The organism is Myroides sp. LJL119 (assembly GCF_054871605.1).
Genome location: NZ_JBTXLO010000001.1, coordinates 346,028 through 403,122, shown reverse-complemented (window position 1 = coordinate 403,122; position 57,095 = coordinate 346,028). Strand labels below are relative to the sequence as shown.

60 protein-coding genes and 1 tRNA gene (1 of these 61 cut by a window edge) are annotated in these 57,095 nt (G+C 33.6%); 23 read left to right on the top strand and 38 right to left on the bottom strand.

Features of this window, described 5'->3' with window-relative positions; genetic code table 11:
• Positions 1-183: 183 nt before the first annotated feature.
• The 21 genes from ACYSNV_RS01845 to pdxA all read right to left on the bottom strand — a co-directional run bounded on the left by ACYSNV_RS01845 (position 184) and on the right by pdxA (position 18,739).
• Positions 184-1,560 (bottom strand): NADH-quinone oxidoreductase subunit N, encoded by a 1,377-nt coding sequence (locus ACYSNV_RS01845; RefSeq protein WP_461760855.1) that lies wholly within the window; start codon positions 1,558-1,560, stop codon positions 184-186.
• Between the two features lie 53 nt (positions 1,561-1,613).
• A complete protein-coding gene (locus ACYSNV_RS01840; RefSeq protein WP_461760854.1) occupies positions 1,614-3,050 on the bottom strand; it encodes a complex I subunit 4 family protein in 1,437 nt (478 codons plus the stop codon).
• Positions 3,051-3,059: 9 nt separating this feature from the next.
• The gene (gene nuoL, locus ACYSNV_RS01835; protein WP_461760853.1) at positions 3,060-4,946 is read right to left on the bottom strand and encodes an NADH-quinone oxidoreductase subunit L; all 1,887 of its coding nucleotides are present in this window, start codon (positions 4,944-4,946) and stop codon (positions 3,060-3,062) included.
• 6 nt (positions 4,947-4,952) lie between these two features.
• Entirely contained in the window at positions 4,953-5,273 is a 321-nt protein-coding gene (gene nuoK / locus ACYSNV_RS01830; RefSeq protein WP_461760852.1) for an NADH-quinone oxidoreductase subunit NuoK, read from the bottom strand.
• Between the two features lie 5 nt (positions 5,274-5,278).
• Complete coding sequence (locus ACYSNV_RS01825; RefSeq protein WP_461760851.1) at positions 5,279-5,794, bottom strand: NADH-quinone oxidoreductase subunit J family protein; 516 nt, start codon at positions 5,792-5,794, stop codon at positions 5,279-5,281.
• Between the two features lie 2 nt (positions 5,795-5,796).
• Positions 5,797-6,333: a NuoI/complex I 23 kDa subunit family protein gene (locus ACYSNV_RS01820; protein WP_461760850.1), complete on the bottom strand. Its 537-nt coding sequence runs from the start codon at positions 6,331-6,333 to the stop codon at positions 5,797-5,799.
• A gap of 6 nt (positions 6,334-6,339) precedes the next feature.
• Positions 6,340-7,371: an NADH-quinone oxidoreductase subunit NuoH gene (gene nuoH / locus ACYSNV_RS01815; RefSeq protein WP_461760849.1), complete on the bottom strand. Its 1,032-nt coding sequence runs from the start codon at positions 7,369-7,371 to the stop codon at positions 6,340-6,342.
• 12 nt (positions 7,372-7,383) lie between these two features.
• Positions 7,384-8,418 (bottom strand): NADH-quinone oxidoreductase subunit G, encoded by a 1,035-nt coding sequence (locus tag ACYSNV_RS01810; protein WP_461760848.1) that lies wholly within the window; start codon positions 8,416-8,418, stop codon positions 7,384-7,386.
• 16 nt (positions 8,419-8,434) lie between these two features.
• Complete coding sequence (gene nuoF / locus ACYSNV_RS01805) at positions 8,435-9,793, bottom strand: NADH-quinone oxidoreductase subunit NuoF (protein ID WP_461760847.1); 1,359 nt, start codon at positions 9,791-9,793, stop codon at positions 8,435-8,437.
• Positions 9,794-9,800: 7 nt separating this feature from the next.
• Positions 9,801-10,334, bottom strand: coding sequence for an NADH-quinone oxidoreductase subunit NuoE family protein (locus tag ACYSNV_RS01800; RefSeq protein ID WP_461760846.1), 534 nt, complete (start codon positions 10,332-10,334; stop codon positions 9,801-9,803).
• A gap of 4 nt (positions 10,335-10,338) precedes the next feature.
• The gene (locus tag ACYSNV_RS01795) at positions 10,339-11,574 is read right to left on the bottom strand and encodes an NADH-quinone oxidoreductase subunit D (RefSeq protein WP_461760845.1); all 1,236 of its coding nucleotides are present in this window, start codon (positions 11,572-11,574) and stop codon (positions 10,339-10,341) included.
• Positions 11,575-11,598: 24 nt separating this feature from the next.
• Complete coding sequence (locus ACYSNV_RS01790) at positions 11,599-12,120, bottom strand: NADH-quinone oxidoreductase subunit C (RefSeq protein ID WP_461760844.1); 522 nt, start codon at positions 12,118-12,120, stop codon at positions 11,599-11,601.
• A gap of 1 nt (position 12,121) precedes the next feature.
• Positions 12,122-12,673 (bottom strand): NADH-quinone oxidoreductase subunit B, encoded by a 552-nt coding sequence (locus tag ACYSNV_RS01785; RefSeq protein WP_461760843.1) that lies wholly within the window; start codon positions 12,671-12,673, stop codon positions 12,122-12,124.
• A 13-nt stretch (positions 12,674-12,686) separates the two neighbouring features.
• The gene (locus ACYSNV_RS01780) at positions 12,687-13,052 is read right to left on the bottom strand and encodes an NADH-quinone oxidoreductase subunit A (protein ID WP_461760842.1); all 366 of its coding nucleotides are present in this window, start codon (positions 13,050-13,052) and stop codon (positions 12,687-12,689) included.
• A gap of 210 nt (positions 13,053-13,262) precedes the next feature.
• Complete coding sequence (locus ACYSNV_RS01775; protein ID WP_461752752.1) at positions 13,263-13,463, bottom strand: cold-shock protein; 201 nt, start codon at positions 13,461-13,463, stop codon at positions 13,263-13,265.
• 239 nt (positions 13,464-13,702) lie between these two features.
• A complete protein-coding gene (gene accC / locus ACYSNV_RS01770; protein WP_461760841.1) occupies positions 13,703-15,061 on the bottom strand; it encodes an acetyl-CoA carboxylase biotin carboxylase subunit in 1,359 nt (452 codons plus the stop codon).
• A 93-nt stretch (positions 15,062-15,154) separates the two neighbouring features.
• Positions 15,155-15,634, bottom strand: a complete 480-nt coding sequence (gene accB / locus ACYSNV_RS01765; RefSeq protein WP_461760840.1) for an acetyl-CoA carboxylase biotin carboxyl carrier protein — start codon at positions 15,632-15,634, stop codon at positions 15,155-15,157.
• 29 nt (positions 15,635-15,663) lie between these two features.
• A complete protein-coding gene (locus ACYSNV_RS01760) occupies positions 15,664-16,662 on the bottom strand; it encodes a beta-ketoacyl-ACP synthase III (RefSeq protein ID WP_461760839.1) in 999 nt (332 codons plus the stop codon).
• A 162-nt stretch (positions 16,663-16,824) separates the two neighbouring features.
• Positions 16,825-17,022 (bottom strand): 50S ribosomal protein L32, encoded by a 198-nt coding sequence (rpmF, locus tag ACYSNV_RS01755; RefSeq protein WP_461752748.1) that lies wholly within the window; start codon positions 17,020-17,022, stop codon positions 16,825-16,827.
• A 9-nt stretch (positions 17,023-17,031) separates the two neighbouring features.
• Positions 17,032-17,616, bottom strand: coding sequence for a YceD family protein (locus ACYSNV_RS01750; protein ID WP_461760838.1), 585 nt, complete (start codon positions 17,614-17,616; stop codon positions 17,032-17,034).
• A gap of 58 nt (positions 17,617-17,674) precedes the next feature.
• A complete protein-coding gene (gene pdxA, locus ACYSNV_RS01745; RefSeq protein WP_461760837.1) occupies positions 17,675-18,739 on the bottom strand; it encodes a 4-hydroxythreonine-4-phosphate dehydrogenase PdxA in 1,065 nt (354 codons plus the stop codon).
• 59 nt (positions 18,740-18,798) lie between these two features.
• On the opposite strand from pdxA, the gene ACYSNV_RS01740 reads away from it, so the two are divergent.
• From ACYSNV_RS01740 to ACYSNV_RS01725, 4 genes are all read left to right on the top strand, one after another.
• On the top strand, positions 18,799-19,392 hold the full coding sequence (locus tag ACYSNV_RS01740) for a riboflavin synthase (protein ID WP_461760836.1): 594 nt from the start codon (positions 18,799-18,801) through the stop codon (positions 19,390-19,392).
• Positions 19,393-19,468: 76 nt separating this feature from the next.
• Positions 19,469-20,050 (top strand): RNA polymerase sigma factor, encoded by a 582-nt coding sequence (locus ACYSNV_RS01735; RefSeq protein ID WP_461760835.1) that lies wholly within the window; start codon positions 19,469-19,471, stop codon positions 20,048-20,050.
• A 2-nt stretch (positions 20,051-20,052) separates the two neighbouring features.
• A complete protein-coding gene (locus ACYSNV_RS01730) occupies positions 20,053-20,283 on the top strand; it encodes a hypothetical protein (protein WP_461760834.1) in 231 nt (76 codons plus the stop codon).
• Positions 20,276-21,097 carry a mechanosensitive ion channel family protein gene (locus ACYSNV_RS01725; RefSeq protein ID WP_461760833.1) on the top strand — a complete coding sequence of 274 codons (822 nt, stop codon included), beginning with the start codon at positions 20,276-20,278 and terminating at the stop codon, positions 21,095-21,097. Before ACYSNV_RS01730 ends, ACYSNV_RS01725 begins: the two co-directional genes overlap by 8 nt.
• Positions 21,098-21,139: 42 nt before the next feature.
• Here ACYSNV_RS01725 and ACYSNV_RS01720 read toward each other — a convergent pair whose 3' ends face one another.
• Complete coding sequence (locus tag ACYSNV_RS01720; RefSeq protein WP_461760832.1) at positions 21,140-21,970, bottom strand: universal stress protein; 831 nt, start codon at positions 21,968-21,970, stop codon at positions 21,140-21,142.
• A gap of 174 nt (positions 21,971-22,144) precedes the next feature.
• Between ACYSNV_RS01720 and rimP the strand changes: the two genes are divergently transcribed.
• The 4 genes from rimP to ACYSNV_RS01700 all read left to right on the top strand — a co-directional run bounded on the left by rimP (position 22,145) and on the right by ACYSNV_RS01700 (position 27,667).
• The gene (rimP, locus tag ACYSNV_RS01715; RefSeq protein WP_461760831.1) at positions 22,145-22,612 is read left to right on the top strand and encodes a ribosome assembly cofactor RimP; all 468 of its coding nucleotides are present in this window, start codon (positions 22,145-22,147) and stop codon (positions 22,610-22,612) included.
• 14 nt (positions 22,613-22,626) lie between these two features.
• On the top strand, positions 22,627-23,865 hold the full coding sequence (nusA, locus tag ACYSNV_RS01710; RefSeq protein WP_461760830.1) for a transcription termination factor NusA: 1,239 nt from the start codon (positions 22,627-22,629) through the stop codon (positions 23,863-23,865).
• A gap of 43 nt (positions 23,866-23,908) precedes the next feature.
• A complete protein-coding gene (infB, locus tag ACYSNV_RS01705; protein WP_461760829.1) occupies positions 23,909-26,872 on the top strand; it encodes a translation initiation factor IF-2 in 2,964 nt (987 codons plus the stop codon).
• Between the two features lie 120 nt (positions 26,873-26,992).
• On the top strand, positions 26,993-27,667 hold the full coding sequence (locus ACYSNV_RS01700) for a zinc metallopeptidase (RefSeq protein WP_461760828.1): 675 nt from the start codon (positions 26,993-26,995) through the stop codon (positions 27,665-27,667).
• A gap of 86 nt (positions 27,668-27,753) precedes the next feature.
• On the opposite strand, the gene ACYSNV_RS01695 is transcribed toward ACYSNV_RS01700, so the two are convergent.
• A complete protein-coding gene (locus ACYSNV_RS01695) occupies positions 27,754-28,575 on the bottom strand; it encodes an endonuclease/exonuclease/phosphatase family protein (protein ID WP_461760827.1) in 822 nt (273 codons plus the stop codon).
• 149 nt (positions 28,576-28,724) lie between these two features.
• Between ACYSNV_RS01695 and ACYSNV_RS01690 the strand changes: the two genes are divergently transcribed.
• Together ACYSNV_RS01690 and ACYSNV_RS01685 are read left to right on the top strand one after the other, a co-directional pair.
• Positions 28,725-29,657, top strand: coding sequence for a bifunctional riboflavin kinase/FAD synthetase (locus ACYSNV_RS01690; protein ID WP_461760826.1), 933 nt, complete (start codon positions 28,725-28,727; stop codon positions 29,655-29,657).
• Entirely contained in the window at positions 29,617-30,987 is a 1,371-nt protein-coding gene (locus tag ACYSNV_RS01685) for an HTTM domain-containing protein (RefSeq protein ID WP_461760825.1), read from the top strand. The genes ACYSNV_RS01690 and ACYSNV_RS01685 overlap by 41 nt, the downstream gene beginning before the upstream one ends.
• A gap of 39 nt (positions 30,988-31,026) precedes the next feature.
• Here the strand turns inward: ACYSNV_RS01685 and ACYSNV_RS01680 are convergent, their stop codons facing one another.
• The 6 genes from ACYSNV_RS01680 to ACYSNV_RS01655 form a co-directional block, all read right to left on the bottom strand.
• Positions 31,027-31,794: a UDP-2,3-diacylglucosamine diphosphatase gene (locus ACYSNV_RS01680; protein ID WP_461760824.1), complete on the bottom strand. Its 768-nt coding sequence runs from the start codon at positions 31,792-31,794 to the stop codon at positions 31,027-31,029.
• A gap of 3 nt (positions 31,795-31,797) precedes the next feature.
• Entirely contained in the window at positions 31,798-32,250 is a 453-nt protein-coding gene (locus tag ACYSNV_RS01675; protein ID WP_461760823.1) for a 6-pyruvoyl trahydropterin synthase family protein, read from the bottom strand.
• A 78-nt stretch (positions 32,251-32,328) separates the two neighbouring features.
• Entirely contained in the window at positions 32,329-33,141 is an 813-nt protein-coding gene (locus tag ACYSNV_RS01670) for a hypothetical protein (RefSeq protein ID WP_461760822.1), read from the bottom strand.
• A gap of 12 nt (positions 33,142-33,153) precedes the next feature.
• On the bottom strand, positions 33,154-33,921 hold the full coding sequence (locus tag ACYSNV_RS01665) for an enoyl-CoA hydratase/isomerase family protein (protein ID WP_461760821.1): 768 nt from the start codon (positions 33,919-33,921) through the stop codon (positions 33,154-33,156).
• A 150-nt stretch (positions 33,922-34,071) separates the two neighbouring features.
• Positions 34,072-35,310, bottom strand: a complete 1,239-nt coding sequence (locus ACYSNV_RS01660) for an MFS transporter (protein ID WP_461760820.1) — start codon at positions 35,308-35,310, stop codon at positions 34,072-34,074.
• 27 nt (positions 35,311-35,337) lie between these two features.
• On the bottom strand, positions 35,338-35,931 hold the full coding sequence (locus ACYSNV_RS01655; protein ID WP_461760819.1) for a thymidine kinase: 594 nt from the start codon (positions 35,929-35,931) through the stop codon (positions 35,338-35,340).
• Positions 35,932-36,034: 103 nt separating this feature from the next.
• Here ACYSNV_RS01655 and ACYSNV_RS01650 point away from each other — a divergent pair, with 103 nt between their 5' ends.
• The 5 genes from ACYSNV_RS01650 (at position 36,035) to ACYSNV_RS01630 (ending at position 41,645) form a co-directional block, all read left to right on the top strand.
• Positions 36,035-37,675, top strand: a complete 1,641-nt coding sequence (locus ACYSNV_RS01650) for a hypothetical protein (protein ID WP_461760818.1) — start codon at positions 36,035-36,037, stop codon at positions 37,673-37,675.
• A gap of 1 nt (position 37,676) precedes the next feature.
• Positions 37,677-38,348 carry a 16S rRNA (cytidine(1402)-2'-O)-methyltransferase gene (gene rsmI, locus ACYSNV_RS01645; protein WP_461760817.1) on the top strand — a complete coding sequence of 224 codons (672 nt, stop codon included), beginning with the start codon at positions 37,677-37,679 and terminating at the stop codon, positions 38,346-38,348.
• 104 nt (positions 38,349-38,452) lie between these two features.
• Positions 38,453-38,875: an OsmC family protein gene (locus tag ACYSNV_RS01640; protein ID WP_461760816.1), complete on the top strand. Its 423-nt coding sequence runs from the start codon at positions 38,453-38,455 to the stop codon at positions 38,873-38,875.
• Positions 38,876-38,878: 3 nt separating this feature from the next.
• Complete coding sequence (recJ, locus tag ACYSNV_RS01635) at positions 38,879-40,579, top strand: single-stranded-DNA-specific exonuclease RecJ (RefSeq protein ID WP_461760815.1); 1,701 nt, start codon at positions 38,879-38,881, stop codon at positions 40,577-40,579.
• Positions 40,580-40,655: 76 nt separating this feature from the next.
• Positions 40,656-41,645: an aspartate-semialdehyde dehydrogenase gene (locus ACYSNV_RS01630; protein WP_461760814.1), complete on the top strand. Its 990-nt coding sequence runs from the start codon at positions 40,656-40,658 to the stop codon at positions 41,643-41,645.
• Positions 41,646-41,739: 94 nt separating this feature from the next.
• Here ACYSNV_RS01630 and ACYSNV_RS01625 read toward each other — a convergent pair whose 3' ends face one another.
• Positions 41,740-43,686 (bottom strand): sensor histidine kinase, encoded by a 1,947-nt coding sequence (locus ACYSNV_RS01625; RefSeq protein WP_461760813.1) that lies wholly within the window; start codon positions 43,684-43,686, stop codon positions 41,740-41,742.
• 417 nt (positions 43,687-44,103) lie between these two features.
• Here ACYSNV_RS01625 and ACYSNV_RS01620 point away from each other — a divergent pair, with 417 nt between their 5' ends.
• On the top strand, positions 44,104-44,763 hold the full coding sequence (locus tag ACYSNV_RS01620; protein ID WP_461760812.1) for a response regulator: 660 nt from the start codon (positions 44,104-44,106) through the stop codon (positions 44,761-44,763).
• Positions 44,764-44,827: 64 nt separating this feature from the next.
• Here the strand turns inward: ACYSNV_RS01620 and acnA are convergent, their stop codons facing one another.
• Complete coding sequence (gene acnA, locus ACYSNV_RS01615) at positions 44,828-47,557, bottom strand: aconitate hydratase AcnA (RefSeq protein WP_461760811.1); 2,730 nt, start codon at positions 47,555-47,557, stop codon at positions 44,828-44,830.
• A gap of 176 nt (positions 47,558-47,733) precedes the next feature.
• Between acnA and ACYSNV_RS01610 the strand changes: the two genes are divergently transcribed.
• Together ACYSNV_RS01610 and ACYSNV_RS01605 are read left to right on the top strand one after the other, a co-directional pair.
• Positions 47,734-49,146, top strand: a complete 1,413-nt coding sequence (locus ACYSNV_RS01610) for an MBL fold metallo-hydrolase (protein WP_461760810.1) — start codon at positions 47,734-47,736, stop codon at positions 49,144-49,146.
• Positions 49,147-49,202: 56 nt separating this feature from the next.
• Positions 49,203-49,490 (top strand): Dabb family protein, encoded by a 288-nt coding sequence (locus tag ACYSNV_RS01605; RefSeq protein ID WP_461760809.1) that lies wholly within the window; start codon positions 49,203-49,205, stop codon positions 49,488-49,490.
• A 151-nt stretch (positions 49,491-49,641) separates the two neighbouring features.
• Here ACYSNV_RS01605 and ACYSNV_RS01600 read toward each other — a convergent pair whose 3' ends face one another.
• From ACYSNV_RS01600 to ACYSNV_RS01580, 5 genes are all read right to left on the bottom strand, one after another.
• The gene (locus ACYSNV_RS01600) at positions 49,642-50,073 is read right to left on the bottom strand and encodes a hypothetical protein (RefSeq protein WP_461760808.1); all 432 of its coding nucleotides are present in this window, start codon (positions 50,071-50,073) and stop codon (positions 49,642-49,644) included.
• 427 nt (positions 50,074-50,500) lie between these two features.
• Positions 50,501-50,585, bottom strand: a tRNA-Ser gene (locus ACYSNV_RS01595).
• 23 nt (positions 50,586-50,608) lie between these two features.
• Positions 50,609-51,637: an asparaginase gene (locus ACYSNV_RS01590; RefSeq protein WP_461760807.1), complete on the bottom strand. Its 1,029-nt coding sequence runs from the start codon at positions 51,635-51,637 to the stop codon at positions 50,609-50,611.
• Positions 51,630-52,766, bottom strand: coding sequence for a 1-acyl-sn-glycerol-3-phosphate acyltransferase (locus ACYSNV_RS01585; protein WP_461760806.1), 1,137 nt, complete (start codon positions 52,764-52,766; stop codon positions 51,630-51,632). Before ACYSNV_RS01585 ends, ACYSNV_RS01590 begins: the two co-directional genes overlap by 8 nt.
• Positions 52,767-52,808: 42 nt before the next feature.
• Positions 52,809-53,579, bottom strand: a complete 771-nt coding sequence (locus tag ACYSNV_RS01580) for a TatD family hydrolase (RefSeq protein WP_461760805.1) — start codon at positions 53,577-53,579, stop codon at positions 52,809-52,811.
• A gap of 73 nt (positions 53,580-53,652) precedes the next feature.
• On the opposite strand from ACYSNV_RS01580, the gene ACYSNV_RS01575 reads away from it, so the two are divergent.
• Positions 53,653-54,090, top strand: coding sequence for a retropepsin-like aspartic protease (locus ACYSNV_RS01575; protein WP_461760804.1), 438 nt, complete (start codon positions 53,653-53,655; stop codon positions 54,088-54,090).
• Here the strand turns inward: ACYSNV_RS01575 and ACYSNV_RS01570 are convergent, their stop codons facing one another.
• Positions 54,091-54,675 (bottom strand): DUF3109 family protein, encoded by a 585-nt coding sequence (locus ACYSNV_RS01570; protein ID WP_461760803.1) that lies wholly within the window; start codon positions 54,673-54,675, stop codon positions 54,091-54,093. It abuts the gene before it with no gap.
• A 262-nt stretch (positions 54,676-54,937) separates the two neighbouring features.
• Here ACYSNV_RS01570 and ACYSNV_RS01565 point away from each other — a divergent pair, with 262 nt between their 5' ends.
• The 4 genes from ACYSNV_RS01565 to ACYSNV_RS01550 all read left to right on the top strand — a co-directional run bounded on the left by ACYSNV_RS01565 (position 54,938) and on the right by ACYSNV_RS01550 (position 56,857).
• Positions 54,938-55,513, top strand: a complete 576-nt coding sequence (locus tag ACYSNV_RS01565; protein ID WP_461760802.1) for a MarC family protein — start codon at positions 54,938-54,940, stop codon at positions 55,511-55,513.
• A gap of 50 nt (positions 55,514-55,563) precedes the next feature.
• Entirely contained in the window at positions 55,564-55,758 is a 195-nt protein-coding gene (locus tag ACYSNV_RS01560; RefSeq protein ID WP_461760801.1) for a hypothetical protein, read from the top strand.
• Positions 55,759-55,767: 9 nt separating this feature from the next.
• Positions 55,768-56,382: an FAD-dependent oxidoreductase gene (locus ACYSNV_RS01555; RefSeq protein ID WP_461760800.1), complete on the top strand. Its 615-nt coding sequence runs from the start codon at positions 55,768-55,770 to the stop codon at positions 56,380-56,382.
• 106 nt (positions 56,383-56,488) lie between these two features.
• On the top strand, positions 56,489-56,857 hold the full coding sequence (locus ACYSNV_RS01550) for a DUF805 domain-containing protein (protein ID WP_461760799.1): 369 nt from the start codon (positions 56,489-56,491) through the stop codon (positions 56,855-56,857).
• 41 nt (positions 56,858-56,898) lie between these two features.
• Here the strand turns inward: ACYSNV_RS01550 and ACYSNV_RS01545 are convergent, their stop codons facing one another.
• A protein-coding gene (locus ACYSNV_RS01545; RefSeq protein WP_461760798.1) for an aromatic amino acid transporter crosses the window boundary here: on the bottom strand, positions 56,899-57,095 show its end. It continues 994 nt past the right edge of the window; 197 of the gene's 1,191 nt are visible here — the last part of the coding sequence; its start codon lies beyond the right edge, outside the window; the stop codon is at positions 56,899-56,901.

Below are 57,095 nucleotides of genomic sequence, written 5' to 3'. Positions count from 1 at the left end.
GGCTTTGAGTTGTATCTTTTAAGAATGTCTTTGTAGGACTATTTTTTTACTTACCGATAGGCAACAAGCAACTGAACTCCAGTTTGGAATTTAGTTTAAGCCACCAATATTTCTGTAAGTTTATATTCATTTCTTGTTTTTGTATGATGCGAATATAGATAAAATATTATTCAAAACAACTTATTAGGATATAAATTTTATAATTAAATCAGGATAAAGACCAATTATGATGTTTATCAAGATAGTAGCAAGACCAACTATTTTATAGCTGAGCTTTATTGAAACTGTGCTTTGTTGCTCTTGATCTGGCGTAAACATTACAATTATAACCTTTAAATAATAGTAGATACTAATAAAAGAATTGATTATTGCAAAAATTATCAAGGTTAAGAAACCATTTTCTAAAGCTTGGCTAAATAGGAAGAATTTTGCGAAAAATCCTGCAAATATTGGTATCCCACCTAAGGAAAGTAGTGCTACTGTCATAACTAGTGTTAGAATTGGACTTTTTTGTGCAAGACCTTTAAAACCAGAGATATTATCTGTAGTGCTATTTTTGGTTACTGCCAAAACAACACTAAAAGCAGCTATACCAGCTAAACCATAAGCACATGCATAGTAAAATAAATTAGTTGCCGAAAAGGTTGTTAAAGTGGTTAGGGCTATCATCATCACCCCTGCATGAGAGATTCCGGAGTAGGCCAATAATCTTTTAATACTACTTTGCGTTATTGCCATAATATTACCAACACTCATTGTTAGAATAGCGATTATAATAATTAATTGAGTCAGTACAATTTGATGTTGGGTGAAGAGTTCACTACAAAGCTTAAAAAGAGTGGCCATGGCAGTTACTTTAACTAAAGTACTCATAATTGCAGTGGTTAAAGTGGGTGCGCCTTGGTAGACATCAGGCGCCCAGAAATGAAATGGCACTGCAGCAATTTTAAATAACATTCCTATAAATATTAAACTAACACCAAGGGTGTACCAAATTGGCATAATTTGATTCTGTGATATTTGATTGATTTGTTGTATATCAAAAGAACCAGTCGCTCCATATACTAAAGCAATCCCAAATAATACAATCCCTGAGGCAAACGAGCCTAGTAGAAAATATTTCATTGCAGCCTCATTGCTTTTAATCTTGGTACGATCGGAACCACATAGGATGTATAAAGTGATGGATAAAATTTCTAGGCCAAGAAAAAACATGGCCATATTTCCAAAGCTAACCATACAAATGGCTCCCATCAATAAAAATAGCTTTAAAGACATGTAGTCAGCTATTTTACTGAAACTATTACTGTAAAAATCTTTACTTAAGGCCACTATTGGGATAGTTAAAGCAATAAATAAACTTGAAAATGCGGTTGCATATTTACTGGTTACAAACATGTTGTTGAAATATGAATCTTGAGTCTGGATGTTACAAACTGTGTATACCAGTATAGCTAATAGACCAACAATGGTAATTGGTAAAACTAATTTACGCAGGTTGATTATCTCTAATACAAGTATTAAAACTGCTAAGACGCCAATTGCTATTAATGTATTCATTTGTTGAATTTTGAATTTACGGTTATGCGAATCAAATTCGTTAACCTTATATTTTACTTAATATATGAAACGATTTCAACCAAAGATGGTGTGATTAAATCAACTATAGGTTTTGGGTAAATTCCAAAAAATATAATTACTCCAATTAACGTGGTTAAGACTAACCCTTCTTGAACCGTTAAATCTCTAAATGGTGTTTTATTTGTTGGACCAAGCATGGTTTTTTGAAACATTTTAAGCATATAAAAAGCACCAAGAACTATGGTGAGTCCACCCAACAATGCATGCCAGATATTAATCTGGGAGAGACCATATAAGATATTAAACTCTCCAATGAAGCTAAAGGTTCCTGGAAGTCCAATAGAAGCAAAAAGTAAAAATAGAAATGCAGTTGTAAACTTAGGTGCTTGTGATCTAATACCTCCCATGTTATTTATGTCTAAAGTCTTGTATCTATTATAAAGAATACTACCAATAAAAAATAAGCCGACAATAACAAAACCGTGAGATATCATTTGCAAAACGGCCCCTCTTAACCCATCTAAGGTTAAGCTATAAGCTCCTGCAGCTATTAGTCCCACGTGTGCTAATGAAGAATAGGCTAAAAATCGCTTTAAGTTTTTTTGTTTTAAAGTAATTATTGAGCCATAGATTACACCAGTAATACAAAGAGCTATAACAAGAGGCATAAGTTCTCTGGCTGCTTGACCTGTAATTGGAAGTTGCCAACGTATAACAGAATATAATCCCATTTTTAGCATAATACCTGCAAGTAACATTGTGCCGGCAGTCGGGGCTTTTTCGTAAGTAGAAGCTTGCCAGGTGTGGAAAGGGAAAATAGGAATTTTTATGGCATATGCTGCAAAAAATGCTAAGAATATCCAAAATTGCTCACTAGAGCTTAAGTTTGCCTGATATAGATCTAAAAGTAAGAAGCTACCAGTTTTGGTATAAAGGTATATAAATCCAGCGAGCATAAATAAAGAACCTGCAAAAGTATAAATGAAGAAGGTTAAAACTGTTTTCTTTAAGTTTCCAAATTCATTATTTCCCCATAGTAATACAATAAAGTATATCGGTACAAGTGCTAACTCCCAGAAAATGTAATACAGGAAGCCGTCACTGGCTAAAAAAGTACCAGTCATAGCAAAGCACATAAAAAGTATAAGTGCATAAAAAGCATTAGAATTGGCCACATGTTTTGCTAGTGAACTCCAGATAATTATAGGAGTTAGAGCAGTGGTTAATAATGTCAATGCAAGAGCAAGCCCATCTGCTTTTAGGGCAAAGTGAATATTGGGATTAGTTATCCATTGGATAGAATAACTTGTGTCTAGAAGACCTTGTTGATACTGGCAAATTAGTACAATAGTTTGTATAAAGGCTAGTATAGAGAATAGCAGAGCTATTTTATTAGCAATTTTTTTGCTTGAGAAATAGGTTGCTAGTGCACCAACAAGAAAGGTTAATAATAGGATAGTAACGTTCATCTTTTAAAATTATCTTGCAATGAATAAATAGTATAATATTACACAGGTACCTAAAACAAAGGCAAATAAATACAGGCCAATATTTCCATTTTGTATCTTTTTACCTTGTAAGGAAAGTTCATCTGTGATTTTAGCAAATCCAAAAATAACTCCTGTTATACAAGGGTCTACTACATTTTTGAAAAAAGTAGCTAATAAATAAATTGGCTGTACTATTAGTGATTGGTAAATTTCATTTATATAAAACTGGTTATACAGTAATTTTTGAAAGCCATGTATTTCTTGATCATCACTTGGTACTTCTTTGTTTTTGATATATTTAATATAGGCTATAGTTAAACCAACAACTGCTCCAATTAAAGCGATAGCTATAACGATATACTCTGTGGTTCCAAAATTATGTACAGGTGAGTCTGTACTTTTAGATATAATGGGACTAAGGTATTTGTTTAGCCAACTATGACCTGGTAATCCTATTATTCCACCAACCAAGGAAAAACCTGCTAAAATCCACAAAGGAATAGTCATTGATTTAGGACTTTCATGGAGTTGGTTTTTTTGTTCCTGTGTACCACGGAAGCTATTAGAGAAAGTTAGAAATAAAACTCTAAACATATAAAAGGCTGTCATTACGGATGCCAGCATGGCTAAAATATATAGTATTTTATTGTTTTCAAAAGCCGTTATAAGTATCTCATCTTTAGAGAAAAACCCTGAGAATGGAGGAAAGCCTGCGATAGCTAGAGTTGCAATCATGAATGTAATCCAAGTTGCTTTCATAAATTTGTTTAACCCCCCCATATTTCGAATATCTTGCTCTCCAGCCATAGCATGAATTACAGAACCAGCACCTAAGAAAAGGCAGGCTTTGAAAAAGGCGTGGGTTATCACATGAAAAACTGCGTTCTCATAAGCACCAAAGCCTAAGGCTAAAAACATTAAACCTAGTTGTGAAACGGTTGAATAGGCCAGAATCTTTTTTATATCGGTTTGTACAAGAGCAATAAAGGCTGCGTAAATTGCCGTTACGGCTCCAATGATTGCTATAATGTTCTGAACCACTGGTGCTAGATCAAACACAAAGTTCATTCGTGTGATTAAGAAAATCCCTGCCGTTACCATAGTGGCTGCGTGTATTAAGGCAGAAACGGGTGTTGGTCCGGCCATTGCATCTGGTAACCAGGTGTATAAAGGAATTTGGGCACTTTTACCAATGGCACCAATAAATAGAGCCAAAGCTGCCCACGAAATCCACGTATTGATTTGCGTGTTAGTTCCTAGATCTAAAGTTTCTTTAATCGTGGTGTAATCTAAAGAGTTAAATAGGAATCCTAAAATAAATAGACCTATTAGAAAGCCTAAATCTCCTATTCTATTCATTATGAATGCTTTTTTTGCAGCATCGTTATTACTTTGTTCTTGATGCCAAAACCCAATCAGAAGATATGAACATAATCCAACCCCTTCCCATCCAATAAAAGTTATTAACAAATTACTTCCACTTACTAACAATACCATGAAAAAGATAAAAAGATTTAAGTATGCGAAATACTTTCCTACATTTTCATCTGTTTTCATATAGCTTATCGAGTACCAATGTATCAAAGTACCTATTCCTGTTACAAACAAAAGCCATAATAAGGATAGTTGATCTAATAGGAAGCCAAAAGAAATAGTAAAATTAGAAAGGGCCATCCATTGAAACAAATCAACTTGTATGGCTTGTTTTGTTTGGTTAACCTCTAAAAAAGCGTATAAAGATGCAATAAAGGAGATTAAAATAGCAAAGGTAGCTATAACCCCAGAGGAGTTGCCTAATTTTTTTCCAAAAAGGATATTAACTACCGCCCCAATTAAAGGGACTAATAATAAAAGTAAAAGTATGTTTGTATCCATATGGAATTAGCCTTTAAGATTTTTTAATTTATCAATATCAATTGATCCAATGTTTCGATATATTGTTACTAATATGGCTAGTCCTACAGCTACTTCTGCTGCTGCTACAGCCATAGTAAAAAACACAAATACTTGTCCTTGCGCATCTTGATGATAAGTAGAAAAAGCTACCAATAGCATGTTAGCAGAATTTAGCATAATTTCAATGCACATAAACATCACTATGGCATTACGTCTGTATAAAATGCCAAATACGCCGATACAAAACAAGATAATCGATAAGTAGATGTATTTTTCAATTCCAATGATTTCAATTACATTTCCCATAGTGTCTATATAGTTTTTTGCGTTTTATCTTTTTTTGAAATTAACACGGTTCCGATCATAGCTAATAATAGTAATACAGCTACCATTTCAAAGGGTAAAACGTATTTATCTAAAAGTACTTTTCCTAATACTTGAACAGACTGGAAGTCTATATTTTGATTTGAATAAGCCAACTCATAGGCATGAGTACCTCTAATTGTAATTGACAATAGAAGTAAGCCTAGTAAACAAAATGAAATTGTAGCTATGATTTTTGTTACAAATGGTTTAGAGACTTCATGACTGATATTTAAATTCATGAGCATGATTGTAAAAAGCATTAAAATCATGATGGCTCCTGAATAAACCATAATATGGACTAGTCCTAAAAATTGAGAGTTTAGTAAAATATAGTGTCCTGCGATTGAAAAAAAACTCACAACCAGCCACAAAGCACTATGGATTGGATTTTTGCTTAAAACTGTTAACATAGCACTACCTAGAGTGATTGTTGACAGTATATAGAAAATAATATCGATCATATTTATGCTTGTTTAGAGTTTTGTATTGCTTGTTGTAAGGGCATTACTAATTTATCTTTCCCAAAAATAAAGTTCTCTCTAGAGATATCTGCCTTGGTAATTTCTCCAGATTTAGTTAAAAAGATGGCTTCCTTGGGACAAGCTTCTTCACAAAGACCGCAAAAAATGCATCTAAGCATATTAATTTCATAGATTTCGGCATACTTTTCTTCACGGTATAAGTGTAATTCATCCGCTTTACGTTCAGCTGATTTCATAGAAATGGCCTCCGCAGGACATGATAGTGCGCATAGTCCACAAGCTGTACACCTTTCTCTTCCTTGTTCATCACGCATTAATGTGTGACGTCCTCTGTATACAGGACTAAAAGGTCTTGTTTGTTCTGGATATGCAATGGTTACTTTCTTTTTAAAGATATGTTTTAGGGTAACCATCATCCCTTTTATAATAGCAATCAAGTAAAGCTTTTCAGTCCAAGACAGTTTTTTGTTGGATACCGTCTTTTTTCGTCCCGATAGTGAATATGAATTTGTAGACATGATTGATTAGTTTAAGAATAATATTACAAAAGCAGTTACAACTAAGTTAACAAGAGCTAGAGGTATTAAACTCTTCCAGCCCAAATTCATTAGTTGGTCGTATCTAAAGCGCGGAAGGGTCCATCTTACCCACATAAATACAAAAATGAAAAAACATATTTTTACAAAAAGAGCTACTATTCCTAATATGTTTGCAATGTTAACTCCCCAATTATCTACAGCCCATGACATTCCTGGATAATTATATGCTCCAAAATATAAGACTGATATTATAGTTGCAGCAATAAATAAGTTTGCATATTCAGCAAATAGATAAAAGCCCATTTTCATTGAAGAGTATTCCGTATGAAACCCACCAATAAGTTCTTGTTCACACTCTGCTAAATCAAAAGGAGCTCTGTTTGTCTCTGCAAAAGAGCAGATAAGAAAAATTACAAATCCAACTGGTTGGTAAAAAACATTCCAATTCATTCCATTTTGTTGTAAGGCAATTTCTCGTAGACTTAGACTTTGTGTAACAAGTAATAATCCTATTAAAGACAAGCCCATAGCAATTTCATATGAAATCATTTGGGAGGCGGCTCTAATACCACTCATAAGCGAATATTTATTATTAGAAGCCCAAGCACCGATCATTATTCCGTATACTCCCACTGAAAGAACTGCTAAAACGAAAAGTAAGCTAGCATTTATATCTGCGGCTTGTAATTCAATGTCTCTTCCAAAAAGATGTAATTTGTCTCCCCAAGGTATAACTGCACTAGTCATTAGGGCTAAAGTCATGGAGAGAAACGGACCGAATTTAAAAAGAAATTTATTGGGAGTATTGGGTTCATATTCCTCTTTCGCAAATAATTTCATTCCATCGGCAAGAGGTTGTAAAATCCCCCCTTTTCCTGCGCGATTAGGTCCTAATCTATCCTGAATCCAAGCAGCAATTTTTCGCTCTGCTAGTGTTGCATACATTGCCATTAACATGGTTATAGCAAAAACTACGATTATAATTACTGCCTTATCTATGATTATTGTTTTATCCATATTTATACCTTATTAATCCAAAAACTCTTCTGATTCATGTTTATTAAAAGGAACCTGTTTCATACTGATCTTAATGCGATCTTGCTCACGCCCTTTTAAAATCAAAGATTCGGTATCTATTATAACCTTATCTAGTTTTTGTGTGTAATTGTTTTGATTGATAACTGAAGATTTCTCAAATTTTCGTGGACCTTCTATAACCCAATCTTCTTTGTTCTTATGCTCAAAACGACAACTATCACATATAAACTCTATTACTTCATTGTATTGATCTTTTCTTGAGGTTACTCTATGAATTTCATCTCCGAACATCCATAAAACTACTTTTCCACTACAACAATCACAGTTTCGGTGTGCTGTATAAGGTTTATTGAACCATACTCTTGATTTAAAGCGGTAAGTTTTATCGGTAAGGGCTCCCACAGGACAAACATCAATCATATTACCTGAGAAGTTATTTTCAATAGCTTTGCTAACATAAGTTGAAATTTGGGCATGTTCCCCTCTTCCACATACACCTTGAAATCGTTCGTCGGTTAACTGTTCTGCCACTTTAATACATCGGTAACATAGTATACATCTGTTCATATGAAGTTGTATATGATCACCAATATTCTCTGGCTCAAAGGTTCTTTTTTCTTCTTGATATCTTTTTTGTTCCTTGCCGTGTTTAAAGGCTAAGTTTTGCAAATCACATTCACCTGCTTGATCACAAACAGGACAATCCAAAGGATGATTAATTAATAAAAACTCTGTTACAGCTTTACGAGCCTCTAAGACTCTTTCTGAACTAATGGATTTTACCTCCATACCATCCATAACTCCCGTTTTACAAGAGGCCATCAATTTTGGCATTGGCCTAGGGTCAGCTTCACTTCCTTTACTAACCTCTACTAAACATGCTCGACACTTACCACCGGTATCTTCTAGTTTGGAATAATAGCACATAGCTGGAGGTACCGATTCCCCACCAATGAGCCTTGCTGCTTGTAGAATTGTTGTACCTGGTTCTACTTCTACTTCATGTCCATCTATAGTAACTTTCATAAACTGTGCTGTATTATTAATTAGTTATCAAATCTTTTACTCCTGCAAAGGGTTCATTGACAAAATGATTTCTGTCTTTTACTTTCTCCGGATGTAAAACGTGATATTCGAATTCCTCTCTAAAATGTCTAATGGCCGCAGCCACTGGCCAAGCCGCAGCATCACCTAAGGGACATATAGTATTACCTTCTATATTACTTTGAATGCTCCATAAAAGGTCAATATCCTGCATCGAGCCTTTTCCGGTTTCTATACGGTATAAAACTTTTTCTAACCAACCTGTTCCCTCTCTGCAAGGAGAGCATTGCCCACAGCTTTCATGAGCATAAAACCTAGCAAAATTCCAGGTATTTCGTACTATGCAAGCAGTGTCATTATAAACAATAAATCCACCAGAACCTAGCATAGACCCCGTCTGAAATCCTCCTTCAGATAAAGATTCATAAGTCATTAGCCGATCTTCTCCATTGGCTGTTTTATAAATTAAATCAAATGGTAAAATTGGTACTGAGGACCCTCCAGGAACCAGTGCCTTTAAAGGTCTATCATCAATCATTCCACCGCAATATTCTTGTGAATTAATGAAATCATATACGCTGAGTCCTAGTTCAATTTCATAAACTCCTGGCTTTTTAATGTGTCCCGAGGCACTTATTAATTTAGTCCCGGTAGACCTTCCAACTCCAATTTTGGAATAGGCCTCACCTGAATTGTTAACTATCCAGGGAATATTAGATATAGATTCTACATTGTTAACCACTGTTGGGTTACCCCATAGACCACTAACAGCAGGAAAAGGTGGCTTCATTCTTGGATTACCTCTTTTTCCCTCAAGAGATTCTAAAAGAGCAGTTTCCTCTCCGCAAATATAAGCTCCAGCGCCACAGTGGACATATAGATCTAAATCATATCCTGTTCCTAAAATATTCTTTCCTAGCCATCCTGCTTTATAAGCTTCTTTTATCGCTCGCTCTAAAATTTTAAATACCCACATATATTCACCACGAATATAAATGTATGATAAGTTAGCACCTAGTGCGTAGCTTGATGTTATCATACCCTCAATAAGTAGATGAGGTATGTGTTCCATCAAATACCTATCTTTAAATGTTCCAGGCTCTGATTCATCTGCATTACATACTAAATGTCTTGGTTTGCCGGATTTTTTATCAATAAAACTCCATTTCATTCCAACGGGAAATCCCGCTCCCCCACGTCCACGTAAACCAGAGGCTTTTACTTCATCTGTAATTTGGTCGGGAGTCATTTGCTTTAAGGCTTTCTCTACGGATAAATAGCCACCATTTTCACGATATACCTCATAGTTTTTTATTCCTGGTATATTTATTTTTTCTAATAATATTTTCCTTGCCATATTAATCCTATTTATCGTGAAGTATTATTTTTCCTGCTTTACAATCGGCAATAATTTGATCAATTTTGTCAGGGGTTAAGTTCTCTTTATAATAATCACCAAGTTGCATCATCGGTGCGTATCCACATGCTCCTAAACATTGTACTTGGGCCACGGAAAACTCTCCATCAGGTGTGGTTTCACCAGGTTTAATATTTAATTTATTACATGTGTATTCTACTATATCTTCTGCTCCATTTATAGCACAACAAGAAGTAACACAAAATTCAAAAGCATATTTTCCAACAGGTTTTTGATTAAACATACTATAAAAAGTTACTACTTCGTATACTTCGATAGGTTTAATCTCAAGAATTTCTGCAACCTTATCCATTAATTCTACACTTAACCAATTATCATGAGCGTCTTGCACTTCGTGTAAAACTGGCAATAGGGCTGATTTTCTTTTATCGGAAGGATAATGGGTTAAAAGCTCGTTGATTCGTGCTTCTAAACTTGGGGTTATGTTGATTGTTTGTTTATATATTTTTTTGTTTTCCATGATCTTAAGCATCTAATTCTCCAGCAATAATGTTTAAGCTAGATAAAGTTATAATCGCATCTGATAACATTCCTCCTTTTACAATATCATTATAAGCTTGATAAATAATAAAGCAGGGTCTTCTAAAATGCAATCTGTAAGGAGTCCTACTACCATCGGTTATTAAATAAAATCCGAGTTCTCCGTTGCCTCCTTCCACAGGGAAGTATAATTCTGTAACAGGAACTGGTATCTCTCCCATAATAATTTTGAAGTGATAAATTAAGGATTCCATATTAGTATAGACATCTTCTTTTGGAGGGAGGTAATAATCGGGAACGTCTGCATGATAAGGGCCTTCTGGCATTTTTTCAATAGCTTGACGGATTATTTTAAGACTCTCCCAAACCTCCGCATTTCTAACGCAGAACCTATCATAACAATCACCTGATTTTCCAACAGGAATATCAAAATCAAAATCTTCATACGAGCAATAAGGTGTTGCTACTCTAACGTCATAATCTACTCCTGCTGCTCTTAAATTAGGACCTGTAAAGCCATAATTTATAGCTTGTTCAGCGCTTATTCCCCCAACATTAATGGTTCTATCCATAAAGATTCTGTTGCGAGTAAGTAAACTTTCAAATTCTTCCCATATTGCAGGAAATTCTTTGAGGAATTCATCTATTAATTGGAATACTTTGGGACTCCAATCTCGTTCAAATCCACCGATTCTTCCCATGTTGGTTGTTAAACGAGCGCCACTGATTTCCTCGTAAATCTCATATATTTTTTCTCTGTATTGAAATACATATAAAAAACCAGTTAGGGCTCCTGTATCAACGCCCATTACAGAGCTGCATATAATATGATCGGCAATACGCGCTAATTCCATAATTATAACACGCATGTATTGTACACGTTTTGGGATGTCGATTCCTAATGCTTTTTCTACTGTCATCCACCATGCTGTATTGTTAATAGGGGAGGAGCAGTAATTTAATCGATCGGTTAAAACGTTAATTTGATAAAAAGGGCGATTTTCTGCAATTTTTTCAAATGCTCTATGAATATATCCAACAGTTCCTTCACCATCGATAACCTTTTCGCCATCTAGCAAAATGATATTTTGAAAAATACCATGGGTTGCGGGGTGAGTTGGGCCGAGGTTTAGAATTTGTAATTCTGTGCCGTCTTCTTGAAATTTTTCCTCAATAAGTTTTGCATATCTTTTCTCAGGAGGTAATAGTAAATCGGACATGATTTTTCTTTTAAAAGGTTAATCCTAACAATTGTGTACCGTTCTTCCAAAGAAGCGGTCGTCTTTGTCTGTTCTTTCGGAATCTTCCAAAGGAAAGTCTTTTCGTAAAGGGAATGATTCCATTTCATCCATATTTAAAATTCGCTTTAATTGAGGATGATTTTTAAATATGATTCCATAAAAATCATACGTTTCTCTTTCTTGCCAATTAGCACTTTTAAATAAATCTGTTACCGAATCTATAACTGGATTTTTAATATTAAGGTGTGCTTTTATACGTATTCTGAGATTATCCACCCAATTATGCATATGATACACTACAGCAAGTTGCTTTTCAACTGGTTCATTGTGGTAATGTATACCACAAACATCTGTTAGGAAATTGAAATTTAAATTGGAATCTTGTTTTAAGTATGTTATTAAGTCATGAACAGACTCACTATGAACTTCAAAAACCAAGATATCATGTTGAATATGTATTTGTTGTATTGAATCTTGGAATTTTGCTTTAACCTTTTCTTGTATTATATTAAAATCTAGTGCCATACTATTTATTCAAGTTATAAGATTTTAGTAAATCATCGTATTGTTTTGATCCTCGTCTGTTTACAGATTCGTTTTTTACAATCTCTTGTAGCCTCATAATACCATCAAGTATTTGTTCTGGTCTGGGAGGGCATCCTGGGACATATACATCCACAGGAATAACTTTATCTATGCCTTGTAATACGGAGTAAGTATCAAATATTCCTCCACTACTAGCACATGCACCAACTGCGATTACCCATTTGGGTTCTGCCATCTGCTCATATACTTGTCGTAGAATGGGGGCCATTTTTTTGGATATTGTCCCCATGACCATTAACATGTCGGCTTGTCTAGGAGAAAAACTCATACGTTCAGAACCAAAGCGTGCCACGTCATAGGTAGAGGCCATGGTAGCCATAAACTCTATTCCACAACAAGATGTTGCGAAGGGTAAGGGCCACATCGAATTTGCTCGTGCAAGACCAACTACAGAGCTTAGTTTTGTGGCAAAAAAACCTTCTCCTGCATAGCCTTGAGGGGCTTCAACTGTATTGTATTTTTTATCGCTCATAACTTATATGTATTTAATCCCAGTCAAGACCTTTTTTCTTGAACTCGTATAGTAATCCGATTAGTATTAAGAATAGAAATATTCCCATTTTTGCAAATCCATCCCAACCTAATTCTAGGAAGTTGACTGCCCAGGGATATAAAAATATTACCTCTACATCAAACAATACAAATAAGATGGCAACTAGGAAGTATTTTACATTAAACGGTATACGAGCACTTCCTAGAGAGTCTAAACCACACTCCCAATTACTATCTTTAATTTTGGAATGTTTTTTAGGGCCTAGCTTTCCAGATACCCAAATCGTCAGAGATACAAAGCCAGCAGCGAAGAATAGCTGCATGAGAATTGGTATAAAATCAAGTTGACTTATTTGCATATTACACAAAATATTTATGTTAAGAATATCACAAATATAAAGGATAGCAAATTGATAACAAAGTTTGGAGTTTAATGAATATGAGCTATTTATAGTTAAACTTATAGTATGTATTAAGACTAATTAAAAATAGTATGTTAAAGTATATAAAAAGCCATCTTAGTGATGCTAAGATGGCTTGTGAAAAAATGTTAATTATATGACGATAAGTTAATCTTCAATAATTGTAACATCAGTAGCGATAAGTCCTTTTTTTCCTTTTTCTTCAGAATAAGAAACTTTGTTGCCTTGTTCGATATTTTTGCTTCTTAATCCTGTGATATGAACAAAAATGTCTTCGTTTGTCATGTCGTTAGTAATAAAACCAAAACCTTTGTCTTCGTTGAAGAACTTTACTACTCCTGTTTGCATTGTATAAAAATAAATAAAATTATATTCAAATATAATGTTTGTTTTTAATATCGATTGTTTTTTTTTAATTTTTTTCAAAAATTAATTACTTAATTATTTGAATTAAGTTTATTTATTTGAAAAAAAATGTTTACGGTTTATTAAAGGAATATGGATGTAGTTCAGAAAGTAGATTTCACTGGGATTTATAAAAAAAAGTAAAAAAAAAAAACCTACACTTTTAAGTGTAGGTTATATGTTTATGCTTCTTGCTCTTCTAAAGGCTTCATTTTAAATGTCTCCATAAAAGCTGTAGTGTAATTACCAGCTACATAATTTGGATCGTCCATAAGTTGTCTATGGAAAGGAATTGTTGTTTTAATTCCTTCAATTACGAACTCATCTAATGCACGTTTCATTTTATTGATTGCTTCTTCTCTGGTTTGAGCAGTTGTTATAATTTTAGCAATCATTGAATCGTAATTAGGTGGGATACTGTATCCAGAATAAACGTGAGTATCTAAACGTACCCCATGTCCTCCTGGAGCATGTAATGTAGTAATTTTACCTGGTGAAGGTCTAAAGTCATTAAAAGGATCTTCTGCGTTTATACGACATTCGATTGAGTGTAATTTTGGGGTGTAGTTTTTACCTGAAATAGGGGTTCCAGCTGCAACTAAAATTTGCTCTCTGATTAAGTCGTAATCTATAACCTGTTCGGTTATACAGTGTTCTACTTGGATACGTGTATTCATCTCCATAAAGTAGAAGTTTCTATCTTTATCTACTAGGTACTCAATAGTTCCTGCTCCTTCATATTTGATAAATTCTGCAGCACGAACTGATGCTTCTCCCATTTTGTCTCTTAATTCATCAGTCATAAATGGAGAAGGAGTTTCCTCAGTTAATTTTTGGTGACGTCTTTGGATAGAACAATCACGTTCAGATAAGTGGCATGCTTTACCGTATTGATCTCCAATTACTTGAATTTCTATATGGCGTGGATCAACAATAAGTTTTTCCATGTACATTCCGTCGTTACCAAAAGCGTTTTTAGCTTCTTGTCTAGCGCTTTCCCATGCTCTAAGTAGTTCCGATTCTTTGAATACTTCACGCATCCCCTTACCTCCACCACCGGCAGTGGCTTTGATCATTACAGGGAAACCAATTTCATTGGCAATTTGTAAGGCATGCTCGTAAGAATCAATAAGTCCTTCTGAACCTGGAACTGTTGGAACACCAGCTAATTTCATAGTTTCTTTAGCTGTAGCTTTGTCTCCCATTTTTTCTATCATCTCAGGAGAAGGTCCGATAAATTTCACACCGTGCTCTTGACAAATTTTAGAAAATTTTGCGTTCTCTGCTAAAAATCCATATCCTGGATGGATAGCATCTGCATTGGTAATTTCTGCTGCAGCAATAATGTTAGAAATCTTTAAGTAAGATTGGTTACTTGGTGCAGGTCCGATACAAACTGCTTCGTCAGCGAAACGTACGTGTAGACTGTCCGCATCTGCAGTTGAGTAAACGGCTACGGTTTTGATTCCCATTTCTTTACATGTTCTAATAACACGTAAGGCAATCTCACCTCTATTAGCGATTAAGATCTTTTTAAACATCTTTTGAAATTTTAGTTTAGTTTTAGTTTTTTTATCCGTTTATATCCTCTGGGATGATTTAGGGATAAATTAGCGCCTACTTAAGGATTTTTCTTAAGAAGGATCTACTAAAAATAAAGGTTGGTCAAATTCTACTGGAGATGCATCATCTACTAGAACTTTTACAATTTTTCCAGAAATTTCTGATTCGATTTCGTTGAAAAGTTTCATCGCTTCGATTACACACACTACATCACCTTGCTTGATTGTTTTACCTACTTCAGCAAAAGCTTCCTTATCTGGAGCTGGTTTGCGGTAGAAAGTTCCAATAATAGGTGACTTAATAGTAATGTATTTAGAATTTTCATCCTCTGCTTGTGGAGCCGCTGCACTAGCTACTGGAGCTGCTTGTTGTACTGGAGCTGCAGTTTGTGGCACTGAATTTACAGGAACTTGTTGAATGTAAGTAGTTTCTGTGTTTCCAGTTTCAGTGGTTTTAATGGTGATTTTGAAATCATCCATTTCTAATTTTACTTCTGTAGCACCTGATTTGGCTACGAACTTAATTAAATTTTGAATTTCTTTAATGTCCATACCTACTGTATTGGTTAGTTGTTTTTCTTCTATTTCTTGTTATATGCCCACTTTAAATACATTGCGCCCCATGTGAATCCTCCTCCAAAAGTAGCAAAGATTATATTGTCTCCTTTTTTTAGTTGATCCTCATAGTCACACAACAGCAATGGCAAAGTTGCTGATGTTGTATTTCCGTATTTTTGAATATTCATTAGTACTTTAGAATCGTCTACTCCCATTCGGTGAGCAGTTGCATCTATAATACGTTTATTGGCTTGATGAGCTGCTAGCCATGTAACATCGTCATGCGTCAAATTATTTCTTTGCATAATTTTTTCACTAACATCTGCCATGTTGGATACAGCATATTTAAAAACCGTTTTTCCATCTTGGAAAACAAAATGTTGCTTGTTAGCTACTGTTTCAGCACTAGCAGGTAAGATAGAACCTCCGGCTTCAATCTTAAGATATTCTCTTCCGACACCATCGGATCTTAAGTATTCATCTTGTACACCAAGACCTTCAAGGTTTGGTTCGAAAAGAACAGCACCTGCGGCATCTCCAAAAATGATGCATGTAGCTCTATCACTATAATCAATAATAGAGGACATTTTATCAGATCCTATAAGTAATACTTTTTTATATCTACCTGACTCAATGTAAGCCGATGCAACTGACATACCATACAAAAAGCTAGAACAAGCGGCTTGTAAGTCAAATGAAAATGCATTGGTTGCTCCAATTTTTGAAGCTACATAAACTCCTGTTGTTGCAACAGGCATATCAGGGGTAGCTGTAGCCAAGATTACTAAATCAATTTCTTTAGGATCAAGATTTGCTTTTTCAATCAAGTTTTCAGCGGCTTTAATAGCCATATATGATGATCCTTGTCCAGGTTCTTTTAGAATTCTTCTTTCTTTAATACCTGTTCGAGTCGTTATCCATTCATCGTTAGTGTCTACCAGTTTTTCAAGGTCTTTGTTGGTCAACTTATCCTCTGGTAAATAACAACCAATCGCTGTAATGGCTGCGTGTATTTTTGTCATATGGTGTTGCTTTACTTTTTAAAAACATTCCAAAAAGAAGCGAAAATTACAAAAAAAAAAACAATTGGCGTCATTTTTAGCCAGAATTGTATCTTTTTTGACTTTTTGGGCCAAAAAAAAACTCTCACACATTGTGAGAGTTTTTCTTACTTTTTCTCAAGCTTATGCTTCTACTGTCGCAGTTTTATCAATTACAACTTGTCCTCTGTAGTAAAGCTTTCCTTCATGCCAATAAGCTCTGTGAAATAAATGAGCTTCATTAGTTACTGGGCAAATAGCAATTGTTGGAGCTACTGCTTTGTAATGAGTTCTTCTTTTATCTCTTCTTGTTTTCGAGGTTTTTCTCTTTGGATGTGCCATTTTACTATATTATTTATCCGTTAATAGTTTTTTTAATTCTGCCCATCTAGGGTCAATTTCTTCGTTATCGTTATCCGCAAGATCTTCTTCTTGTGAATCTTCCAATTCTTGTTCAAAGTCCAATAGATCTTCTTCTTCATTGTAATACCCAAGTATTTCTAAAGCTTCCGATTCTAAAGTACCATCTAATACACCTGGGTGAACTCTTTTTTGTGGTATACCCAAAACTATAAGTTCGTAGATATATTGTTTAATATCTACTTGGTGTTCAGTATAAGGAATAATTAAAATCTCATCATGATCATTATTATATTCCTCTCCAAATTTTACAACCAAGTTTAATAACCCTTTAATAGGTAAATCAAAATCGTGGTTTGTAACATCACAAGGAACATTAACTGAGCCTGTAATGCTGATTTGTAATTCTAATAAAGTACTTTTCTTATTTAAAAGAACTGTAGCTTTAGCCTCTACACTATTAAAGTCTTTATAATCATCTGGCTTAAAAAAGTCATTATTGATTATAAATTCAAATTCGTGCTTTCCTTCTTTCAATCCTATGAAAGGGATTAAAAATTCCTTTTCAGTTTTCATGATTATACATGATTTGAGCGTGCAAAGATAAAAAATAATTATTATTACAAGCTAATTATCAATTTTTTTTTGTAGCGAAATCTTTTTCTTGTGTTTGCAGGGGATTTATTGCTGCTTCCATATTGGATTTACGGTTATTGTATAGATCAATTGCCAAATAGATTGCCTCTTTGAATGAAGTTGGATCTGCAATTCCTTTACCAGCTATGTCATATGCTGTACCATGATCAGGAGATGTTCTGATTTTATCAAGCCCGGCAGTGAAATTCACCCCATTACTAAAGGCAAGTGCTTTGAAAGGAGCAAGGCCTTGATCGTGATAGCAAGCCAACACAGCGTCAAAACTTTTAAATGTTTCCATTCCGAAAAAGCCATCTGCGGCGAATGGTCCAGATACCAGATAACCTTGTTGATTGAGCATCTCAATTGTTGGTATAATAATTTCTTGTTCTTCGCTTCCAATTATACCATTGTCTCCAGCATGCGGGTTCAAACCAAGTATAGCTATTCTGGGTTTAAAAATATTAAAGTCGTTTATTAGGGTTTGGTTAATAATCTTTACTTTCCTTTCTATAAGTTCTGAAGTTATAGCTGATGCAACATCTTTTAAAGGTAGATGGTCAGTAAGTAATCCCACTCGTAACTGGTCACTAATCATAAACATTAAGGCTTCGCCTTGGAGTTCTTCAGACAAATAGTTGGTGTGTCCAGGGTGTGGGAAATCTTCGTTATGAATGTTATATTTGTTTATCGGCGCCGTTACAAGCACATCAATCTCTCCTTGTTTTAAAGCTTTGGTGGCAGAGGTAAATGATTTGATTGCATAATTTCCTATCACGGGATCATTTGAGCCAAATGATATATTAACATTTTCTTTCCATATGTTGTAAACATTAACCTTATTGTTTATAACAGCATTTAAATCATCTATTCCTTGGATAGGAGTATTATTACCAATGGTTTTTTTTATATAAGAAAGAGGTTTAGAGTTTGCAAATATAATAGGAGTGCACAGTTCAAGCATTCTATTATCTTCAAAACACTTAAGTATGATTTCTCCTCCAATTCCGTTTAAATCACCTATGGAAATCCCTACTTTAATATTTTCTGTTTTATAGCTCATAGTATCGTCGTAAATTATTACTACTTTTGATAGCAAATTTAATAAAAATAAATGGAGTTATGTTCACAGGTATAGTTGAAAACATAGGCGAGATAAAAAATATAACACAAGAACAAGGTAATTTACATATCTCAGTACAATGCAGTTTTGTTTCTGAGTTAAAGATAGATCAAAGTGTCTTACATAATGGTATTTGTTTAACCGTAGTTGACTTAACAAGCGATACATATACTGTTACAGCTATAAAGGAGACTATCGATGTAACCACTATAGGCCATTGGAAAGTAGGACAAAAGGTGAATTTAGAAAGAGCCATGTTAATCAACGCAAGATTAGATGGGCATATTGTTCAAGGACATGTGGATCATGTGGGTAAGGTAGTGTCTATTGAGCCGGCAAATGGAAGTATCTATTACGGATTTGAGTTTGATAAAAAATCTGCCCACACAACCATTGAAAAGGGGTCTATTACCATAGATGGAACTAGTTTAACAGTTGTGGATTCGGGTATAAATACTTTTAAAGTAGCTATTATTCCATATACGCAAGAACATACTATTTTTAAGTACTACCAAGTTGGTACTCAGGTTAATTTAGAATTTGATGTTATTGGGAAATATGTAGCAAAGTTGGTTAAAATAGGGAAGCTGTAATCAAAAGATGTAACTATAAGGTTGGTATGTCTGATATTAAGATAAAAGAGTATCTTTGGCTCCCCAATAAAACACTATGAAAATTAATTTAAAGGATAGTAACTTTTTCGATATGAGTGATGAGGATTTAGTCCAATTCATTTGTCATAGTGGTAATACAAATTTGTTTGGGATTCTTTATGATCGATATGCTCCAAAGGTTTATGCAAAGTGTGTAGGTTTTGCAGAATCGAGTGATGCTGCAGAGGATCTAACTCAAGATATTTTTATAAAACTATACTTGAATTTAAAAAAATTTCGTGGCGAGTCAAAATTTTCGACTTGGATTTATGCATTTAGCTATAATCATTGTGTGAATTATTCAAAACAAATTTTAAACAAAAAAAGAAAAGAAGATTCCATAGATCCAGATTTTGGGGTAATAGATTTGGCACAAGAGGAAGTCTCTGATGAAGAGATTTTTTCATTGCAAGTAGAAAAGCTACAAGAAGCTTTAAGTAAAGTTGAAACAGAAGATCGAATTTTGCTTTTGATGAAATATCAAGATGATAAGACTGTGAAAGAGATTTCAGAATTATTAGAGCTTGGAGAAAGTGCAATTAAAATGCGCCTTCATCGTGCAAAAAAGAAGATTGTTGAAATTTATAACTCCCTGTAAGTATGGAAAATCCTTTCAAGAAAATATTACGTGACGAAAAGTTACCAGAGTATCTAAAAGATCGAGTTATAGATAATTTAAATGTTATTAAATTAACTATTGATGTTTCAGAGCTATATGCGGTACAGGTTCCTCAAGCATTAGAGAGCTTGATGTCTCAGCCCGATGTAGTTAAGCAGGAAGAATTAATAAGAAAAATTATAAAAGAAAATTATCCCAAAGAGAATGAATAGATATAGAATTGAGTACCCTAGTGAATTGATGAGCTCCGTGATAGACTCCTTTGTACGTGGAGCAATGGGGATTCTAATGTTAGTTGGATATTTTGCAGTTTGTTGGTTAGTGCTAAGAGTCGCTACTTTTTTGGCAAAGAAAATATTCTCTTTCGTTCGTTTAGAAAAGTTTGAAGCCTTGGTTAATGAAAATGAGATGGTTAGTAAAATGAATTTTAATATTAAAATTTCAAGTATACTGATTGTCTTTATTAGGATGTTTTTGATATTTCTAATGGTTGTTATTGGAGCCGAAATGTTTGGTTTGTCAATTGTTTCTAAGGAAGTAGGGAATTTGATGCTTTATATTCCTAAATTATTTGTGGCCTTATTGATGTTTGGAGCGGGAGTCTATTTTGCCTCTTGGATAAAAAAGACAGTTGTAAGTCTTTTAAAAGCAATAGATTTCTCAGGTGCAAGAATTATAGGTAATATTTCCTTTTATTTCATTTTTGTATTTGTTGCTATTACTAGTTTAAATCAGTTAGGTATAAATACAGAGATTATAACTAATAACATATCTATTATTGTAGGTGCTGTATTGTTGACAATAGCTTTGTCTTTGGGACTTGGGTCAAAAGATATTGTAACTAGGTTGCTTTATTCTTTTTATACTAGGAAAAATTTAGAGCTTGGTCAGCAAATAAAAATAGATGGTTTACAAGGTTATGTAATCGCAATAGATAATATTTATTTATGCCTTTTAGTAGATGGGAAAAAACACTTTCTTCCAATAGAGAAAGTGTCACAAAGTCACATAGAAATTATCAAGTAGAAATTTCAAGAGAAAGAGCTGTTTTGTTTGACAGCTCTTTTTTTATATTTCAACGCGAAATGTAATAACTGAACATTTACTTGTGTTTACAAGATCTTCAGAGATGCTGCCATTAAAAAAGTGAGAGATACCCGTCCTACCATGAGTGGCTATACCTATTAAATCTGCATCTACTTTTTTAGCAAAGTTGGCTATTCCACTTTCGATATTTAAGTCATTATATATCTCTAAATTATAATCATCTTGAGAGATATCGGTTAAAAAGTCTTCTAAAATTTCTTCAGCCACATAAGTAGGCTTGAAATTATTAGGAGTGTTTACCATTAATAAGGTAAAGGTAGCATCAATAATTTTACTGAATTTTAAAGCTTGTAAGAAAGGCTTTTTCATTCCATCGCTAAAATCAGATGCGAATATAAAATGGGTAATATTGAAATCTATTGTTTTTCCTTTAATAACTAAAACGGGAATAGGGGAGTGTCTAACAACTCTCTCGGTATTAGATCCTACAAAATAATCTTTCACTCCACTTGTTCCATGGGAACCAATGACAATTAAATCGCAGTTGTTTGTCTGGGCAGCTTTAATAACACCTAGAGATGTTTTCTCTAATATTAAACTTGTGTTAATTGTTATCCCCTCAAACATAGGGTCTTGAGCGAGTTCTTTTAGTTTATTTTCTGCCGAATTTTTAAAAAATAATACTTCTGGAACTTTGGAGCCAACATTAATTAGGTCACTTCCTTGTTGTGGTAGGTCAAGAATATGTAGTAGAATGATTTCTGCTTGTGTTTTTTTTGCTAAAATTATAGCAGCTTTTATAGCATTTAAAGCCTGGTCAGAGAAATCTGTTGGTACAAGAATCTTTTTCATAATAATAGTTTTATGGGTAATTTTTGTGGTTATACGATCTTTAAATAAAGTTAAGGATATAATTATCAATAGACAAAGTTTTATTTGTAATAAAATAAATCGTATATTTGTGCTGTTATTTATTAAAAATATTAAATAATGAGGGGACCTAATAGTCCCCTCTTTTTATAGCATATGACATTAAAACAAAAAGTACAGGAGTTAATTGATCAAGCTTTTGAGCAATATCCAGAGTTGTTTTTGATAGATTTTACTATCTCAACGGACAACAAGATTATGGTAACTATTGACGGTGATAATGGTGTTACGTTACAAGATTGTATCAACGTTAGTCGTGCTATTGAACATAATTTAGATAGAGAAGAAGAGGATTTCGCTTTAGAGGTGGCCTCCGCAGGTGCTACAGCTGCGTTAAAGTTTATTAGACAATATAATAAAAATATTGGAAGAAAATTAAAAGTAGTAACTTTAGAGCAAGAAAAATATGAAGCAACTTTAGATTCCGTTGCACAGAATTCAATTGTTCTGAAATGGAAAACGAGAGAACCTAAGCCTGTTGGAAAAGGTAAGGTTACCGTTGAGAAGGAAATAGAGATTCCTTTCGAACAGATTAAAGAAGCTAATGTTATAATTTCATTTTAAAAACAGAATAACTCATGGAGAATAGAGATTTAGTAGATTCATTCTCAGAATTTAAAGACGAAAAAGATATTGAGCGCGTAGCGCTGATGGCAATTCTTGAAGATGTATTGAAAAATGCATTGAAAAAAAAATATGGTTCAGATGATAACTTTGATATCATTGTAAATCCAGATAAAGGAGATTGCCAAGTATTTAGAAACAGAATTGTTGTTGCTGATGGAGAGGTAGAAGATGAAAATGCGGAGATTTCTTTGTCTGAGGCTAGAAGAATTGAATCTGATTTCGAGGTAGGAGAAGAAGTTTCTGAAGAAGTGAAATTAGAAGGCCTTGATAGAAGAGCCATTTTAGCGCTTCGCCAAAACCTTTACTCTAAGGTAACAGAACATGACAATACAACATTATATAAGCAATTTAAAGATTTAGTGGGTGAGGTTTACTCAGCAGAAGTACATCATGCGCGTCCGAAGATTGCTATACTAATGGATGAAGGGAAGAACGAAATAGTTTTGCCAAAAGAAAAACAAATTCCTTCTGATTTTTTCCGAAAAGGTGATACTGTAAAAGGTATTATCGAATCCGTTGAGTTAAAAGGGACAAAGCCTCAAATTGTGATGTCAAGAACAACATCAAAATTTTTAGAAAAATTATTTGAGCAAGAAATACCTGAGATTGAATCAGGAGAAATCACTATTAAAAAGGTGGTTCGTATTCCGGGAGAAAAAGCAAAAGTAGCTGTAGATACTTATGACGATAGAATTGATCCAGTTGGAGCATGTGTAGGTGTAAAAGGATCTAGAATTCATGGTATCGTACGAGAGCTTGGGAATGAAAATATTGATGTAATTAACTTTACAGAGAATACTGAATTATTTATAAAAAGAGCGCTTGCTCCAGCTCGCATCAATAAAGTTGTAATTGATGAGCAAAATAAGAAGGCTAATGTTTACTTAGATTTGGAGGAAGTTTCTCGTGCAATTGGTCGAGGTGGTCAGAACATTAAGTTGGCTGGTATGTTAACTGGTTACGATATCGATGTAATGCGCGAATTAGACCCAGAGGATGATGATGTTGAATTAAGAGAATTCAAAGATGAGATTGAAGAATGGGTAATTGATGAATTTAATAAGATAGGTTTAGATACAGCTAAGAGCGTATTAAACCTAGGTGTTGAAGAATTAGTAAAACGTACAGACTTAGAGCAAGAGACTATCGAAGAGGTGATTCGTATCTTGAATGAGGAGTTCGAAGACTAAGCAAAAAATCAACACAACACATTTAATACACTAAAAAGATAATATGTCTGAAGAAAGAGCAATAAGAATTAATAAAGTTTTAAGGGAATTAAATATTTCTCTAGATAGAGCCGTAGACTTTTTGAAAGGCAAGGGGTATGAGATAACTGACGCCACACCAAACGCCAAAATTTCTAAAGAAGAATACAATGTTTTGTGTAAAGGTTTTTCCGCTGATAAAGGGAAGAAAGAAGCTTCTATTGAGGTAAGTGAAGAGAAAAAGAAAGAGAGAGAAGTTTTAAAGCAAGAACGAGATAAAGAGCTAGAAGAGAAGAAAAAACAAGAAGAAGCGCGTATTAAGCGCGAACAAGAAATTATCAGAGCTAAAGCAGAAGAGATAGCTGCTTTAAAAACTGTTGGTAAAATCGATCTTGAGCCTAAGAAAACTAAAGCTACTTCAGCAGATTCGAATAAGGTGGAGAATGTTGTTGCAAAGAAAAAAGACGCAAATAAAAAGGATGCGAGCCAAGTAGAGGTGAAAGCTTCTCAACAAGAAATACAAGAGGGCGCTAAGGTTGAACAAAAACAAGCAACTAAAATAACGAATACAGAAAAGCAAGTGGAAGCTAAAAAAGAGGTAGAAAAACCACAACAGAAAAGTTCTGTAGAGGGAAAAGATACTTCATCTAAAAAACCAGGAAGTAAAAAAGTTGAAGTAGAAGTAACTACTGAGACTGAAGAGCCAAAGTTAGGGGATGAAGTAATTAAAACTAATTACCAAAAGCTTTCTGGAACTACTTTCACGGGTCAAACAATTGACTTGTCTCAGTTTGATAAACCAAAAAAGAAGAAAGAAGACTCCAAGAAAGGTAACCAGACTAACGCTAAGGATGGTGCTGCTGGTAAGAATAAGAGAAAGCGTATTGCAAAGCCTGCTACTACAACACCAGGGGGAGCTAATACTAGTACGACCAATGAGAATAAGAATAAGCCAGGTGGTGCCGGAGGTAATAACCGCGGAGGAAATAATTCGCAAGGAAACAGACCATCAGGAGGTAAATTTGGTAACAATCGAAATGCTAACCATAAACGACCAGCGGCGCCAGTTGTAAAGGCTGAGCCTACGGAAGAAGAAGTTAAAAATCAAATTAAAGAAACTCTTGAAAGATTACAAGGAAAAGGTAATCGTAACAGAGCTGCTAAATATCGTCGTGATAAGCGTGCCGATCACCGTAAAAAATCGGATGATGAGCAAAAAGCGATTGAAGCAGGAAACAAGGTATTGAAAGTTACCGAATTTGTTACAGTTGGTGAAATAGCTACTATGATGGACGTGCCGATTACAAAAGTAATAGGTACATGTATGTCTTTAGGAATCATGGTTACGATGAATCAACGTTTAGATGCTGAGACGCTAACAATTGTAGCGGATGAATTTGGATATGAAGTTGACTTTACCACAGCAGATATTGATGAAGCAATTGAAGAGGCACCAGATAGACCAGAAGATTTAGAACCTAGAGCTCCTATTGTTACAGTTATGGGACACGTTGACCACGGAAAAACGTCTTTATTAGACTATGTTCGTAAAGCCAACGTTATCGCAGGTGAATCAGGTGGTATTACACAGCATATTGGAGCTTATGGTGTAACACTTGAAGATGGGCAAAAAATCACATTTTTAGATACACCAGGTCACGAGGCCTTTACCGCTATGCGTGCACGTGGGGCTCAAGTAACAGATATTGTTATTATTGTAATTGCAGCGGATGATGATATCATGCCGCAAACAAAAGAAGCTATTAGCCATGCAACTGCAGCTGGAGTACCTATAATTTTTGCTATTAACAAGATTGACAAGCCAACTGCAAATGCAGACAAGATCAAAGAAAAGTTAGCAGCAATGAATTTCCTTGTTGAAGAGTGGGGAGGAACTTATCAATCTCAGGATATTTCTGCTAAGCAAGGTTTAGGTATGAAGGAGTTACTAGAGAAAGTATTGTTAGAGGCTGAAATGTTAGATCTTAAAGCTAATCCTAACAAACTTGCATCAGGAACCGTTGTTGAGGCTTTCTTAGATAAAGGACGTGGATATGTTTCTACAGTTTTAGTACAAGCAGGTACACTAAGAGTAGGAGACTATCTTTTAGCAGGATGCAATCATGGTAAAGTTCGTGCTATGCATGATGAACGTGGTAATTCGATTAAGGAGGCTGGACCCTCACGACCGATTTCCGTGTTAGGTTTAGATGGAGCACCAACTGCGGGAGATAAATTTAATGTTTTCGATGAAGAAAAAGAAGCTAAACAAATTGCTGCAAAACGTACACAACTTGTACGTGAGCAATCCGTTAGAGCTCAAAGACATATTACATTAGCTGAGATTGGTAGACGTATTGCTCTTGGTGATTTCAAAGAGTTAAATATTATATTAAAAGGAGACGTAGATGGTTCTGTTGAAGCACTTTCTGATTCATTCTTAAAACTGTCTACTGAAGAAATCCAAATTAATATTATTCACAAGGGTGTAGGAGCAATTACTGAATCTGATGTATTGTTAGCTTCAGCTTCTGACGCTATCATTATTGGATTTAATGTAAGACCAATGGCATCAGCTAAAGCTCTTGCTGATAAAGAGGAAATCGATATCCGTAATTACTCTATTATTTATGCGGCTATTGATGATCTTAAAGATGCAATGGAAGGAATGTTATCTCCTGAATTAAGAGAGGAAGTTACTGGTACAGCTGAAATTAGAGAATTATTTAAGATTTCTAAAGTTGGTACAATCGCAGGTTGTATGGTTACAGACGGTAAGATTTTCCGTAGCTCTAAGATTCGTTTAATCCGTGAAGGAGTTGTTATCTTTACTGGTGACTTATTAGCTCTTCGTAGATTTAAGGACGATGTTAAAGAAGTTTCTAAAGGTTATGATTGTGGTATTCAGATTAGAAACTACAACGACATCAAGGAATATGACATCATTGAAGCATTCCAAGAAGTGGAAGTAAAAAAGAAATTAAAATAATTGATATTATTTAAAAAAAAAGCTACTAAATTTCATTAGTAGCTTTTTTTATGTCATTATGTCGGTGATTATCTTTGGAATATCTTTTGCTGTTTATATAGAAATATAAAACGTAATACGATGACAATTTGGATTTTTTTAATTTTATGTTCCGTAGCGGGGTGGATTGTTGAAAGGCGTTTAAAAAGTAAGTTTGAAGAGTATTCACAAGTTTATTTGGAAAACGGACGTAGTGGTGCTGAGATAGCTCAGCAAATGTTGTTTGATCATGGAATTTATGATGTGAAAGTAATTTCAACTCCTGGTCGATTAACAGATCATTATAACCCTTTAGATAAGACGGTTAATTTGAGTGAGGCAGTTTACAATGAGCGTAATGCGGCAGCGGCAGCTGTGGCTGCGCATGAGGTTGGTCATGCCGTTCAACATGCAACAGCTTATAAATGGTTGAATTTACGTTCAAAATTAGTTCCTGTGGTTAATATTAGTTCTCGCTTAGTACCTTGGATGCTTTTAGGAGGTGTTTTACTTATTAATACCTTTCCAGAGCTTCTTTTATTAGGGATTGTAATGTTGGCTATGACAACTATCTTTAGTTTAATAACTCTACCAGTTGAGTATGATGCTAGTAATCGTGCTTTGGCGTGGTTAGAAGGTAAAAAGATGGTTACCCAAACTGAGTTAGCAGGTGCTAAGGAATCGTTGACCTGGGCAGCTAGAACTTATTTAATTGCGGCTATTTCATCTTTAGGGACTCTTTTATATTATGTGATGATATATATGCGTAGACAATAGATATAAATAATAGATTGTAAAAAACAGGCTAATAAAAATGCTCCAAAAATTCAATATTTTTTGGAGCATTTTTATTTAATATTAGCTTATTTAATCTCTAGTTCTATTAAGATAGGTATATGGTCTGATAATTTTCTTGCTGTGGACATTTCGTTAAAATCAAGGAAGAATAGAATAGCTTTTTTCTCAAGTAATGTGTTTTTCGCTGTATCATAAAATATATTATCATATTCCGAAGCTAAGCAATCCTCATTGATACATTTTTGTCTTAGGCTGGTTTTTTGGCTTGTAAAGCTTGGTTGATAGCCGAGTTTTTTAAGAGGATTAAAAACACTATGTGACTCTGGTAGGTTAAAATCACCTAGAAAAATTAAATTGTGATTTTTATATAATTCCGGGTAGTTTTTGAAATATTTAATTTCTGTTTCAGGTTGGTGTTTTTTTGGTAAAGCATGGATGTTTACTAAGGTAAATTCTTTATCCTTATAGATAAATGTTGCCAGAAATGGTTCGCGTTCTATTTCTTGTTGATAATAAGCGTCCAAGAACGGTTTTGTTTTTAGTTTGACCCTTGCGGTTTTGAAAAAATAAAGATAGCGCTCGGATCTATAGGGAGAGCTTATAGTAGGGTCACTTATTACATAATCCCATTTATAACCACTAGTGTTATTTAATTCTTGCAGAATTTTTGCTGCAGTTTGCGCTCCTGATGGATTAGTTACAACTTCTTGAACAGCAATTACATCAGCTTGGTTGAGTATCTTGGAAATATAAGTTATTTGTTCAGTAGTTTTGCTTTTACCTAGATTCATTAAATTCCAGGTCATTATTTTTACTTGAGCATTAATACTAAAGCAGATAAAAAAAAGTAATAGACTTAATAGATTAGTCTTTATGGTGTTGTTCATCTTAAATAATTTTGATTGCCTTTCGTTAGATATTAGTAAATTTGTGTGGGATTTACAAAAATGACGTATTTTTGAATCTTAGTACATTTTATTACCCTATTTAAAGGGCTGACAAATGTACTGTATCTAATCTTTGTAATTAAATTAAAGTGAAAACATTTTCTTGTATAGACGACTTTCAATGCGATAAAAAAGTAGTAGTGACTCTAGGAACTTTTGATGGTTTGCACCTAGGACATCAAAAAATTATTAATGACCTGGTTACAAGCGCTAAAAAGTTAGAAGTAGAAAGTCTTGTATTGACTTTTTTTCCACATCCTCGTATGGTTCTACAAAAAGAGCACGGCATTCGTTTATTGAGTACGTTAGCAGAAAAAACTTTGCTTTTAGAGAATTTAGGATTAGAGAACTTAGTTGTTCAGAAATTTGATCAAGAGTTCTCACAATTAACTGCAGGAGAGTTTGTGAAAAACGTGTTAGTTGAAAAGTTTAACGTTGCAAAGGTTATAATTGGTTATGATCATCGTTTTGGAAAAGGAGGAACTGGTAATATTGATGATTTAAGAGTTTATGGAAAACAATACGGTTTTGAAGTTCAAGAAATCTCTGCTAAAGAGATGGATAAAGTTTCTATTAGCTCTACCAAAATACGCCAAGCTTTAGAGTCAGGTGAAGTTTCTCTGGCAAATAGTTATTTAGGTTACCCTTATTTTTTTAGTGGTAAAGTTGTCAAGGGTAAAGCCTTAGGAAGACAAATAGGTTTTCCAACTGCTAACTTTCAGATCTTAGAGGATTATAAGTTGATTCCAAAAAATGGAGTCTATATTGTAGAATCCTTAATTGACAATAAGGTAGTAAAAGGTATGATGAGTATTGGAATTAACCCTACATTTGAAAAACATCCATATTCTATAGAGGTTAACTATTTAGACCTGAATCTTGATCTGTATGATAGAATTATTCGAGTAAATATCTTAAAGAGAATAAGAGATGAAGAGAAGTTTGATGGTTTACCTAATTTAATAGCCCAATTAAAAGAAGATGAGCGTACAACAAGAGAGTTTTTTAACAACCGTATGTAGAAAGTTAACAAGGCCGATTGATAACTCTGGATTACTTATTTTTCGAATGTTGTTTGGGTTTCTTTTTGCTTGTGAGTCGTTTGGAGCTATTTTAACAGGGTGGGTTACAGAAAATTTAGTAGATGTGAATTTAACTTTTAATCATATCTACATGGATTTTTTACAAGTTTTAGTTGGTCCTCAAATGTATGTTTACTTTCTCATTATGGGATTGGCTTCTATAGGAGTTATGTTGGGTTATCGTTATCGGTTGTCTATTGTGATTTTAACTCTATTGTGGGCTGGAGCTTATTTCATGCAGAAAACTTCTTATAATAATCATTATTATTTATTATTGATTATTTGTCTATACATGTGTTTCTTACCAGCCAATGATTATGCAAGTTTGGATGTCAAGAATAAAAGGAAATCTAAGCGTTTATGGATGCCTATATGGGTTAGCTACTTATTTATTGCTCAGATCAGCATCGTATATTTTTATGGAACTTTAGCTAAATTCTATCCCGATTGGTTAAATGGCACTTTTACTACTTTAATGTATAGTCATGCCAATATTCCTATTTTCCTTAAAGATATATTCACGACCAAATCTTTTAGTATTGCTATAGCCTACCTAGGTATTGCTTTTGATGCTTTAATTATCCCGATGTTATTGTACAAGCCGACACGTAATTTTGGTGTTATAGCTAGTTTGATATTTCATCTATTTAATTCTGTGACACTACAAATAGGTATTTTTCCTTATTTTGCTCTAAGTTTCGCATTGTTTTTTTATAGTCCAGACTCCCTACGTGCTATGTTTTTTAAAACCAAACCTAGCTTTATTGATAAAAATCTTTTTAACACAAATGGCTATATTAATTCCTACTGCAAGCTTATTTTAGTCAGTATACTCTTTATTCAAGTTTTATTACCACTTAGAAGTTATTTTATAAAAGGAGATATTCTTTGGACTGATCAGGGGCATCGCTTAAGTTGGCGTATGATGTTGCGTTCGCGATCTGGTTATACGAACTTTATTGTGGAAGATAAGCAGTCTAAACAGACACATAAATATGAGTTATCAAACGTTCTAACTCCCAAACAGCAAGCTAGATTGAACACTTCGGACATGATATGGCAGATGGCGCAAATAATAAAAAAGCAATATGCATTGCAAGGTAAAGATGTTGCTGTTTATGCGCAAAGTTATATATCTGTAAACAATAGAAAGTATGCTCCATATGTGGATTCAAGCATAGATTTAGCTCAGATAAAATGGAATTATTTTTCGCATAGTAACTGGTTATTACCTATGCCAGATGACTTCTATGGTAAGTCTGATTTTTAAAATAATAAATAAAGCTTGTGAATACCTCACAAGCTTTATTTATTGTTCTTTTTTATATTCCACAAGGCTAAGCTCTGTTTTGAATTTAGCATATGTAAAGTAATTTATCCAGTCTCCAAGATTCACGTATTTTGAATTCTCACCTATGTTTAAGATCATAGGTAAATGACGATGACCAAATATAAAATAATCATAATGATGTAGTTCTAATTTGGCCTTTGCATATATAACAAGCCATTCTTTATCTTCTCCTAGAAAGGTAATATCTTCATCTCCAGAAATAAGTTTGTTTTTAACTGATAGATACGATGCTAGTCTAACACCTAAATCGGGATGTAACCATCTAAATAACCACTTAGCAAATCTATTAGTAAACACTTTTTTCATTCGCTTATATCCCTTGTCTCCAGGGCCTAAACCATCTCCATGGCCAATAAAAAAAAGTTTATCATTTATTCGAAATACTTGGGGTTTGTGAAATACCTGAATTCCCAACTCTTTTTCAAAATAATCTTCCATCCATAAATCATGGTTTCCGACAAAAAAATAAATAGGAATTCCTTTATCTTTAAGCTGTGCTAATTTCCCTAAAATACGAACGAAACCTTTTGGGACTACAGTTTTATACTCAAACCAAAAATCAAATAAATCACCCAATATAAATAAAGCTCCCATATCTGGCTCTTTATCATTTAACCATTGTAAGAAAAGTTGTTCTCTTTCAAAACTCTTCTCTTTAGTTGGGGCACCAAAGTGATGATCGGATGTGAAATATACTGTTTTGTCTGTATTTATTTTAATTTCCAAGTCTTAGATATTATCAGTTTGATACCATTCAGCGTAAGAAGATTCAGTTTCTTGTAAACGAAGGGAAAATAGTTCAATGTTACCAGGTAAACGATCTTTAATTTTTTGTGCAAAATCAATAACCATATTTTCACTTGTGGGCTGATAATCTACTAAAATAACATGGTGACCTCTTTGTTGAAGCTCTTTAGCGAGCTCTACATGTGGAGTGTTTTTGTTAAAAACAGTTGCGTGGTCGAACTTATCAACAATTTCTTCTTTTACTATTTTTTTTAAATCTCCAAAATCAATAACCATTCCGAATTTTACATTGTTACTATCCTCGATTGGAGATCCTAATACTGTTACTCCAAGTTTATAACTATGTCCATGAACATTTCGACATTTTCCATCATAACCGTATAACGCGTGTCCTGTTTCAAATGTAAATTGTTTTGTTATTCTAATTTTAGGCATATGTAAAAAATTTTGACAAAGGTAAGTAAAAATTGGTTGTTTTCTAAAATGTAGCACAAGGTTTTAATTCCGTGATAATTAGTATATTCTATAGGTTAATTGTAGCGCAGCTTTCGGCCACCATTTTAACCATTTTGTGTATTTTTTTGAATTCTCTATATAAATATCTGATTGTTTTGTTACAGGAATGTTATTGCCATTTTGTGTTAGGGAATACTCTCCTTGATATATCAGACCGAAGTCTATTTTCAAACCAATTTTATTTTTAGGAATAGACCTACCAAGACCTATTCCTAAGTAAGGTTTAACAACTTGACCTAGTTTTAATTGTGCATCAACCTTTGCATGAAACACCTCTAATTTTTTGCCATCAAAGATAATTTCTGGCCACTGTTTTCCCGGCTTAAGAGTTATTAAATTGCCAGTATGATCTTCAAGTCTTCCATTTGCATTTATTTTTGTGTTTCCCACATAAAGTCCAGCTGTTAAATAAACAATACCATTTTGAATTGGATAATAATCAAACAATAAATGACCATGAAATAAATGAATATCCGCTTTTGTTTTTAAGGTTGGAATAGTATGAAAGGTTTCTTGTAATATACCCGAATTGTCTTGAAAATTCATACTAAACTGTGGTGTTTTATACCTAAAGAAGTCAATTCCTAGTCTTGCCTTAAAATTTTTGGCCACAGGAGTAATCAGCTCTACAGTTGCACCCATTGTTGAAGCTCCTGCAGATATACTTAGATTAGAAAAGATCTTTGTACCAAATAAATTGTCTTTGTAGTTTTGTGCTTTAACAATTTTTTGATCGTATTTATCTCCTTGATTTGCAAATCCTAGTCCAGTTTTAAACAACAACAATATTAGCAGTATTTTGTTTGACATTATTTACTAGTTTTATTTGTTTTTAAAGGAAAGCAATGCTTGTTTTGTAAAATCAGATAAAACTAATTTTCCGGAAATTTGTGCTCTTTGAATTAATAAGGTATCCCAATGATCTGTGTTTTGCCAAAATATTTTTTTCATCTCTCGCAAAGCCATAGGGTTATACGCAGCTATTTTTTTTGCAAATAAGCATAGCTCATGATCCATTTTTTGATCCGAATCAAACAGTTGATTGTATAGGCCTTTTTTATATGCCCAAGTTGCTGTTTTCCACAAATGTGCCTCTAATGTCATTTCACTAGTTGCACTAAGACCTATCTTTCTTGATACTGCAGGTTCTATAACAAAGGGTCCTATGCCAATGGCTAATTCGGATAACTTTATGGTTGCTTTGTCTGTTGCAAAACTATAATCACAACTTGCTATTATGCCAACTCCACCACCAACAGCTTTACCATGAACCCTGGCAATGAATATTTTACTACTCTTGCGAATTGCATTGATTACTTTCGCAAAACCGCTAAAGAATACTTCTCCATCTTTTTCATTTCTAATCTCCAGTAGTTCATCAAAAGATGCTCCTGCACAAAATGCACCTTCTCCTTTACTTCTTAATATTACAGTGGTTATATTTTTATTGTTCTCAAGATTGTTAATTTGTTCTTCTAGTTGCGTTAAAAGCTTAGAGGGGAAAGAGTTGCTTGCTGAGGAATAAAAGGTTAAAGTAGCAATTTGTTGTTCAAAAGTTAATTCTATACTGGTTTGTATTTGTTTGGACATAATTCATAATTTAAGTTGTTCTAATATAATTAAGATTATTTGAAAGAAAAAGTTATAAACTATAAAGTTCTAGGATAGATTATAAACAAAAAAAATAGCCAAAAGAGCTATTTTTTTTAGATTAAAAAGTATTTTGTGTAGAAGAATATTTTAAATATCAGGGAGCATTCTTTTAACGGAATAGTTTAAACCAAAAGCTGCTATAATAACTAAAATTGATGTGGCTATCCATAAGAAATCATATCCTAGTTCGGCCGCTATTCTTGTTCCTAAGATTGGAGCAATAATAAAACCAATAGCGAAAGTTAATCCATTAAGTCCCATATAAGCCCCTTTGTTTTTGGTTCCGGCTCTCATGGCTGTAACAGTAGAGCTAAAAGGCATAGCAAGCATTTCAGATACGCATAGAATAGTCATCGATAAATATATGGCTATTAAACTATGATTAAAAGCTAGTAGGCCATAACCAAAGGCACTGATGAAAACTCCGTAAACTATTGTTTTTCTTATGGTTAAATGGTGTTCTGCTAGGTAAACTAAAAGCATTTCTGTTAAGAAAATTAGTAACCCGCTATAACCCAATACTAATCCAATTTCAACTTCGCTTAAGCCACCTATTTGCTCATAGAAAATAGGTAGTGTACTTAAGAGCTGTAAAAAAGCAATTGAATACAAAGTACAAAACACGCTATATAATAAAAATGGTTTGTCTTTATAGGGTGATATTCCTGCGGAGTTGTCAACTTCGATTAAAGTTTGTTGCTTTTGCTCTTGTTCAATTTCTTTTAAAATCTCTTTGTTTGTCTTTCGACCTCTAAAAAAATATATAAAAACAACTGCAGCCGCAAAAGCTGCAACAGCATTAACATAAAAAAGTAAAGACCAAGATATTGCTGCTAACAATCCACCCATTGCAGGGCCAATAGAAAAACCAAGATTTACCGCCATTCTGTTTAAAGAGAATGCTCTTGTTATATTTTCTGGTTTCGCATACATTGTTATAGCTACAGAGTTAGCAGGTCGAAACATTTCGCTTACAGTACTTTGTAATAACATCATGGAAGCTAATCCAAATACTGTTGTAAAATGTGGTAATAAAATAAAAACAGGAATACTACAGATTAAGCTAAGATACTGCACTTTGTAATTTCCTATTTTGTCTGTAATCCATCCCCCAACTGTAGAACCAATAATTGACCCTACTCCAAAACAAGCTAAGACGTATCCCACATTCTCTTGTGAGAAATGTAGTTCTTTGGTCATATATACTCCAAGAAAAGGCAATACCATAGAGCCAGATCTATTAATAAGCATGACAATTGATAACATCCATGAGGCAGGTGAAAGTCCCTTATAGGAGTTAATATAGATTTGGATTATTTTTTGCATATATTCTTAGATGTATATGTGGACAATCTATTTTTTATTATTTGAAAGATGCATTGCTCTATAAAAAGCTGCTCGACTAAGAGGTTCGTATTCTTGGATCTCTCCTAATACAACCAGATCTTGACTATTTGTTTTTCTGAAACTATAATTGGCAAGATTTCCAGTACGTGTACATATAGCATGAACTTTAGTTACATACTCAGCTGTCGCCATTAAATAAGGCATGGGGCCAAATGGTTGACCCTTAAAGTCCATATCTAAACCTGCTACAATAACACGGATTCCCATATTGGCTAAGTCATTGCAAACCTGCACAATTTCTTGGTCGAAAAATTGTGCCTCATCAATAGCTACAACATCACAGTCTTTACCTAAGGAAAGAATCTCAGTTGCAGATTTCACTGGTGTTGAATGAATTTGTGTTGAATCATGAGAAACAACTAATTCATCATGATACCTAGTATCAATAGCTGGTTTAAAAATTTGTACGTTTTGTTTTGCAAATTGTGCTCTTCTAAGGCGTCTGATAAGCTCTTCTGTTTTTCCAGAAAACATAGAACCGCATATTACCTCAATAGAACCAAATTGTTCTTTATGATTAACAGGTTTTTCGAGAAACATTTTGTAAATTTCAAGCTGAAATCAGCGATTTTTTTTTGTTATTTTGTATTAGGCAAATTTATCAAAAAAAAGCTCTGTAAATTAATAATACAAATTAAAAGTTATGAAGAAAGTCTTAGAAGCAGAATTGGTCACTATGGCACACCGTATCTTACGTATGAAAGACAAAGATGTTGATCATTTGCTAGTAAATGCCAAAAGCTTATATGAAAAGTTATTGATCTTAAAATTTTATCAAGATAATTTTGAGTTAGGACTAATTCAAGACATTACCAAACAGGAGTTAGAAAGCAAATTGGAGGCTCATGTAACTCAAACAGATTCTAAAGTTTTAAACACGAAAGAGCCTCGTCACCAAATGCCACAAGATTTAATAGAGCAAGATTATCCACTGGTTATTGAATTAGAAAATGATAGGCAAATTGACTTGTCCAACCTTGCAATGATTCAAGCTGTTGAAAAGATTGCTCCAGAGATAATAGAAGATGAATTTACTAACAAAGCAGTAGAATATGATTTGAAGGTTTCAGATAGCTCTGCATACCTAGGTTCGGAAGATTTAGATTTAAGTAAGAAAGAGGTTTTTGATTATCTCGATACTTTAGAATCAGAATCTGAGTTATCATCTACGGATTTACAATCCGAGATAGTTTCTTTAGAATCAGAATCTGCGTTATCATCTACGGATTTACAATCCGAGATAGTTTCTTTAGAATCAGAATCTGCGTTATCATCTACGGATTTACAACCCGAGTTAGTTTCTTTAGAATCAGAATCTGCGTTATCATCTACGGATTTACAACCCGAGTTAGTTTCTGTAGAATCAGAATCTGAGTTATCATCTACGGATTTACAACCCGAGATAGTTTCTGTAGAATCAGAATCTGAGTTATCATCTACGGATTTACAACCTGAATTAGCGTCTATAGAATTAGAATCTGAGTTATCATCTACGGATTTACAACCGGAGTTAGAGTCCTTTTCTGAGGAATTGGTTCATGGTATTCCATCGGAATTTAGTGCATCAGAACTAGAGGATCAGGCTATTTTAGAGCAGTTAGCTAAGGAGGACCAAGAACGTGCAATCCTTGCAGAGTTGCAAAAGCAAAGTATTGATGATTCTATGTCTGATGTTAATATCTTGGAAGCCGAGTCAAATACAGCAAAGGATAAAGATGTATTAATTGTTAAACAAGACAACTCAGAGAAGTTGGATACTATAATTGTACCAGAGGCTGAGGTAACAGCAAAAGAGAGTATAGATAAAAGGGAGGTCGACCCTTTTGTTGGTTTTAATTTCATGGATTTGGATTTTCAAAGAGTTAATTCAGAGAATCGCCAAGAGTTTGTAGACCAAGACCAAGATGTGATTTCGAATCAACAAGATTCAGCCCATCCGCACCAAGATCAAGACCAAGATAAAGCTAAAGAGCAAAATACGTTGTTTAATTTAGAGTCAACCTCTGTTAAACAACCTCATGTTATTAAGTCAAAATCTATTAATGATATTTATAATGCTGTTATTACAGTAGGGTTGAATGATAGAATAGCTTTTGAGAAAAATCTTTTTGGTGGAAGCTCTGAGGATTTTAACCGTGTTTTATCACAACTAAATACAGTTAGTACCTTTGAGGAAGCTCTTAGTTTGATAGAGCACCTGGTAAAACCAGAATACAATAATTGGGAAGGAAAACAAGAGTATGAAGAGCGCTTTATGCAAATTGTAGAGAAACGTTTTATGTAATATGGGGAAATTATATTTAGTACCGACTCCAATCGGAAATTTGGATGACATGACATTTAGAGCAATCAATGTTTTAAAACAAGTCGATTATATTTTGGCGGAAGACACTAGAACAAGTGGAAAATTGCTAAAGCATTTTGATATTAGTACACCGATGATGAGTCATCATATGCACAATGAACATAAAACTGTAGAGAATTTGATTAGCAGGTTGCAAAGTGGTGAAATATTGGCTTTAATTTCTGACGCAGGAACTCCTGCTATATCTGATCCAGGATTTTTATTAACCCGTGCTTGTGTTGAACAAGGGATTGATGTGGAATGTTTGCCAGGTGCTACTGCTTTTGTTCCAGCATTAGTAAATAGTGGATTGCCAAATGATAAGTTTGTATTTGAAGGTTTTTTACCTGAGAAAAAAGGTCGACAAACTAGATTTGTGCAATTAGCACAAGAAACTAGAACTATGATAATTTATGTATCTCCTCATAAGTTAAATAAGACTTTGACCGAATTTATAGAATATTTTGGTGCAGATCGCCGTATTTCAGTTTCTAGGGAAATTTCCAAGTTACATGAGCAAACAGTTCGTGGTAGTGTTCAAGAAGTTTTGGAATACTTTCAAGCAAAGCCAGCAAAAGGTGAAATCGTAGTGGTTGTGGCTGGAAATAAATAAATAATAAGCTGTAATTATTTATAGAAAGTCAATGTATTGCCTTTGTTTAGGTAATACATTGACTTTTTTTTGATACATTTGAATTAAATCAAAAGGAATAAATTATGTCACATAAAGTTACAACGACTTGGATTGAAAACATGCAATTTGAGTCAACTAATCCAAGTGGAGAAGTTATTAGAATTGATGCAGGAGTCGATAATGGCGGTGATAATAAAGGATTACGACCAAAGGCTTTGATGTTATCTGCTTTAGCGGGGTGTAGTGGACTTGATATAGCTCATTTAATAAAAAAAATGCGTTTACAAGTCGATGAGTTTAAAATGGAAACTGAGGGAGTTTTAAGCCAAAGCGATCCGCAAACATATACTAAAGTAATCTTAGACTATCACTTCTATGGTGCTAATTTGGATCAAGCCAAGTTAACACGCGCAGTTAATTTGTCGATAGATAATTATTGTGGAGTAATGAATATGTTTAAGGAGTTTGCAGAGGTACAAACTAATATTCATTTCCATAATAAATAGCCAATGCGATGGATATTTAAAGCAGAAGTTGATCAAAATGCGGTGGAACACCTAAAAACAGTTTTAGGGGTAGATTCTGTTATAGCGACATTGTTGGTAGAGAGAAATATTACCACTTTCCAACAAGCAAAGTCATTTTTTCGTCCCAGTTTAGACCAATTACACGATCCATTTCTAATGAAGGATATGGATTTAGCGGTGCAACGTATACACAAGGCTATTCAAACCAAAGAAAGCGTATTGGTTTTTGGTGATTATGATGTGGATGGAACAACTTCTGTAGCAATGATGTCTTCGTATTTAAGGAAAATACTTCCGAGTGTTCGTACTTACATACCAGATCGATACACCGAGGGGTATGGTATTTCATTTCAAGGAATAGATTATGCCTTTAAAAAGGGCATAACCTTGATTATAGCTTTAGATTGTGGTATTAAATCTATAGAAAAGGTAGAGTATGCTAAAAATCTTGGAATAGATTTTATAATTTGCGATCATCATTTACCAGCAGAAAAGATACCAGATGCGATTGCTGTTTTAGATCCAAAACGTAGTGATTGCTCTTACCCATATAAGGATTTATGTGGTTGTGGTGTAGGGTTTAAACTTATTCAAGCCTTAGAGCAGGTTTATAATCGCGATGCAGAAACTTTAATGGTATACCTGGATTTAGTTGCAATGGCCATTGTAGCTGATGTAGTGCCTTTAACAGGGGAAAATCGTATCCTAGCTTTTTATGGATTGAAGGTAATAAACGAAAATCCACGACCAGGAATCAAAGCCTTATTATCTTTTTATAAGCAGAAAAGTTATACACTACAAGATATAGTGTTTAAAGTTGCACCTAAGATAAATGCAGCAGGTAGGATAGAACATGGTAAATATGCAGTAGATCTACTTACAGAGTTTACAGATATAGATGCTTTAGAAAGAGCTAAAAATATTATAAATATTAATGAAGAGAGAAAGCATATAGATCAATCTATAACAGAACAGGCACTTGTGATGATAGCTGAAACTTTAGAGATTAATAATAAAAGTACGGTAGTATTTAATCCCGAGTGGCATCGAGGTGTAATAGGAATTGTAGCCTCTAGACTTATAGATACCTACTATAGACCAACTATTGTCTTTACACAAAGTGGCGAGTTTTTAACAGGCTCGGCGCGTTCGGTAAAGAATTTTGATATCTATCAAGCCATAGAGAAATGTGAAGAATTTATAGTGCAATTTGGGGGACATAAATATGCAGCGGGTTTAACCATACATAGGGATAATTATGTGAGCTTTAAGCAAAAATTCGAAAAAATAGTAATGGAAAGTATAGCCGAGCTTGATCTAATCCCTGAACTTGTAATTGATAAAAAGATAGAACTAAACCAAATTACTCCAAAGTTTATTCGTATTTTAAAGCAATTTGAACCTTTTGGACAAGCTAATGAAAAACCTATTTTCTTTAGTGACAATCTTTATGATATAGGAAAGGGACATAGTATGGGGAAAAATCAAGAACACTTAAAATTATATGTAAAGCAACGTGGTTTGGAAACGGTCTCATTTGCTGCTTTGGGATTCGGATTTGGTAAATATGCGCCATCTTTGGAGAATCGTAGATTTTTTAATTTGATCTATTCCATTGAGGAAAATTTCTTTAGAGGAAAATATTCAGTTCAATTAGCTATAAAAGACATGCAATTGGTATAGTTTTTTATTTGCTTAATCAACTATAAAAAAATAAATTTGTTATTCGAAAAAAAACCATAATAAACTATATAATAAGATGAAAATAGCATTAGTAGGAGCTACTGGAATGGTAGGAGAGATCATGCTAAAGGTATTAGCCGAACGTAATTTTCCTGTTACGGAATTAATTCCCGTTGCTTCTGAGAAGTCAATAGGAAAGCAAATAGATTTTAAAGGAAAAAAATATACCATTAAGTCCATAGAAGAAGCTGTTGCTATGAAACCAGAGATTGCTCTTTTTTCTGCAGGAGGAAGTATTTCTTTAGAGTGGGCACCTAAATTTGCAGAAAATGGAACTACAGTGATTGATAATTCTTCGGCTTGGAGAATGGACCCAAGTAAGAAGTTAATTGTTCCCGAGATAAATGCTAGTCAACTTACAAAGCAAGATAAGATAATAGCTAACCCTAATTGTTCTACTATTCAATTAGTAATGACATTATCCCCTTTGCATAAACAATATACCATTAAACGTGTGATTGTTTCTACCTATCAATCCATTACAGGAACTGGTGTAAAGGCTGTAGAACAATTAGAGAATGAGTATAAGCAAATTAAAGGAGAAATGGCCTATGCTTATCCAATACACAGAAATGCGATACCTCACTGTGATGTTTTTGAAGAAAACGGATATACAAAAGAGGAAATGAAACTATCCAATGAAACCAAGAAAATTCTTTCTGATGATAGTATATTAGTAGCTGCTACGGCAGTTCGTATACCAGTTGTTGGAGGCCATAGTGAATCGGTTAATATTGAATTTGAGAAACCTGTAGACATTACTAATATTAGAAAGATTTTACATAATACACCAGGAATTGTTCTACAAGATAATATAGATGTTAATTCTTACCCAATGCCGCTTTTTGCAGAAGGAAAAGATGAGGTTTTTGTAGGACGTATTCGCAAAGATATTAGTTGTGAGAATGCTGTAAATATGTGGATTGTTGCTGATAATCTTAGAAAAGGAGCAGCTACAAATACGGTTCAGATTGCCGAATATTTAGTGGCTAATAATTTAGTTTAAAATACCACACATCCAAGTTAGAAGCGTTACTTAAAAGATAGATATAGTCCTTTTAAGTAACGCTTTTTTTATGAAGTATATTTTGAGTACACTTTTATAAGGACTTAGACTGTTTTACATCAAAGTATATAGTTACTCCTTGATTATGAGTTGTTTTTATTACTAAATTACTATTTAAATCCTTGGCTCTTTCATCCATATTTTTTAGCCCCAAGCCTTTTGTCTTAATAGTTGGGTCATTTTTATCAAATCCAACTCCATTATCTTTGATTTTCACACGTACCAAATTATTTTTTATAGTTACCAAAGAGATAAATGCTTGACTAGCACCAGAGTACTTATTAATGTTTTGTAGAGCTTCTTGAATAATACGATAAATATTTAACTTTTGTTCATTATTGTATAAATCCCAATTAATTTCTTCATCCATTTGTAAAATGAATTCTGTAGAAAATGAATTTTCTTGGTTAGAAACAAGATTCTTTAATAAGTCATCAAATGGATCAGAATCTTTAGATATTCTGTTGTTTAGTAAATGTGAAATTGTTCTTATTTCATCTTCAGATTGATGTAATTCACGAATAAGTATTTCTTTTTTTTGCTCGGGCGCGCATTCTAATTGCATAAGATGGAATCTAGCTGTAAAAATGCGATTAATAATTCCATCATGAAGTTCTTTAGCGATTCTTTTTCTTTCCGATATTTTAGCATTTTCAGCCAGCTCCTTTTGCTCTAGCATTAGCTTGTATATCTTCTCATTGGCTACTTGGTTTTTATTTCGTAAAAGTAAACGTTTATTTTTAGCATATTGTATAACAGAGAAAATAGTTATGCTAAACCCAAATACAAGTAAACAGGAAAGAAGTATTATAATCTGATTGCTCCAACTTAATTTATCATTAAGTTTACTTAGGTGATCAGCTTGATATTCTATTCTAGCAAACTTATTCTTAGTTTTTCTTTCTAATGCGCTTAGACTGTCATTCAGTGATATTAGTTTTTCTATATTCTTTGTTTGATTTTCTAAATCATAAACCGATAAAAATGCTAAAGCCTCTTTAGTACTTTGTAGTCTTTTTTCTTTGTTAGAGATAGCGTAAGCCTTCTTTGCATATTGAATAGCTTTTTGGTTATCATTGGTTAATTGATGATATTTTGCTTTTACTAGATAAGCACTAGGAATTCCACCTGCATGTAACCCAGATGTTAACACGTTTTGATCTAGGTTTAAAATTTCTTGTATTTGTGGTAATATGTTATCTAGTTCGTTTAACTCTAACTTTGCCTTAAGTAAATTAATTAATAATGTAGAATGTAAAGTGGGGAAGCTATCTAAACTAGGGTTTTCATATATTCCTTTTAGCGCATACTTTTTAGCGTTAGGGTAGTCTTTGGCATGAAAATATAAATGTGATAGATTATTATTAATGTTAGACTGAACAAAGTCGATTTTATTTGGTGGGAGTTGTTTTTTTGCGGCTATCTCTGCGATGATATTACTCGAGATATCAAAATATTCTTTTGCCTCTTGAAATTCAAATAGCTCTGTTAGATTTAAGGCCATCATATGATTACTTTCATATATTAATACAAAATCTTTTGTATTACTTAAATATTTTATTGCCTTGAGGTTTTCTTTTTCACTTTCAGAAAAAATTCCGTTATCAAATAATATTTTAGATTTAGCTAAAGCAAGATGCCCGGACTTAAGGCTGTCATTTAGAGTGTTGTAAATTTGCTCTGCTTTTACTAAATACTTATAAGTGCTATCTAATTGATTGTTCTTATAGTATTGACGAGATAATATTTGATATAGTTTAGCCTCTGAAAGGAAGTCGTTTTTGAATTTACTGTATTTTAGTGCTTTTTCTATTAAATCAAAAAATGCCAGGGAATCTATTTCTTTGCTACTATTTTGTAAAATAGTTACAAATAAATCCCGATTTTCTTGGTTGTTAACTTTAATCTGGTTAGCCGTTTTTAATAGCTCATGGATTTTTTCAGCGTTAAGAGATTCCTTTGCTAAGGTATCTAAAATCATATTTTCTGTTACCTCATACTTTAATAGCTGTTCTTTTTTTTGACAACTTAATAGTAGACACAAACAAACACTAAAAACAAGGGAAAATAATTTTAAGCGCATAGGTAAATAACAAGTCTTTATTCCGGTTTTATAAAAGTAGTATAATAAACTCTATAATATCTTGTTTTTATAGAAATGAAAGTTATTAATTATGCAAAAGTAACCAGAAAAGATACTTTTGATGGTTTAGTGTATTTTTAAGTGTTGTGTTATAAATCGTGATTAACGTTTTTAAAAGCTAATAAAATGATATAAAAGTGTCAATTTGTGTCAAGTAATTAAGAATTGTTAGTAATAAAAAATATTTATTGTGAGTTTTTGTTCTTATATTTGATAACCTAATTATTACTAAATGGTAGTAGAAATCTGTATAGTATGCTAAATATATTGTTAGTTGATGATCACCCTTTAATTGTGGAGGGGTATATTTTGGCTTTAGCTAAAGATAAGAATACTTTTGTTCAAGCCAATTTCGAAAAAGCGTTTGATTGTCAATCCGCTAAAGAGTGTATTGATCAATTTGTCGAAAGGGGACAAAGTTTTGATCTTGCTATAATTGACTTTTCTATTCCTACAGCTAGTGCTGAGAAGTTAGAAGATGGAGGAGATATCATTCTTTATCTTAACAAGCAGATGCCTTTATGCAAAACTCTTATGTTAACAGGACATACCGAAGTATTGACTATTTATGAAATTGTAAAAAATATACGTCCCGATGGGCTAGCTAGTAAGCATGAAATTAGCCCTCAAAGTCTGATTACCATTACCAATGCAGTTTTACAAGGTGAACGATATCAAAGTGATATTGTAAAGCATTGTCTAAATGAGATTGTACGTAAAGAAATGATGTATGATGATTATAATAGAGCAATCTTAGTGCATTTGGCTAAAGGTTATAAGCTTCAAGAGCTAGAAAACCATATTCCTTTATCTAATCCTACAATTAAAAAAAGATTAGCTAAAATGAAAACTGCTTTTGGTGTTAATGATACTGCTACTTTGGTTCAAAATGCTATAAAACTAGGTTTTGTCTAACGATATTTATTAATAATGCCCCAAAAAAGGAACTAACTTTTTTGGGGCATATTTAATTTGTTTCTTATTTAGATAGATAGTCTCTTAACACATATTGTAATATTCCTTGGTTCTTATAATATTGAATTTCAACCAGTGAATCTAACCTTGCCTTTACTTGAAAGGTTATAGAATTGGTTGAATCAACCTTTGCTATTACTTGTATTGTTTTATGAGGATATAAGTCATGACTTAAACCTTCAATTGTAAATTCTTCTTTCCCGGTTAACCCTATGGATTCCGCACTTTGTCCTTGGATAAATTCTAAAGGAATAATTCCCATTCCTATTAAGTTACTTCGATGTATGCGCTCAAAACTTTCAGCGATAACAGCTTTTATACCTAAAAGATAGGCTCCTTTTGCCGCCCAATCTCTAGAAGATCCACTTCCATATTCCTTTCCAGCCAACACAATCAAAGGAGTATTATCTTGTTTATATTTCATGGCTGCATCGTACACAGTTAGGGTTTGCTGACTTGGAAAATAAGTACTATAGCCTCCTTCTTTATTTGTAATCTTATTCTTTATACGGACATTTGCAAAGGTTCCCCTAACCATAACTTGGTAATTACCTCTTCTAGCACCATAGGAGTTGAAGTCTTTAGGTTCAACTCCTAGGCTAATAAGGTATTGTCCGGCCGCTGAATCTGGTGAGAAACTACCAGCAGGCGATATATGGTCTGTCGTTATAGAATCTCCTAGATATAATAATACCCTAGCATTTTGTATGTCCGTAATCGGAGTTGGTTGTTCGGGAAGATTTTCAAAAAAAGGAACTTCTTTTATATAAGTAGAACTAGGATTCCATTGGAATAGTTGACCTTTAGGTGCGGGTAAATCTTTCCAATCCTTTTCTCCATCAAAAATTACGCTATATACACTTTCAAAGTCTTGCTTTTTTAAAGAATGGTTGATTACCTCTTGAATTTCTTGATCAGTAGGCCATATATCTTTTAAATATACGGGTTTACCATTAGGGTCATAGTCTAATGGGTCATTTAAAAGATCAACGTCAACCCTCCCCACTAAGGCATATGCTACAACAAGCATTGGTGACATTAAAAAATTCATTTTAACCTGCGGGTGTACGCGTGCTTCAAAATTTCGGTTTCCTGAAAGTACTGATGCTACAATTAACTCTCCTTTGTCAACCGCTTGGGCCACTGGAGCAGGTAAAGGACCACTATTTCCAATGCATGAGGTACATCCATAACCAACAGTATGAAAGCGTAAAGCTTCTAAGTCTTCTATTAAACCAGATCGTTGTAGGTAATTTGTAACAACCTTTGATCCCGGGGCTAGACTGGTCTTGACCCATGATTTTGTACGTAATCCTCTTTGGATTGCTTTACGTGCCACTAAACCCGCACCAATCATTACCTGTGGATTAGAGGTGTTGGTACAACTAGTGATTGCCGCTATAACTATACTTCCATCTCCTATGACGTACTCTTTGTTCTTTTGTTTGATTCTAACGGTTCTTAGTGAGTCTTGTATCACTTTAGCAGGTGCACTATCTTTTTGTACTTGGTTAAGAGAAAACTCTGTTTGGGATCCCCCTTCACTAAGCCAGGCATATTGCGTTCTATCTTTCACTGGTACATATTGTCTTTTGTACTCTTTTTCTAAGAGCATGCAGAATTGCGAAGCTAAATCTTTAACTAAAATTTTGTCTTGCGGTCTTGAAGGGCCAGAGACAGTTGGTTGAATTTGATTTAGATCGAGCTCTATAATCTGGGTATATTCAATGTTTTCAGTACCAGTTCTCCACAGTAAGTTATCTTTAGCATACTTTTTAACAAGTTCAATTTGCTGTATGTCTCGGTTTGTACTTTCCATGTAGTTTAATGTTTGCTGGTCTATTGGGAAATAGGTTACAGTACAACCAAACTCAGGAGACATATTTGATATGGTGGCTCTATCTGTAACTGTTAAATGCTCTAAAGCATCTCCAAAAACTTCTACGAATTTACCAACTACATTATGCTTTCTTAAGAGTTCGGTAATAGTTAACACAAGGTCGGTAGCTGTAGTACCGGCTGGCATTTGCCCTGAAAGCTTTAAACCCACAACTTGTGGAATGGTAAAGTATATTGGTTGACCAAGCATTGCTGCCTCAGCTTCTATACCACCAACTCCCCAAGCAATAACACCAATACCATTAACCATAGGTGTGTGGGAGTCTGTCCCGACGCAAGTATCAGGAAATACCCAATTATCTTTTTGAATTACAACTTTACTTAGATATTCTAAATTTACTTGATGGCAAATTCCCATACCAGGAGGAACAACAGTGAAATTATTTAATTCGTTTTGGGCCCATTTTAGAAGTTCATAGCGCTCTGAGTTTCTTTCAAATTCTTTTTGTACGTTATCCTCAAAGGAGTAACTAGTACCAAAATAATCGACCTGTACCGAATGGTCAATCACTAAATCTACTGGAATTGCAGGATTTATTTTAGAGGCGTCTTTTCCTTTTTTAGTATATTCATCTCTTAACGAGGCGATATCCACCACTGCAGGCACTCCGGTGAAGTCTTGCATTAATACTCTTGCAGGTTTAAACGGAATGTCCTTATCAAAAGGTTCCCTTCCCCAATTTACTAAGGAAGCAATGTGTTGGTCTGTAAAAGAAAAGCCATCGTGATTTCGAAGTACGTTTTCAAGTAAAATACGAATAGAGAAAGGTAATCTTTCAACGGAAGTACCTTTTTGTTGTAAATCTCTAAGTGAAGCTATTTTCAGTGTTTCCATAATTGCGAAGTTTGATGTTTAAGTTACGTATTTTTTGTGAAAAGTCATACTATAAGATGTTAATTTTCAATATATTGTTTTCAATTAAAATTTATTAATCTTTTAGCTCAACTGATAATTGTCATTAATATCTTTTTTTTTTACGCTTATTTTTGGATTTTTAAATCGCTTAAAATATGAAAATCCAACAAATTTATACCAACTGTATGTCTCATGCAGCTTATTATTTAAGTAGTGAGAATCAATGCGCAGTTTTCGATCCCTTACGAGATATAGATGATTATTTACTGTTAGCCAAACAAGATAATGCCGATCTTAAATATATCTTTGAGACTCATTTTCATGCTGATTTTGTGGGAGGCCATGTAGATTTAATGCAAAAAACAGGAGCTCAAATTGTTTTTGGACCTACTGCAAAACCTGCTTATAAGGCTATTGTTGCACAAGACGGTCAAGAGTTTATGGTAGGGAAGGTAAAAGTAAAGATTTTGCATACCCCGGGACATACTATGGAGAGTGCTGTTTACTTAATACATGATTTGCAAGCAAAGCCTTATTGTATTATCACTGGTGATACCCTTTTTATTGGTGATGTAGGTAGGCCGGATTTAGTCCAATTAGTGAATTCTCAAATTACTCCTGAAATATTAGCTGGACATATGTATGATTCACTTCGAAATAAAATTCTGCCTTTGCCCGATGAATTAATTGTATATCCTAATCATGGAGCGGGAAGTGCTTGTGGTAAAAATATTAGTAAAGAAACAAGCGATACTCTTGGGAATCAGAAAAAAAATAATTACGCGTTGGATTCTAAATTAACCAAAGAGGAGTTTGTAGAAGTACTATTAACTGGCTTAAAGAAAGCTCCTGGTTATTTTCCAGAAAATGTTATGCTTAATATAAACGGAAGTAAATCTTTAGATGAAGTTCTAAAGCAGGGTGCCAAGGCTTTAAGTCTTACCGAATTCTTGGGACTAAAGAATAATTCGGATACTATTGTATTAGATACCAGAAGTGCCACTGATTTTAGCCAAGGTTTTATACCTGGGAGTATCCAAATTGGACTTGATGGATCTTTTGCTTTGTGGGTAGGGGAATTAATTAAAGGACTTAATACGCCTTTATTATTAATATGTGATAAGGATAAACACACTGAAGTAATTACTCGCCTAGCTCGTGTTGGATATGATAATGTATTGGGATATCTTCAAGCCAATACCATTTTTAATGAGCCTGAGATTCGAGTGCAGCAGATCAAACGTTTATGTCCAGGAGCATTTTTAAGCTCAAAATGGCCACAGGATTTACTTATTTTAGATGTGCGAAAACAAGCAGAAGTGGATAAAGGTTTTTATAAAAACAGCCTACACGTCGAGTTAAGTGAATTAAACGACTATTTACAATTACAACAGATTGATACAAACAGACCAATTGTAGTTTATTGTCAATCGGGTTATCGAAGCATGATTGCTTGCTCGATACTTAAATCAAATGGTTTTGAAAATGTTATGGATGTAAAAGGAGGATATAGTAAATTAAGTCAAAACCCAAGTGGATGCTGTTCAACGGTTGGATGCGGTAAATAAAATTTTTCAGGTCCTTTTTTTGTATTATTTTTAACAAGTACTAAAAATTGACTATTATGATAACCCATGTTGTGATGTGGAAGCTAAAGCAGCTAGATAAACAAGAAAATGCTATTCGTTTGAAAAATGAACTTTTAGCTTTAAAAAAAACCATTGAAGTGATTAAAGCTATTCGTGTGGATTTTAACTTACAACAAGCGCCTGAGGATAATTTTGACGTGGTACTAACCTTAGAGCTTGAAAATTGGGAAGATCTACAAATTTACGCTAATCATCCAGATCATGTAAAAATTATCGATTTTGTAAGATCTATTGTAACGCAACGTGTGGCAATTGATTATTAAAAAAGTAGAAACGATCCTATAAATAGGATCGTTTCATTATTTAAAATAGCAATTTTTAACCAATATAATTGGTCGGTTTCAACCAAAATAACCGTAATTATTTTGGTTTAATTTAATATAAGTAATCATTGAATTATTTTGTATTCTCATCCTAATGATGTCTTTTTCCATAATAATGTTTATGGTGTTTTTTGCCTTTGTACTTTTTATATTTGGGTTTGTAGTAAGGCTTTTTATAATATCCTCTATTATAACTATGGTAATAATTACGCTGTTCTAAAGTCATTAAGTTTTCAATATCTATTCGGATATTTTTAACCATTAAATCTCTTTTATATCTTAGTTCTCGATCACTATAGTGTTTACTTGTATACCAAGAGTCATATTCTTTTTCATATCTTCTTTTATAATTCTGAATTTCCTTGTATTGTTTTTTGGTTAATCCAATGTCGGAATTATCTTCAAAAAACACAGATACCACTCCACCTAGGTTTAGACCTAAACTTGTTGAGCTAGTTTTTACTTGTGCACTTGCAAAGGCAGCTACAAAGAAAAATACAATAGCAAAAAAACTATTTTTCATATTTATTTTTTTAAATGTCTTTAAAACAAAAATAAGCCGAGACTGCTTGTTGTAGTTTTAAAGCCTGTTGTTCTTTGTACATGGCAATAAGAATGCCATGTGTAATTTATAAACTGTTTTTTAGGTAAAGCGTTGGCTATAAGATCTTTTATTTGAAAGTAGTTTAGGGACAATCTGTGGAAATAAGAAAAAAGGACAAAGTGGGTAATTAACTGATATGTTATAAGTGGGTAATTAACTAATATGTTATAAGTGGGGAAATTAATCATACTTGTTTTTCGTTAGATCTATATTTACTTCTTATAACCACTACAATTTGACCTAAATTTAAAGCCGTAAAGGCAAAAAAAAATCATCTTGATTTCTAGCCTAATAACTAGTAACAAGATGATTAAGTATAAGTCAATACCCAGTAAAGAGTATTTTGCAGAGAGGAAGGGATTCGAACCCTCGATACATTGCTGTATACACACTTTCCAGGCGTGCGCCTTCGACCGCTCGGCCACCTCTCTAATTACGGTGCGAATATAGTAAATTATTTTTCTATTTCACCACAAATTGGTGTTTCAAATGAATTTTTAAAATCTTTTATATTCTCTAAAGCAAGAAGAAACATTAATTTGGTAACTGCAGCCTCTATTGTGATGTCTTTTCCAGAGATTACGCCAATACTTTTTAATTGTGTACTAGTGGCATATTTTCCCATGTCCACGCTCCCACTCAGACATTGTGTAACATTTACTACTTTGATACCTTTTTCTATGGCCTTTTTTAAGGTATTGATAAACCAAGGTTCGCTAGGAGCATTTCCTGCACCATAAGTCTCCAGGACCAAACCCTTTAGACTAGGTAATTCTGTTATGACTTGTAGTACGTTTTGCTGTATACCCGGAAATATTTTTAAAATAACTACATCTGTACACATTTCAGTGAAAACTTTCAAAGGCTCTTGATTTTCTTGGTATAAAAGCAAATCTTTATTAATTTTCAGATGGACACCTGATTCAGCAAGGTGTGGAATGTTTGGAGATGTAAATGCATTAAAAAATTCGGAACTTACCTTTGAGGTCCTGTTTCCTCGATAAAGCTTATATTCAAAATACAGGCATACCTCTTGAATTAAAGGGCCGTTATTTTTTTGTAAAGCTGCTACTTGAATGGCTGTGATTAGATTTTCCTTTGCGTCGGTTCTTAGGTCTCCAATTGGAAGTTGACTTCCAGTTAGAACTACAGGCTTTTTTAAGTTTTGAAGCATAAAACTCAAAGCAGAAGCAGTATAAGACATGGTGTCTGAGCCATGTAAAATAACAAAGCCATCAAATAGATGGTAATGCTCTTGGATAACCTTTGCCATTTTACTCCACATATTGGGATGCATATCCGAGGAATCTATTGGAACTTCAAAGGAGTAAGTTTCAATCGAGCAATCAAGTAGTTGCAGCTCAGGTATTCTTTCTAAGAGTTGATCAAAATTAAATGCTCGTAAAGCCCCAGTTTTAAAGTCTTTGATCATACCTATGGTACCACCTGTATAGATTAATAAAATTGCAGGCTGCTTACTCATTTGGCTTTAATTTTAATTTATTGATAACCGGATTGGCATACATTGTTAGAAATCCATCCACGATAATTTTATTACACTTATCCACTCGTAGTTCAAGTCTTCTTTCAAAAAGAGACTTCTCTTTTTCTGTGTAAAAAGCTTTGAACTTATCGGTATTGTGAAGTATGTCGTATGCAATATAGTTGGTAGGCCATAGCTTGTAATTAGATATAATTTGTTCATCAATTACATTTGCTACTCCTTGAATTTGTTTGTTAGGCTTATCCGTTGTTAACTTTATAGCTTCTAATTCTTGATCTAAAGGTTCTCCAACATGAATGTGAATACCTTTTTTTTGCCCGATTATACCACTATACAAATTAATAAAGTCTTCATTTTTGTTTTTAATATACGGCTCCTCATTTGCAGTGGCTAATAGTTGAGGCATTTTCATGGCATCGGTAGGGTCATATTCATAAGAAATACTAACAGGCACAATACGGATATTTTTGAAATAGTCCATTAGGTTCTGTGTATCACTTGCCATACCAATCATTTTTAAAACACCTTGATGAGTTTGGTCATTTCCGTCCTTTGCTCTACCTTCTCGTTGTGCAATCCAAACCGAACGGTTTTGGTCCACTAAAAGATGATGAATATATTCGGACATAAGTTTAGAACTTTGTAGTAACTCTCTTGGAGGAAGCCCCCTTTTGACTAAAAAGTTACGGTTTACTTTAGCTATGGCTAAAAGGAAAGACTTTTGAACTAAGTTATCACCAATTGCAGAGGCGGTCATAATCATGCCATGTTCTTTTAATGCTACATTAAGTAAAGAGGTATCCATTAAAATATCACGGTGATTAGATATATATAAATAGGAGGTGTTTTTATCTAATTTTTCAAATCCAGAGGTTGTTAAACCGCTAGAAGTTTTTTCTAAAATGCGGCGAATAGAATGATATGCAAAATCATCTTGAAATTGCTGTATAGACTCGATTTGTTTTAAGTCATTCATCCACTGCTCTTTGGTCTTATCAGGGAAAGTAAATCCCATTAAAGCTTTGACCATTGGGTGCTTTGAAATCTTTGCAAGGACTTCGTTTACCTCGTGATCGTGGTAATGGCGTATTGAATCAAACTTAGACATTATTATGCTTTATTATTGTAAAGAATTGTTGTGTTGATAATTTTAAATTCCAAAAACAGCTTTTGAATTTGCTGTTGTTTGGTCTGCTATTTCTTGTAATGATACATTGTAAATATCCGATAATTTTTCTGCAATATTTACAATATATGCACTTTCATTTCTTTTTCCGCGATACGGAACAGGTGCAAGATACGGAGAATCAGTCTCTAATACGATTTGTTCTAAAGGTATTTTGTTTAAAAACTGATCTATTTTACCGTTTTTAAAGGTTGCAACCCCACCAATACCAAGTTTTAAACCATATGACATAGCTTGTTGGGCTTGTTGAAAGTCACCGGTAAAACAATGAAATATTCCCCTTAATTTATCGTCTTTTTCAAAGTCAAGAACCTGAAATACTTCGTTAAAAGCATCTCTGCAATGTATATTAATTGGGAGGTCAAATTTTTTAGCTAATTGAATTTGTTTTTGAAACGCTTGCTTTTGTATATCAACAGTGGTTTTATCCCAATATAAATCTATGCCTATTTCTCCAACACCATAAAACTTTCGTTGTTCTAGTTGTTGTTCAACAAAGGCCAATTCCTGTAAGTAAGTCTGGGGTTTTACATCCGTAGGATGAAGTCCCGTCATTAAAAAAACATACTCAGGAAATTCATTTTCCAAATCATACATTTTCTGGGCATAGGAAGAGTCAATAGCTGGAATAAAAAAACGTGTTACGCCACTTTGTATTGCGCGATTTATTGTTTCTTTGCGATCCTCGTTAAATGCATCGGAATATAAATGTGTATGGGTATCCGTGAATATCATTGTTATGAGTGTTTTTTTTGCTAATTTGGCTACAAAAGTACCTTTATATATTGTATAAAACTAAACTAATGTGATGGAAAAATTACAAGAATTATTAAAATTAGAAGGTTATAAAAAAGTAAAGTTTAAGATATCTAAGACTCAGCATCTCTTTATCCGAGCTAAAATCAATGGGAAATGGGGTGACTTTATTTTGGACAGTGGTGCTTCTAACAGTTGTATTGATTTTGATTATATAAATGAATTTAATGTAATTGCTTCACATTCAAAGACAAGAGCCTCTGGGGCCGGTGCAAATAACATGTTTACTCAAGCTAGTTATAATAATCAGCTTCAATTAGGACGTTGGAAGTTAAATGATTTTCATTTCATTGTAATGGACCTAAGTCATGTAAATACTGCTTTAACTCAATACAAGACAAAAAATGTTCATGGTATAATTGGGGCAGATATTTTAATACAAGCTCAGGCTATAATTGATTACAAAAGTCTTGCAGTTTATCTAAAATAATTACTTTTTGTTTTTTCTTTGGTTAGTGTATTCTTGTGCTACTTGTTGTAATTCTTGATACCATTGTTGTCCATATTTTCGAATAAGAGGATCTTTTAAAAACTTATATACCGGTACTTGTAATTCTTTACCTAAACTACAAGCTTCTGAACATATATCCCATTTGTCGTAATTTACTGCTGAGAATGAAGAAAATTGTTTAATTCTAATTGGATAAAGGTGGCAGGAAATTGGTTTTTTCCAATCAATTAGTCCTTCATTATATGCCTTTTCTATACCACATAAGGCCATTTGGTCTTCCCATATTACGTAAGCACATTCTCCTCCTTCAATAAGTGGGGTTTCTTGTTCACCATCTAAACCTACAATAGAAGTACCCTGCTCTTCAATAGCTTTAATGCCTTGTTTTCTTAGGAAAGGTTTTACTTTATCGTAGATTTGTTCCATTATTTGTATCTCATCTGGTTCAACCGGTGCACCCGCATCTCCATCAATACAACATTGCCCTTTACAAGCTGACAAATTGCAAACGAATTCTTTTTCAAGAACATCTGCAGAAACAATAGTTTTTCCGATTTGAAACATAATTTTGAATATTTAAAAAATGTGTGCAAAAATACGAATCTTTAGACACATAAAAGATTTTGATTGTAAATCTTAACGTATTTTATAATAGAAATAAATAATATCGTGCATTTGTAAGGATTTACGGCTTATTAATAACCTTGTTCTATTAATTTGTAGATTGTTCCTGGGGAGAAATTAAGACTATTTTTAGTTTGGTAGAACTTCAAGTTATTTATAGTACTTTTGCTAAGGTTTTTGTACGATTTTAAACGTTTTAAATATGCAATTTGATTTAAAGGACACCATTACTGTTAGCATGATTTTATTTGCTGTGATAGATATTTTAGGAGTAACTCCAATTGTGGTGGATATTCGTAAACGGGTTGGAGAAATTGAATCTAAGAAGGCAACTCTGGTTTCGGCTGCTATTATGATTTCTTTTTTATTTGTTGGAGAGCAACTCTTACATTTAATAGGAATAGATGTGCATTCGTTCGCGGTTGCTGGTTCGTTTGTGTTATTTTTTTTGGCCTTAGAAATGATTCTAGGAGTAAAATTGTATAAAGATGATACTCCGTCAACGGCTTCTATTATTCCCTTAGCATTTCCGTTAATTGCTGGAACAGGTGTTCTAACCACTATATTGTCATTGAAAGCGGAGTATGCAACTGTTAATATTATTGTAGGAATAATTGTTAATTTAATATTAGTATATATTGTTTTACGTAGCTCGGCGAAAGTGGAAGCTTTTTTAGGACCTGGTGGGTTAGGGATAATCCGTAAAGTTTTTGGAATAATCCTCTTAGCCATTGCTGTTAAATTATTTATGAGTAATGTTAAAGGCTTCTTTGGATAGATAATATTTTGTATTTTCGAGCAATAAATATCTAATAATTTATCAAACAAATGAAAATATTTACTTACATAGCAGTGGTTGTTATTTTAGCTTTAATTGTTTTTAATATAACCATGTTAGATTTCAGTAACTTGTTTCAAGGGGATAGTTTAGTAGCTTTAATCGGGATTGTTGCCCTTTTATGTGGAATCTGTATTCTTCTTATTTTTAGAACGGCTAAGCTAATTGATACAAAAATAAAGTAATTCAATTTTATGTTGACTTTTGATGTGTTAATAATTGGTGGTGGTGTCTCAGGGGTATCTTGTGCCCAGATTTTAGGCAGTGCGCATAAAAAACCTTATGTAGTTGACAAAAGAATAGGAATTATTATGCATCAAAGAGCTTCAATGCTTCAAGATGCAATATTTTATAATGCCTACGGTATTACACAAGGAACTCTTGGAAGGGAGTTATTGGATCAATCTATTAAAGATTTAGAAACATTTACAAACATTGAACAAATTCATTTAGAGAAAGTTTTAAGTGTGCAAAAGAAAGACCAATATTTTTTAGTTCAAACCAATAAGAGCTCCTATTTAGCCAAGAATATTGTAATAGCTGTTAATTCTAGCGGTAGCTTTAATATAGATGGATTAATGCAGTATGTTGAGCCTCATGGTAAATCACTTTCATCCAAGGGAAGGATACAGTTAAAAAACACTGATCATTTGGTGGATTGCGGTATTTATGTTTGTGGCACTTTAGCAGGACACGCAAGTCAGTTAAGTATTGCTGCGGGAAGTGGAGCTATGGTTGCAACTGATATTCTAAGTTTATGGAATGAAGGTATACCAAGTCATAGTCATGATAGTATACGAACAAAATAATTTTTATATTAGAAAATATTTAAAGTGTTTGGAGTTTTTTGCTTCAAACACTTTTTTTGTATATTGTATAGAAAGATTTAGTAAATTTAGACAAAAAATATTAATTATGATTAAGAATTATATTGAAACTGTTAAAGCGCATTACATCGATTTTGAAGGGAGATGTAGCCTTAGAGACTATTGGACATTTACTTTATTTACCCTGGTAATAAATCTTATTTTGGCTGGCTTAGCTTCCTTAGTTAATTCATTGGCTTTTTTATCAGGCGTGTTTGGTCTGGTAGTGTTTTTACCTAGCTTAGGTTTTTTAATTAGAAGATTGCACGATACAAATAAAAGTGCCTGGTGGTTATTGCTGTTTTTAACTGGTATAGGTGGGGTGATTATTTTAATTTTTACTTTACTTAAAGGTGATGAATTTCCCAATGATTATGGTGAACCAGTAGGGGATGTAGATAACATTTTAGGAAAATAATATTTTATGAAAACTGTACCATTAAAACGTACAGTTTTTTTTTATGCCTTTACCATCAGTAATTGGGCATAAACAATAATCACCGAAAGAGCAACTGCTGCGCCAATCATTAAATATTGAAAAGCAGAAATTTTTACTTTGTGATATCGCATGGCTTTTATAAACAAAATACAAGGAATTATTAAAGCTAAAACTACGCCGGCAATAGCTGCGTATCCAAGGGCAATAATAAATCCTT

What these genes read in the sequence shown, in the direction of transcription:
- ACYSNV_RS01845 (WP_461760855.1), bottom strand. Translation starts at nt 1,560, where the DNA reads ATGAATACATTAATAGCAATTGGCGTCTTAGCAGTTTTAATACTTGTA.
- ACYSNV_RS01840 (WP_461760854.1), bottom strand. Translation starts at nt 3,050, where the DNA reads ATGAACGTTACTATCCTATTATTAACCTTTCTTGTTGGTGCACTAGCA.
- nuoL (WP_461760853.1), bottom strand. Translation starts at nt 4,946, where the DNA reads ATGGATACAAACATACTTTTACTTTTATTATTAGTCCCTTTAATTGGG.
- nuoK (WP_461760852.1), bottom strand. Translation starts at nt 5,273, where the DNA reads ATGGGAAATGTAATTGAAATCATTGGAATTGAAAAATACATCTACTTA.
- ACYSNV_RS01825 (WP_461760851.1), bottom strand. Translation starts at nt 5,794, where the DNA reads ATGATCGATATTATTTTCTATATACTGTCAACAATCACTCTAGGTAGT.
- ACYSNV_RS01820 (WP_461760850.1), bottom strand. Translation starts at nt 6,333, where the DNA reads ATGTCTACAAATTCATATTCACTATCGGGACGAAAAAAGACGGTATCC.
- nuoH (WP_461760849.1), bottom strand. Translation starts at nt 7,371, where the DNA reads ATGGATAAAACAATAATCATAGATAAGGCAGTAATTATAATCGTAGTT.
- ACYSNV_RS01810 (WP_461760848.1), bottom strand. Translation starts at nt 8,418, where the DNA reads ATGAAAGTTACTATAGATGGACATGAAGTAGAAGTAGAACCAGGTACA.
- nuoF (WP_461760847.1), bottom strand. Translation starts at nt 9,793, where the DNA reads ATGGCAAGGAAAATATTATTAGAAAAAATAAATATACCAGGAATAAAA.
- ACYSNV_RS01800 (WP_461760846.1), bottom strand. Translation starts at nt 10,334, where the DNA reads ATGGAAAACAAAAAAATATATAAACAAACAATCAACATAACCCCAAGT.
- ACYSNV_RS01795 (WP_461760845.1), bottom strand. Translation starts at nt 11,574, where the DNA reads ATGTCCGATTTACTATTACCTCCTGAGAAAAGATATGCAAAACTTATT.
- ACYSNV_RS01790 (WP_461760844.1), bottom strand. Translation starts at nt 12,120, where the DNA reads ATGGCACTAGATTTTAATATAATACAAGAAAAGGTTAAAGCAAAATTC.
- ACYSNV_RS01785 (WP_461760843.1), bottom strand. Translation starts at nt 12,673, where the DNA reads ATGAGCGATAAAAAATACAATACAGTTGAAGCCCCTCAAGGCTATGCA.
- ACYSNV_RS01780 (WP_461760842.1), bottom strand. Translation starts at nt 13,052, where the DNA reads ATGCAAATAAGTCAACTTGATTTTATACCAATTCTCATGCAGCTATTC.
- ACYSNV_RS01775 (WP_461752752.1), bottom strand. Translation starts at nt 13,463, where the DNA reads ATGCAAACAGGAGTAGTAAAGTTCTTCAACGAAGACAAAGGTTTTGGT.
- accC (WP_461760841.1), bottom strand. Translation starts at nt 15,061, where the DNA reads ATGTTTAAAAAGATCTTAATCGCTAATAGAGGTGAGATTGCCTTACGT.
- accB (WP_461760840.1), bottom strand. Translation starts at nt 15,634, where the DNA reads ATGGACATTAAAGAAATTCAAAATTTAATTAAGTTCGTAGCCAAATCA.
- ACYSNV_RS01760 (WP_461760839.1), bottom strand. Translation starts at nt 16,662, where the DNA reads ATGACAAAAATACACGCAGCCATTACAGCGATTGGTTGTTATTTACCA.
- rpmF (WP_461752748.1), bottom strand. Translation starts at nt 17,022, where the DNA reads ATGGCACATCCAAAGAGAAAAACCTCGAAAACAAGAAGAGATAAAAGA.
- ACYSNV_RS01750 (WP_461760838.1), bottom strand. Translation starts at nt 17,616, where the DNA reads ATGAAAACTGAAAAGGAATTTTTAATCCCTTTCATAGGATTGAAAGAA.
- pdxA (WP_461760837.1), bottom strand. Translation starts at nt 18,739, where the DNA reads ATGAGCTATAAAACAGAAAATATTAAAGTAGGGATTTCCATAGGTGAT.
- ACYSNV_RS01740 (WP_461760836.1), top strand. Translation starts at nt 18,799, where the DNA reads ATGTTCACAGGTATAGTTGAAAACATAGGCGAGATAAAAAATATAACA.
- ACYSNV_RS01735 (WP_461760835.1), top strand. Translation starts at nt 19,469, where the DNA reads ATGAAAATTAATTTAAAGGATAGTAACTTTTTCGATATGAGTGATGAG.
- ACYSNV_RS01730 (WP_461760834.1), top strand. Translation starts at nt 20,053, where the DNA reads ATGGAAAATCCTTTCAAGAAAATATTACGTGACGAAAAGTTACCAGAG.
- ACYSNV_RS01725 (WP_461760833.1), top strand. Translation starts at nt 20,276, where the DNA reads ATGAATAGATATAGAATTGAGTACCCTAGTGAATTGATGAGCTCCGTG.
- ACYSNV_RS01720 (WP_461760832.1), bottom strand. Translation starts at nt 21,970, where the DNA reads ATGAAAAAGATTCTTGTACCAACAGATTTCTCTGACCAGGCTTTAAAT.
- rimP (WP_461760831.1), top strand. Translation starts at nt 22,145, where the DNA reads ATGACATTAAAACAAAAAGTACAGGAGTTAATTGATCAAGCTTTTGAG.
- nusA (WP_461760830.1), top strand. Translation starts at nt 22,627, where the DNA reads ATGGAGAATAGAGATTTAGTAGATTCATTCTCAGAATTTAAAGACGAA.
- infB (WP_461760829.1), top strand. Translation starts at nt 23,909, where the DNA reads ATGTCTGAAGAAAGAGCAATAAGAATTAATAAAGTTTTAAGGGAATTA.
- ACYSNV_RS01700 (WP_461760828.1), top strand. Translation starts at nt 26,993, where the DNA reads ATGACAATTTGGATTTTTTTAATTTTATGTTCCGTAGCGGGGTGGATT.
- ACYSNV_RS01695 (WP_461760827.1), bottom strand. Translation starts at nt 28,575, where the DNA reads ATGAACAACACCATAAAGACTAATCTATTAAGTCTATTACTTTTTTTT.
- ACYSNV_RS01685 (WP_461760825.1), top strand. Translation starts at nt 29,617, where the DNA reads ATGAGCGTACAACAAGAGAGTTTTTTAACAACCGTATGTAGAAAGTTA.
- ACYSNV_RS01675 (WP_461760823.1), bottom strand. Translation starts at nt 32,250, where the DNA reads ATGCCTAAAATTAGAATAACAAAACAATTTACATTTGAAACAGGACAC.
- ACYSNV_RS01670 (WP_461760822.1), bottom strand. Translation starts at nt 33,141, where the DNA reads ATGTCAAACAAAATACTGCTAATATTGTTGTTGTTTAAAACTGGACTA.
- ACYSNV_RS01665 (WP_461760821.1), bottom strand. Translation starts at nt 33,921, where the DNA reads ATGTCCAAACAAATACAAACCAGTATAGAATTAACTTTTGAACAACAA.
- ACYSNV_RS01660 (WP_461760820.1), bottom strand. Translation starts at nt 35,310, where the DNA reads ATGCAAAAAATAATCCAAATCTATATTAACTCCTATAAGGGACTTTCA.
- ACYSNV_RS01655 (WP_461760819.1), bottom strand. Translation starts at nt 35,931, where the DNA reads ATGTTTCTCGAAAAACCTGTTAATCATAAAGAACAATTTGGTTCTATT.
- ACYSNV_RS01650 (WP_461760818.1), top strand. Translation starts at nt 36,035, where the DNA reads ATGAAGAAAGTCTTAGAAGCAGAATTGGTCACTATGGCACACCGTATC.
- rsmI (WP_461760817.1), top strand. Translation starts at nt 37,677, where the DNA reads ATGGGGAAATTATATTTAGTACCGACTCCAATCGGAAATTTGGATGAC.
- ACYSNV_RS01640 (WP_461760816.1), top strand. Translation starts at nt 38,453, where the DNA reads ATGTCACATAAAGTTACAACGACTTGGATTGAAAACATGCAATTTGAG.
- recJ (WP_461760815.1), top strand. Translation starts at nt 38,879, where the DNA reads ATGCGATGGATATTTAAAGCAGAAGTTGATCAAAATGCGGTGGAACAC.
- ACYSNV_RS01630 (WP_461760814.1), top strand. Translation starts at nt 40,656, where the DNA reads ATGAAAATAGCATTAGTAGGAGCTACTGGAATGGTAGGAGAGATCATG.
- ACYSNV_RS01625 (WP_461760813.1), bottom strand. Translation starts at nt 43,686, where the DNA reads ATGATTTTAGATACCTTAGCAAAGGAATCTCTTAACGCTGAAAAAATC.
- ACYSNV_RS01620 (WP_461760812.1), top strand. Translation starts at nt 44,104, where the DNA reads ATGCTAAATATATTGTTAGTTGATGATCACCCTTTAATTGTGGAGGGG.
- acnA (WP_461760811.1), bottom strand. Translation starts at nt 47,557, where the DNA reads ATGGAAACACTGAAAATAGCTTCACTTAGAGATTTACAACAAAAAGGT.
- ACYSNV_RS01610 (WP_461760810.1), top strand. Translation starts at nt 47,734, where the DNA reads ATGAAAATCCAACAAATTTATACCAACTGTATGTCTCATGCAGCTTAT.
- ACYSNV_RS01605 (WP_461760809.1), top strand. Translation starts at nt 49,203, where the DNA reads ATGATAACCCATGTTGTGATGTGGAAGCTAAAGCAGCTAGATAAACAA.
- ACYSNV_RS01600 (WP_461760808.1), bottom strand. Translation starts at nt 50,073, where the DNA reads ATGAAAAATAGTTTTTTTGCTATTGTATTTTTCTTTGTAGCTGCCTTT.
- ACYSNV_RS01590 (WP_461760807.1), bottom strand. Translation starts at nt 51,637, where the DNA reads ATGAGTAAGCAGCCTGCAATTTTATTAATCTATACAGGTGGTACCATA.
- ACYSNV_RS01585 (WP_461760806.1), bottom strand. Translation starts at nt 52,766, where the DNA reads ATGTCTAAGTTTGATTCAATACGCCATTACCACGATCACGAGGTAAAC.
- ACYSNV_RS01580 (WP_461760805.1), bottom strand. Translation starts at nt 53,579, where the DNA reads ATGATATTCACGGATACCCATACACATTTATATTCCGATGCATTTAAC.
- ACYSNV_RS01575 (WP_461760804.1), top strand. Translation starts at nt 53,653, where the DNA reads ATGGAAAAATTACAAGAATTATTAAAATTAGAAGGTTATAAAAAAGTA.
- ACYSNV_RS01570 (WP_461760803.1), bottom strand. Translation starts at nt 54,675, where the DNA reads ATGTTTCAAATCGGAAAAACTATTGTTTCTGCAGATGTTCTTGAAAAA.
- ACYSNV_RS01565 (WP_461760802.1), top strand. Translation starts at nt 54,938, where the DNA reads ATGCAATTTGATTTAAAGGACACCATTACTGTTAGCATGATTTTATTT.
- ACYSNV_RS01560 (WP_461760801.1), top strand. Translation starts at nt 55,564, where the DNA reads ATGAAAATATTTACTTACATAGCAGTGGTTGTTATTTTAGCTTTAATT.
- ACYSNV_RS01555 (WP_461760800.1), top strand. Translation starts at nt 55,768, where the DNA reads ATGTTGACTTTTGATGTGTTAATAATTGGTGGTGGTGTCTCAGGGGTA.
- ACYSNV_RS01550 (WP_461760799.1), top strand. Translation starts at nt 56,489, where the DNA reads ATGATTAAGAATTATATTGAAACTGTTAAAGCGCATTACATCGATTTT.